We start from the raw sequence: 57,089 nt of genomic DNA, 5'->3' as shown, positions 1-57,089 counted from the left end.
GACGCTTCGGCGCCGGGCGCAGGTCCATGCCATCGCGGTAGAAGTAGCGGAAATCCTCATAGGGATTATCGGACATGGGCAGAACCTTCGGTTCCGCCTGCGACGTGTTGGCAACGTCAGAAGTATCTGTGGGAGCAGTCATTGTGTTTTATTCCCTTTCTTATTATTAGGCCTTGGTAACTAGCAGCAAGCGCAGAGGCTAGTTCCGGCGGGCTTCCTTGGAGTCATCGTGCAGAGTCCACTCCGCCTTGACGTCTGGCTCATGGTTATTGATGTGCTCTTGCACTTCTTCCAACGCATTGATCCACAGCGGGCGACCTTGCGCGGCGTTGTGCTTCTTGTATTCCTCCGCACCGGGTTTTTCATCGGCTTCGCGGGCTTCCTTTGCCTCCGCGCGCGCCTTGGCTTCGAAGTCTTTGGCCGCCTGGGAAAAGTCCATATCGGCCCAGCGAGTTCCTTCCACCATGAACTTGGTGTCCTCTTCTCCCACCAGCGTGGCCAGCGAGCCCAACATTTCTAGTGGCAGGTCCGGATTCATCTGTTCCACGATGGACATCAGTGCCGTAGCCACCCGCTGGTGGTACGTCGAAGAACGCCCGCCGTTTGCGTAGATGAAGTCAGTCATCTTACGCATCTCATCGCCGGTCTTGGGGATGATGCGCTCTTCCCCGCCCATCATGTACAGCACATATGCCCAGTACTGCGCGACGTCGTCCCAGTCCTGGCCGGAGTGGGGGCGTCCGAAAAGCTCGTCGATGGCCAGCGGCATGAGCGCGAACCAACCTTCGCCGGAGACCAAGAAGCTAGAACCGATGGGGCGGCCAAATTCGTTATAGTGCTCCTTGCCCCAAAGCTTTTCCAAACCGCGGTTTGCCTGGGCATGCAGAAGGCGGACGTGGACTGCGGACTTGCGGCCTTCCCCAAAGCGGTCGAAGACGTCCTGTTTACCCAAGTCCACGAAGAACTTGGAGGTCTCCAGTGCACGTTGCATCGCCTTAAACTCGAACATCCCGGTCTCACCCGTTGCCGCAGAGGTACGGTCTTCCATGGTGGTGGCCCAGTAGCCAAAGTTGAAGGTGAGAAGGTCCGCGCTCGGGGTGGCGTTGTAATAGGCTACGCGCCCGCGCTCAGCGGCTTCGAGGTCGATCCAGTCTGGGATATTATCGACCTGTTCGAAGAAGGCCACCAATTCCGGTGATGGATCCTCAACGGTCTCGATTCCTTCATTCAGCGCCTGCTCAAATTTGGCGCGCGATTCCTTTGCGCCATCGCGGCGGAAGGACTCCGCCAAAGCGGCACCCTGCTCATCGGTTTGCCACATGTGATCATCGAGCAAACGCGTTTGCGGGGTGTCGTAACCTTCCCACTCATCGTGGACGGTGTGCCAGTGGTCAAAGATATTGTGGCGCAAGGTGGACCAGCCGGGCTTGTCCACGCGGCGCTTCGGCGATGGGCGGAGATCCATGCCATCGCGGTAGAAGTAGCGGAAATCCTCATAGGGATTATCGGACATGGGCAGAACCTTTGGTTCCGTCCGAGTTTCGGTAGGAGCAGTCATGGGGAGTGAACAACCTTTCCAATCTTGGTGCTACACCACACACATTTCCTGATTATGTGGTCTAGTTCACCATCTAGCTGTGTCCGTAAGCCTATAGAGACATTGCCCTCCACTGCAATGAATTTTGTATCCAATTTTCCAGGAAATTACCGGGCGTCAGAACCGCCGCTACACCCGCCTTCACAGCACCTATCCTCTCCTGCGCAAATAGCAAAAATGGCAACCTTGGCAGATTTTGCAAACCTTTTGCCTGCTCACCCCATATAGGTGTACTAAGCGCACACGTGTCCGCTATGCGAACGCTTTTGTAACCTGTATCTCCCTTTAGGCTGTACCATGACGTGCATTACATACAGTGAATTGGCAATGAACCACAGCCACGAAAGCGAGGTCTATTCACCCCTATGCCTAGTTCTCCTTCCCAACCTGCACCCCAGCTTGCCGATGCCCCCTCCACCACCGCCACGGTGCAAAACGTCACCGCCGTAGCCGATGACCTTGCGGTCATCGAATTTTCGCTGGACGGTGATGCTCCGCTTGCTGAATACTCCCCCGGTTGCCACGTCGATATCACCCTCCCGGGAGCAAATGGCGAGATGCTTACCCGGCAATACTCGGTTTTTGAGCTGACCGATTCCTCTACTCCTGCCGCTGGCCAACAAAAACGGCCAACGTACGGCGTCGCGGTAAAGCGGGAGGAAAACTCCACGGGTGGATCGATTGCGATGCTCAAACTGCGCTGCGGAGATAGCTTTGAAATCTCGCAGGCATTTAATAACTTCGAGCTCGTGGCACACGCCGGCTACTACGTCTTGGTTGGCGCCGGCGTGGGCATTACCCCCATGCTCTCGATGGCCCAATCCCTCGAGCGCGAGAACAAGCCGTATATCGTGCTCTTTTTCGCACGCGATGAACACCATGCGGTGCTGCTCGAGCAATTGCGCGAAACCTGCGGCGATAAGCTCATTGAGGTCTTTGGCCGATCACGCGAAAAGCAGGCAGATATCTACCGGCATCTGCTGGGCCAAGCGCCGAAGGAGACGGCCTTTTATGTCTGCGGCCCGCAAGGTTTCATGGATTCCGCGAAAGAAGTCGCGCTCGAGTATTTACCCGAGCACGCTTTTCACTGGGAGAACTTCCACCCCGATCTAAAAGCACTGTCCGGTGAGAAAAACGCCGGAGCCGGCGACGGCCCGTTCGAAGTAGAATTTTGCGGCGAGACAGTAGAAATCCCAGAGAATAAGACGGTCCTAGAGGTCCTTGAGGAACTCGATCTACCCGTAAAATCGCGCTGCCTGGAAGGCACGTGCAGCACCTGCATCATGCGCGTGGTCGACGGCGAACCAGATCACCGCGATTCCGTCTATGACGCGCAAATGTATGCCGATGGGGCCTTCGCCCCGTGCGTCTCCCGCGCGCTAAGCCCCAAGCTCACCTTGGAGCGCTGGCGGCAATAAACCCAGCCCCCATACGCTGCTCGAGCGAGGAAGCTGGGCTGGGAAAATTGGGGCATCGGCAAGCGCAGCACCTCCCTATAGGGCGCGCACCATAATCACACCGATGATGACCAAGACCAAGCCAATGATGCGGTGTACCGGCGGCAGGCCGCGCTCGGCATTGCCCCAGCCCAACGACTCAATGACCTGGCCGCAAATGATTGAGCCCACCAGTGAGCCGATAACCGTCGTGCCGGTGCCGATCATGGGCGACAGCGTCGCGCCTCCCACCACAAAGAGCGCGCCGAGCACACCGCCGAGCCACATCCACCAAGGCCCGGGTGCGATACCGCTCAAAAGGGCACGACGGGGAGCCTTCCACCCCAGGGTGAGCAGGGCCAATAGAATCACTCCAACGCCCAGGGAAATGACGCTGGCGGGCATGGGGCTATGCAACGCACCTCCCAGGTAACCGTTGACGGCGGTTTGGGTGGCGGAGCCCATGCCGATGAGCACACCGAAGACACGCCACAGCCACAGCGAAATCCCGGTGGCTTGCGCGCGCGTGGTGACGGCACCCCGGCCTATTTCTAATACCAAGGCGATGCCGCCCACAACGATGAGCGCGCCGAGGACGCGCAGCGGGCCGACCGGCACCAACGGCGATTCAAAGAGGCCGGTCAGGTCATAAATTAGGCCCATCGTTACCTGGCCCAAGATGGGAAGAATGACGGTCTCTACGCTGCCGATGCGCGGGAAGAGCAGGATATTTCCCACGATGAAGGCCACGCCCATAAAGCCGCCGAGCCACACCCACCACGGTTGCGCAGCCGCCAGCGCTAGGTCCGGTATCGCATCACCGGTGACAATGAGCGCGAGGATGGCGGAGACGGCAAAGCCGATAATGAAGGAGAAGAACCCGGCGGCGATGGGCGAGCCCACGGACTCGCGCAGACGCGTATTAATGGCCGTTTGCGCCGGGACGATGGCGCCGACCAGCATGGCGGCGATAACCAACATTGTTTTTCCTTCCCCACAGGTTTGGGTCTAAGCAAAGCCTGGGACTAGGCGTGACATAGAGATGTAATTTTAGAGACTTAAAATGCAAAAGAGTGCAGGCCGGCACAAAGCGGAACCTGCACTCTCTCGCTAGAAGGAGCCGGGTTTAGTCATCCGTAGGGATGGAGTCGGTACCTTCCAGCAGCTTGGCAACATAACCAGTGTTGAACTCGCCGCTGCGGAACTTTTCACTGTCCAACAGCATGGCCTGGAATGGCGCCGTGGTGACAACGCCTTCTACCTGCAGCTCGTCGATGGCGCGCAGCATACGGGTAATGGCCTCATCGCGGTCTTCTGCCCATACGATGAGCTTGCCCACCATGGAGTCATAGAACGGCGGAATGGTGTAGCCCGTTTCGATATGGGTATCCATGCGCACACCGAAACCACCTGGCACGCGGTAGTGTTCGATCTTGCCCGGCCGCGGCGCGAAGTTCTGGTTCGGATCCTCGGCGTTGATGCGGCACTCGATGGCATGGCCACGAATCTCCACATCATCCTGGGTGATGGACAACTTCTGCCCGGAGGCAATGCGCAACTGCTCCTTGATGAGGTCCACACCGGTGATCATCTCCGTTACGGGGTGCTCAACCTGGATGCGGGTGTTCATCTCGATGAAGTAGAACTTATCCTCGGTGTTATCGAAGACGAACTCGATAGTTCCGGCGTTCTTGTACTTCACCTCTTTACACAGGTTAATCGCGGCTTCCTGCATTTCCTGGCGCAGCTCATCAGTCAGCACCGGCGAAGGGCCTTCCTCAATGAGCTTCTGGTTGCGTCGCTGCGAAGTGCAGTCGCGCTCTCCCAGAGCGACGGCATTTTCGCCATCTGCCAGCACCTGAATCTCGATGTGGCGGATATCCGTCAAGAAGCGCTCAATGTAGACCGACGGGTCATTGAACGCGGACTCAGCCTCGTTCATGATCTCGTTGAGGTCCTTTTCCAGCGTGTCCTCGGATTCCACGACGCGCATACCGCGTCCACCACCACCGGCGGCAGCCTTAATCAGCAGCGGGAAGCCGGTCTCGCGGGCAACCTCAAGCGCCTCGTCGAACTCGGTGACCACACCATCGGAGCCCGGTACGGTGGGAACACCGGCGGACTTAGCGATGCGCTTAGCTGCGATCTTGTCACCCATCAAGCCGATGTGCTCAGCCGAAGGGCCAACAAAGCCGATCTCTTCTTCTTCCACCATGCGGACAAAGTCCGGCTTTTCGGACAAGAAGCCGTAGCCAGGGTGAATGGCATCCGCTTTGTACGCCATAGCGGCAGAAATAACCAGCTCGGGGCTGTTGTAGCTCTTGGAAACATTCGCTGGGCCGATGCAGACTGCTTGATCGGCGAGCTTTACCGGCAAGGAGTCCTTATCGCCTTCGGAATAAGTAAGGATGGACTTGATGCCCAATTCCTTGCAGGCGCGAATGATGCGAAGCGCAATCTCACCGCGGTTAGCAATGAGCACGCTACCTAATAGATCTGACATATTTTCCTCCAGGTCGATTACTTCGGCTGGATGACCATGATGGGCTGGCCGTGCTCCACGGCGTCCTCGTTATCAACGAGAATCTCCTTCACGGTGCCGGCAACCTTGGACTCGATGTTGTTCATCAGCTTCATAACCTCGACGATGCACAACACCTGGCCAACCTCGACCTCGTCGCCGACCTTGACGAACGGATCTGCGCCCGGCTTCGGAGCAGCGTAGAAGGTACCGACCATGGGAGCCTTAACGGTCTCGCCCTCTGCGGACGGCTCACCGGAGCCGGAAGCCTGTGGCTCTTCCTTCGGTGCTTCCTCTTGTGCAGGAGCAGGCTTGGACTCAGGCTCAGCGGCAGGCGCGGAAGCCGGTGCGGCTTCCTGTGCTGGTGCTGCTGCTGGAGCTGCGGCCGGAGCGGCTTCCGGAGCCGGCGCCGGACGGTTCAGGCCGCCCGGGGTGCGGGACATCGCGAGCTCGACATCGCCGTACTTAATCTGCAGCTCTTGGATGTCATCAGAAAGGTTGGCCCACTTCAGCAGGGACTTCAGGTCGTGCAAGTTGGTGGAATCAGTCATGATTACTTTTCTCCTTTGGTGAGGTTGATTTCCAAGTCGGAAGTCTTGAGGTGGAAGTCGGTGGTATCGGAAGAGTCGTAGATTTGCTGTACCAGGGAGGTAAGGACGCCGCCCTTGACGCCTTCGCCCTCGCCGCCGCGGCCTTCGGCCACAAAGCGCTTCATCTCATCGACCTGGCTGCCGGCGAACATCACGCGAAGCAGCAGGGTGTCGATGTCCTCGTCCGGGTGAGCCTTCTTCAGGTCCGGCAGAACCGGCTTGAGTTCTGGGATTTCCTCCGTGATTTCGGAGGAACCGTTGGCCATGATCTTCTCCAGCACGTCTGGGTCCAGCGGGGCGAGCGGCTCGCCGTAGTAACCCAAGGCGTACTTCTTAATCTCGTTCGGGACCACGGAGTAACGGTCACCCGTCATCACGTTCATGACGGCCTGGGTACCCACGAACTGGGCAAACGGCGTAATCATGATGGGGTATGCGAGCTCTTCACGGACGCGAGCTACCTCGTACAGCAGCTCTTCGAAGCGGTCACCCAATCCAGCGGTTTCCAGCTGGGATTCGAAGTTGGTAAGCATGCCGCCGGGTAGCTGGTGCATGTAGTGCAGGCCATCGAATGCGCGCGGAACGCCTACTGGCTTATCTTCCGTATCGGCAATTTCCTGAATGCGCTCGCTGGCAGAATCGATGCGCTCATCATCGACGTCCACCGTGTAACCCAGTGCGCGAAGGTCGCGCACCAAGGCCTGGGTGGCCGGCTGTCCCGGGCCATTAGCCAGAGGAGCGATGGAGGTGTGGATGGAATCCACGCCCAATTCCGCCGCGAAGAGGTAGGAAAGGGGCGACAGGCCGGTCAGCGAGTGGGTGTGAACCTCGAGCGGTACGTCACCGATGGAGCTGCGGATCGCCGGGATGAGGGTCTTCAAACGGTCCGGAGTAAGCAGACCGCCGGCGTCCTTCAGCATGATGCGGTCTACATCGGTGCGCTCGAGCAGCTCCGTGGCCTTCCGCTTGTACAGGTCATCGGTGTGCACTGGGCTCAAGCAGTAGGACAATGCGCCGAAGGTTTCGGCACCGAGTTCCTTGGCCAGTTTGAGGCCCTGGTCGATGTTGTCGATGTCATTCAAGCCATCGAAGGAGCCGATCACACGGAAGCCATTGGCGTAGAGGCGCTCGGTCCAGTTCAAGATGGCGTCATCCGGCAGGAAGTCGAAGGAAGCCAGGTTCTTGGAACGAATGAGGGCGCGGAACTTGGTGCCCGGCGCGGCGTTCTCGTGCACGAGGCGAACGCGCTCCCACGGGTCTTCCTTGAGGTAGCGCACGGAGACGTCGAACTGGATGGGCGCTACCAAGTCCACGTGCTCGAAACCAGCGTTGGTGATGTCATCCAACAGCGAAAGGATGTGGCTCGTGGTCATGCGGGTGGCCCAGATGCTCTGGTGCGCATCACGCAGGGTGGTATCGATGATGTTGATCTTGCGCTCGCTATCGGCTGGGCGTCCGCCCGCGGCCATGATTTCGGCGAGGCCTTCTGTGCTTAGTTCCTCGGGACTAAGAGCAGTCATAAATCCCTCCTTAGGGTGTGGCTCCGGAAAGACTCGGTTGGTTCACAGTGATGGTTCACTTTGGTGGTTCAAGACTCTTCGAAAACCTTCCGTGTCGTGGCTCACACGCTACACCACACCTAAATTCTCGGTGCTGGAAATCCGGCCAGAAATGTCCTTTTCCTGCGAATTCCAAGCTCGTCACGGCAAAGAATTTGCCCAAATACCCCTATACGGGGTCACAGTGCGCACTACTGTTCACCTGGCGAACGCGTAGTTTTTTCGGCCTCCTCCCCTAAAAAGTGGTGGAAGACATGCAGTTTCTAGCCAGTAACCAAATCCACCTCGATAGTGCCGGGATTTTCGTGGTCCACATCGCGGACTAATCGAAGTGTGATGTGCGTAATATCTTCTTCAATATTTCGGACCTATCCCTAGGAGGAACATTGACTTCTACCGCCCCGCCGAGCCCCACACCCACTTCGCCATCGGGCTCAACCAAAACGGACCGCAAATCCCTCGCAGCCAGCCTGACCGGCCAGGTCCTTGAATGGTACGAGTGGAGCTCCTATGCGGTTTTCGCCCCATTTATCGCCGCGGCGATGTTCGACAAGGGCGATCCTGCTTCCGCACTGCTTGCCACCTTCGGTGTCTTCGCCGTTGGCTTCTTGGTCCGCCCGCTGGGCGGCATCATCTTTGGCCGCATCGCTGACCAGCGCGGCCGCAAGACCGTCTTGATGACCACCATCATCATGATGGCCAGCGCCTCCGTCCTCATCGGCTTGCTGCCCACCTACGAATCCATTGGCATCTGGGCTTCTGTCGGTCTGCTCTTCATCCGCGTGCTGCAGGGCTTTGCTCACGGCGGTGAATCCGCAGCCGCCAATAGCTACATCCCCGAGATCGCTCCGAACGCCCACCGCGGCCGCTGGGGTTCCATGGTCTATGTCTCCATCTTCGGTGGTTCGGTCATCGCCTATGTCCTGGGCGGCGGCATTTCGCTGGTTCTGACGGACGAGCAGATTGGTGCTTGGGGCTGGCGCATTCCGTTCCTCTTGGGTGCCGTCGCTGCGCTGATCGCGTTGTACCTGCGCCGCCACATGAAGGAATCGGATCACTTCCAGGAAATCGATAGCGCCGAGCCCACCGTTGAGGCTCCGAAGCGCACCAAGAAGTCCGTGAACTCGGAAAAGCCGGCTTCGGTTGCCCGCCCGGCATGGCAGAATATCTTGCTCGTCGTGGGTATGGTCTCCGGCGTTACAGCCTCGCACTACACGTGGACCTCCTATGTTTCCACCTACGCCATTAGCCACGAGGGCATGTCCACTCAGGGTGCTTATTGGGTCACCGTGGCCGCACAGACCGCTGGTCTCATCGCCCTCCCGCTGTGGGGCAGCCTGTCCGATAAGATCGGCCGCAAACCCGTCATTTATATCTGTGCCATTGGCCTAGCCATCCTGCAGATTCCACTGATGAACTTCATCGATGAACGCCCCTGGACCCTGCTGGTGGCCTCCACCATCGGCGTAGTCATCGTTGCTGCCGGCGGCGCGCTGTTGTCCTCCATCATGTCCGAGGTCTTCCCCACCGCTCAGCGCACCCGCAGCATCGGCCTGGCCTACTCGCTGTCCGTTGCCGTCTTCGGCGGTACCGCACCGTATATCTACCAGTGGTTCGTGGCCCACGGCCTTACTTGGGCTTCCGGCTTCTACGTCGTCGCACTGTGCATCCTGACGCTTATCAGCATGTACATCCTGCCTGAAACCAAGGGCGTGGACCTGCGCGATGTCTAATCCACTCACGGAACACTAAATCGCCGCTTCCCAGCCTTTCCCGGGAAGCGGCGATTTTTCACGTCCACAACTAATTAGTCGAGCGCTACCTTAAAGGGTGCGTCCGTGACCTCGCGGATGGACTCCTCGGTTTCGCCCTCGGCGACCTCGATAAGTGTCAGGCCCTCCAGCTCGTCCACGGTGAATACGGCGCGGTCCGTGATAATCAGATCCACACAGCGAGCGCCGGTCAGCGGCAGCTGGCACTCCGCCAGAATCTTGGAATCGCCGTGCTTGGATACGTGCTGCATCATCACCACGATGCGCTTGGCTCCATGCACTAGGTCCATCGCACCGCCCATGCCCTTCACCATCTTGCCGGGGATCATCCAGTTGGCTAGGTCGCCAAACTGGGATACCTCCATGGCGCCGAGCACCGCAACATCGATGGCGCGGGAGCGGATCATGGCAAAGGACTCGGACGAGGAGAAGAAGGATGCACCAGGGGCTTCGGTAATGGTTTCTTTACCGGCATTGATTAGCTCCGGATCCACCTTGCCCTCTTCAGGGTAGGCACCAACGCCCAAGATTCCGTTCTCAGAGTGCAGGACCACCTCGCGGCCCTCTGGCAGGTAGCCGGGGATGAGCGTCGGCATGCCGATGCCCAGGTTGACGTAGTCACCATTGTCCAGTTCTTGTGCGGCGCGTGCCGCCATTTCTTCGCGTGACCAGGTCATTACTTGCTCACCGTCCTGAATTCGATTCCGGTTTCTTGCTTACCCACTTCCACTACGCGGTCTACGTAGATTCCGGGCACATCCACCTCAGCGGACGGTACGGCCTCGACCAGCTGCTCCGCTTGCACGATGGTGATATCGGCGGATTTAGCCGCATCGGGGTTGAAGTTCTGGGCGGTCTTATTAAAGGCGAGGTTGCCAAAGCGATCCGCGCGAGCGGCGTGGACGAAGGCAAAGTCTGGGGTGAGGGCTTCTTCCATGACGTAGAGCTCGCCGTTAAACTCGCGGGTTTCCTTCGGTGCGGAGGTCTCCGCAATGGTGCCGTCGGGGTTGTAGCGGGTGGGAATATCGCCATCGGCAAGCGGCGTGCCCACGCCAGCCTTGGTATAGAAGGCTGGAATGCCCGCGCCACCGGCGCGCATGCGCTCTGCCAAGGTACCCTGCGGGGTGAACTCGACAGTGAGCTCACCCTCGAGGTACTGACGTGCATATTCCTTATTGGTTCCCAGGTAGGAACCGATGGAACGGGCGATGCGGTGATCCTTGAGCAGCAGGCCTAGGCCAAAATCATCCGTACCGAGGTTATTGGAAATGATGGTGAGCTCGCTCGCGCCTTGGGAACGCAGCGCAGCAATGAGTTGCGCCGGGATACCCACAAGGCCGAATCCGCCCACCGCGATGGAGGAACCGTCCGGGATATCCGCGACGGCCTCCTCTACTGAGGCTATGACTTTATTCAACATGGCCTTAGACTACGTGTGGTTCACAGACAGCACAAGGGTTCAGAATGCGAACATTATCGGGTACACTAAAGAGACCTGGGCCACTTAACCCTGAAAATAGCTTGGAGGACACACCGTGGCAGACACCCCCGTAGTGCAATCACTAGCCCGCGGACTCAACGTCATTCACTCGTTCAATGACGAACGCCGGCGGCAAACACTGGCCCAGGTTGCCGAGGTCACAGGCTTAGCGCGCGCCACCGCACGTCGCTTTTTACACACGCTTGTCGCAGAAGGTTATGCCCGCACCGATGGCTCAGATTTTTGGCTCACCCCGCGCGTTTTGGAACTGGGCTATTCGTACCTATCGAGCTTGGGCCTGCCGGATATTTCCCAGCCCCATTTGAGGGAGTTATCCACCAAACTCGATGAGTCCTGCTCTGTAAGCGTGCTCGACCGCGACACCGTGGTCTATATCGCCCGCGCCGCAGCGCACCGCATCATGTCCACCAATATCACCATCGGTACGCGCTTCCCGGCGCACGCCACCTCCATGGGCCAGGTGCTACTCGCCGATTTAACGCCGGCAGAGCTGGATGAGTATTTCGCCACCACCGCTCCGCTCGAGCAGGTCACCCCGCATACCCTGGTATCCCAGGACGCGCTGCGAGCCCGCCTCGGCGAGGTGCGGCGGCGCGGCTGGGTCATCGTGGATCAAGAGCTAGAAATCGGCCTGCGCTCCATTGCCGTTCCCATCCGGGATCGCACCGGACGCGCAGTGGCGGCCATCAACATTTCCACCCAGACCTCCGTGTATTCCACCCAAGATCTCACCGCGCAGATCCTCCCGGAGCTCCTCACTACGTGCGCGGCCATTTCCCACGATCTCACTACCACCGAAATTTCCTAAGGAGAATCCATGCAAACCCAAGACGTAGTCCTGTGCTACCCCAAGCGCACCCCCGTCGGCCGCTACGGCGGCGCGCTGAAATCCGTCCCCGTCCAGGATCTAGCCAGCCTGGTGGTATCCACCATCGTGGAAGAATCCGGCATCGACCCGAACATCATCGATGACGTTATCCTCGGCCAAGCCTCCCCCAACGGGGCTGCGCCTGCCCTCGGCCGCGTCGCCGCACTCGATGCCGGCCTGCCAGTCTCCGTGACCGGCATGCAGCTCGACCGCCGCTGCGGCTCCGGCCTGCAAGCCATCGTCACCGCCGCCGCCCACGTCGCCACCGGCGCAGCCGAGGTGGTCATCGCAGGCGGCGCCGAATCCATGTCGCGCACCGAATACACCGTGGACAGTGACATTCGCTGGGGTGCTAAGGGCGGAAACATGGTCTTTCGCGATCGCCTTCAGGAGGCCCGCGAAACCGCCGGTGGCAAAAACCACCCCATCCCCAGCGGCATGATCGAAACTGCCGAAAACCTCCGCCGCGAGCGTTCCCTGTCGCGCGAGGACCAAGATGAGCTTGCGGTGCGTTCCCACCACAACGCCGCACGCGCGCAAGAGCAGGCGCTTTTCGATGCCGAAATCGTCCCCGTCTCCGTCCCCCAGCGCAAGGGGGATCCCATCATCGTGGACAAGGATGAACACGTGCGCGCTGATTCTAGCGTGGAAAAGCTGTCCAAGCTGCGCCCAGTGATGGGCAAGCAGGACGACGAGGCCACGGTGACCGCGGGTAACGCCTCCGGCCAGAACGACGGCGCCGCCGCCGTGCTCGTGACCACCCGTGAAAAAGCCGACGAACTCGGCCTCGAGCCAATGGTGGCCGTGAAGGGCTGGGCGCTGGCCGGTGTTGAACCAGAGCGCATGGGCATTGCCCCAGTTGAGGCCACCCGCAAGGTCATGGACCGCCTCGATCTCACCTTCGATGACCTCGACCTCATCGAGCTCAATGAGGCCTTTGCCGCCCAAGCCCTCGCGGTACTAGATCAGTGGGGCATCTCCCCCGAAGATCCTCGCTTCAACCCCAACGGTTCCGGCATCTCGCTGGGCCACCCGGTGGGCGCGACCGGTGCCCGCATCGTGGTTACCGCCGCGCACCACCTGCGCCGCACCGGCGGCAAGCGCGCGCTAGTCACGATGTGCATCGGCGGCGGCCAGGGCCTTGCCGCCATAATCGAAACCGCCTAGTCCCCGCAGTGAGGGCCTAGGCGGTATCGGGGGGCGGGCGACCAAGCTAGCCTTGGACGCTCACGCTGCCATCTGCATTAACGTTGACTTGCGCCGCCATGGCGCGGGCCACGTTAAGCCGCTGCCAGGAGCCGTCCTTGCCTTGCCAATCCAATGGATTGCCGGCAGGACGTGCGGTCTGGCGTAGCACCTCGGCGCGCTGTTCCGGTGTCAGGTTCGGGTGGGAAGCTGCGAGTAGTACCGGGGCGGCCTGCGGAACGACCATCGGCGCATCCGTCGGATTGCTTGGAGTAAAATCATAATCCAAGAAATCCGTGTATTCGTCTACAGCATCTGTAGTGGACCGGTATTCCTTGCCATCGGCCTTATCCTGTGCGACGAGTTCTTCTACAGATTTGCCCGTACGCCACTGAATCTCTTCACGAATTTCCTGCGCAGCCTGCTGCAATGCATCGCGCATGCGGTCATCGTTCAAACGATCCGCCGCCGCAGCTTGACCAGTCATGCGGCCACCAATGACGTCCAATGGGTAGTGCACACCCAGAACGACGCGGTGATTTCCTGCTTCGGCGCCGCGCAGCATTAATTGCGGGCCTACCTCTGGAAGCATAGAGGCCATCAAAGTGGTGATCCACGTTGCCTGGTTAGTGTGCCCGGAGGGGAAAGCCGGCGAGGTGGAATAGAGATCCTTCGACTCATCTTCGTAGCGGTTAATAGCCTCGGGTGCCTGCACGAATGGGCGGTCATAACGGAAGTAGTACTTTTCTGCGAAGGTGGAGCTAGCCAGTCCACCTGCACGGGCGGCGTAGCCATTGCCCAGCAGGTACTGTGTTTTTGGCAGTCGATGCTCTGCCAAGGCTTCGCGGAATGCACCGCCCAGGCTCTCCCCCATGGAGTCCGAAATGGCTTCTAGCATCCCACCGGAGCTTGCCTTGGCATCGGATTGCGCACGGGCGATCAGCTCAGGGTCATCGGCAGCCGCATTGTTAATGGCCACTACCTTATCCATGTTTTCTTCAAGGACCTCTGGCTGGTGCTTAATCTGGTCAAACCCGCGGACAACCTGCCAATAGTTGCCAAATTGGTAAGACGAAATATCGGATTCAAAGCCCACAAGATAGTCCACACCAAAGGGCTGAGGAACCGGCGCGCCTGGGTGCTGCACAGGAGAAGGGCCAATGCTGGATCCACTGCTAGAACCCTGTACCTGCGGCACCTTGGACGAAAGCTCACCCGCCTGCGCAGCGGGTGCAAAGGAAGCAACGGTGAAGCTGGCGGCCGCTCCGAGAGCAAGTACTCGACGCGAAACACCACGATTGAAAATACGGGTCATATATCGCAACTTTCAGCTAGAAGTGATTTCCTCTGCACACTAACCAGCTAACGTTAAGGAAGTATGAACTGCGCACTAACCTTATTCAGCGCTTTTTTAAACAAATAGTTATATGACCGCTCAAGCTAATCGATGTCCCCAGCCTGCTCCACCCAGAACCGTGTTTCCTCGGACGGTTCAGCACCAGGCGCGGACAAGCCAGCCGTGGCGAGCGCGGCAAATGCCACTGCGGCGGCCATGGCCGAATCTCGCTGCTGATGAAGACTCATTAACTCAACCTAGCGCGAATAGGTGCCAATGAAAACAGGAAGGCGGTTCCAGCGGGCGATTTCGGCGCGAAAGCGTACATACGCGGTAAGCTAGAGAAGAACTTTTGCTCGCATAGAATAAAGGGGAATTAGTCAATAATGATCCAATTCGTCTTCGGCGCCGCCGCAGGGTACGTATTTGGCACCAAGGCGGGCCGCAAGCGCTACCACCAAATGAAAAGCGCCTACCAAAAGACCGTCAACTCCCCCGCCACCAAATCTGCGGTGCGTTCCGCGCGCAAGATGGTAGCCAACCGCCTGGATCCAGAGCCACGCATGCGCGAAATCCACGACCTTTCTGAAAAGCGCCGTGGCAAAGGCAAGGCTCGCGGGAACCAGGCTCCACAGGCCGACCGGATTTATGAACCCGATGAGGGCTAAAGCCTTCCCCGCAAACCCCTCCCCGGGCAGCGCCTGAACTAGCGCTCGAGTGCTTGCCCGGGGTTTTTATATACCTGGGGTACCGCGAAAGGCGCGATCATTGAGCTCGCGGCGAGCCTGCTCCAAGGCAATGAGGTCTGCGAATACGGAGTTATAGCCTGCCTCATCATCGGTTGGCCGCATTCGGCCCAATTGGGCTTTCAGCTGCGCAATCTGATCACCCACGACGGTTTCCTGCAGCCGCGAGAGTACGGAATCCGCATATTTTTCTGCGCCCACGTCCGTGGGCAGGATGGCCTCGACTGCCAGCTCGGAGACGAAATTCCTTCCCGTAAGATCCTGCATTTCCCCGGCAACGGCGGCAATCCAATCCACTCCGGACATGGTGGCTCCCTTGTCTGCCCCGCCCACAGCGGAAATCGCTTGGCGCACGATGCGGTAGGCGTCGTTGGTGTAGGCATCGGCAGTAATGCCATCAAAATACGAGCCAACGACCTCTGGCATCTGCAAGGCCAATTTCAGCGCCTCCCGCTGCGGCCACAGGTGGGTCTCCTTCGGGTTTGGCGGATGGATCATGGGCACATCCTGCTGCGCCGGCTGCGGCTGTGCATTATCAAAGCGGCGAATCGTCGGCTTGTCCGCCTTCTTCGGCTTCTTTGCCTCCGCGCGCACTTGGCGCAGCACCTCTTCCGGATCATTCCAACCCACCCAGCCGGCAAGCCGGCGGGCGTACTCGCGCTGCAGGGGCTGGTCACGGATCTGTGCGACGATGGGCACCGCCCGCCGCAAAGCCTGCAAGCGGCCTTCGGCCGTATCGATCCGGAAATCAGCAATTACTGACTGAATGACGAACTCAAACATGGGGATGCGGTCTGCCACCAGATCGCGCACCGCGGCATCGCCCTTTTCAAGGCGCAGATCGCACGGGTCCATGCCGTCTGGGGCTACGGAGACGAAGGATTGTCCGGTAAATTTCTGCTCTCCGTCAAAGGCACGCATCGCGGCCTTCTGTCCCGCCTCATCGCCATCGAAAGTGTAGATGAGCTCGCCGTGGAAATAGGAATCATCCAGCATGAGCCGGCGCAGCACCTGCAGGTGCTCCCCACCGAAGGCCGTACCGCACGAGGCCACGGCAGTCTTAATGCCTGCCGCGTACATGGCCATCACATCCGTATAGCCTTCCACCACCACAGCTTGGTGGCCTTCTGCGATATTGCGCTTGGCCAAATCCAACCCAAAGAGCACCTTGGACTTGTGATAAAGCATGGTCTCGGGCGTATTCATGTACTTGCCCAGCTTGTCATCATCAAAGAGCTTGCGCGCACCAAAGCCAATGACGTTGCCGGAAAGATCCTTAATAGGCCACAGCAACCGGCGGTGGAAACGGTCAATGGGACCGCGCTTTCCCATCTTGGAAATGCCGGCTGCCTCTAGCTCTTCAAAGGAAAAACCCATGCGCAATAGGTGCTTTGTGGCGGTGTCCCAACCTTCCGGAGCGTACCCGCACTCGAAATCATAAATAACCTCACGGCTAAACCCGCGGTCCAGCAAGAAATTGCGCGCCGTTGCCGCCTCTGGGGTTTCCAGCTGCTTCCGGTAAAACTCGTGCACCGCTTTATTCGCCGCGATTAGCCGCTGCCTCGTACCCGGCTTCTCATTGCGGGCACCGGTCGAGCCACCCTGGTAATTAATGTGGTAGCCAATCTTCTGCGCCACAGCTTCCACGGCCTCCGGAAAAGAGACCTGTTCCATCTCCATCAGGAAGCTGAATACATCGCCACCCTTACCGGTGGAAAAGCAGTGATAATAACCGCGCTGCGGGCGGACGTGGAAGGACGGCGTCTTTTCATCCTTGAAAGGGCTCAACCCCTTCAAAGAATCATGCCCGGCAGGTTTGAGCTGCACATATTCGCCCACGATTTCTTCTAAAGGCGCGCGTTCACGGATAGCTTGGATATCACTGTCCGGAATTCTGCCCTTTGCCATGGCTACAGACTACCCCGCCCATTTATCGAATGCTCAACCGCCAAAGCCAGGATGGTCGCATTGGGTTGTCCCGCTCAACAAGTACACAGAATCACCGTGTTTTACCCACATGTGGGGCAGCCTTTCGCCGAGTATTCCCACCCCCGGGACGGGGCAATTTTGGATATTGCTCTTGACGCGGTGGACGTTTATGTTTTGGAGATATTTCCTGCAACAATAAGGAGCATGTCCAAGTCCAAAGCGTCTAAGAAATCGCTTCCAGTGGCCCTTGGTGGACTCGCCATCGTCGCAGGCGCTAGTTATTTTGGCTTCGACCTCGGCGGTAACGAGGATGCAACGTCAACGGACGAGACCTGCGCAATTTCTTCCCTTCCCAGCGAGGCCGAAGAAACCGCAGACGATATTCTCGCCGGCGGCCCTTATGACTATCCCGACAAAGACAATTCCCATTTTGGCAATTATGAAGGCGTCCTCCCCCAGCAGGCGCAGGACTATTACCGCGAGTACACGGTAGAAACCCCTGGCAGTAATCATCGCGGATCGAGGCGCATCGTCACCGGCGGCGGCACCGAAGTCGACCCCGATGTGTGGTACTACACCGACGACCATTACCAAACATTCTGTTCTATCCCGGACGCAGAGGATTAATAGTGCACCGCATTTTAATTACGGAACCCATCCGTACCCGTACGGATTTCTTCAATGCCTTAGGACGCACCCATGGATGTGTGGATTGTGGCCCGCGCAGCCTAGAGGATCTAGCTAACTTCCTGCGTAAGAATGAAGTATCCACCATCGTGGCTGCCAATATGGAAATGGAATTGGATGACTTCGCGGCCATCGCGGCCGTTGTCCAAGATGAAGGCGTTAGGCTCGCCCGCTAGCTAGTCTGCGGATGCTGTTACTCCGCAGATGCTGACATTTCGGGATGCTACAGGTCCTCTGCAATAACTGAGCATCGTGCGCCCTCAATTATCACTTTTCCGCCTCAAAAATAGCAGCGGAGGTTGCACTTTTAGAGAAAGGCCGCTGCCGGAACCATCTGACCGAGCCCACGGCCCATATGCTATTAGCCCAAGAACCCCGAAAGGTCAGCGCTCCGGCGGGCCAGCCGCTCGAGGCGGGATTCGGTCATGGAAGCGATCTGATCAATGATGGCGCGGTCGCGAGCGGCGTCGGTATCAGCCTGCTCCCACCACAGGCGGAAGGTGGCATCGAGCGAACCGGGCGCACCGGCCACGAGGTAATCGTAGACGCGGTAAATGCGCTCGCGCTGGCGGTCTTGGCGCGCTAAGTGCGCTGGTTCATCCATTACATAAAGCACGGCGATCGTCTTTAAAAGCTTGACCTCTGCCTGCGCCAAGGGAGGAACGCGCAGGTCACCGTGCATGCGGCCAAGCTTATTGGCACTGATGAGCTCGGCATTCGCCTCCGAGGTGGCACCGATGGTGGCGCCCACATAGCGTCCCACCAGCTCAGAGGTCATCTTTTTCAGCTTGGCATAATCGCGCAGGGTGTAGTCGAAATTACCAAGGGCGTTGATGACATCGAGGTTGCGCAGGCTATCGGCGGCTTCCAAGAGTTCATCGGCGGTTCCGCCAAAGGCCTCGGCGCCCTTTTCTGCAAGGTGGGCTAGCTCCACCAAATCCCACAACACGTTCAAGGAAATGCGCTGGGAGATGATGCCGTCTTCCACGTCGTGCACGGAATAGGCAATATCATCGGACCAGTCCATGACCTGGGCCTCGATGCACTTACGGTTATCGCTGTGGCCTTCGCGCAGCCACGCTAAAAGGTCCGCGTCCTCATCATAAGCGCCGTATTTGCGGTTGATGGTGCCATCCGGATTGGTCTTAGTCCAGGGGTATTTGCAGGCCCCATCGAGCGCGGCGCGGGTGAGGTTGAGACCGAAGCTGTGGGCGGTGCCATCGGCGTCCTCGACTAGGACTTTGGGCTCGAGGCGGGTCAGGATGCGCAGTGTTTGCGCATTTCCCTCGAAACCGCCTTGTGCAACCTCATTGAGCGCATTTTCACCATTGTGGCCATAGGGCGGGTGGCCAATATCGTGGGTGAGCCCGGCCATGTCACAGAGATCCGGATCAAGCCCGAGTCCTGCGCCGATGCCGCGGGCAATCTGGCCTACTTCGAGCGAGTGAGTTAGGCGAGTGCGCGGGGTATCGCCATCGCGTGGGCCTACGACCTGGGTTTTATCCGCCAATCGCCGCAGCGCAGCCGAGTGCAAGACGCGGGCGCGGTCGCGGGAGAATACCCCGCGGTGTTCTTCGATATCGCTAATCGTGGACCCCTTAGGCCGTTCTTCGGCCAGCCGGGCAAAATCAGCTGCAGCATAAGAATAAGACACGGCGTTTTAGTCTATTCCCCCAGCGTGCGGTCTGCGTCTTTATTTTGCATCGTTTCGTGCCGCAGCTTCTGATTCGGCCGCAGCATCAGCTCGATGCGGTACAGGCGCCTTTTCCAAGCCCGCGCGCACCGGGGAGAGAGAATGATGGACAGACCTATATAAAACAACCCGCCCCATTCGTGCGCGAGGTAGCGCCACCAAGGCTTAGAAAACCGCCGAGCGGGATAATAGGGCGTGCCGGACACTTGGACGTTGAGCCCTTCCTGCTTGGCGATGACCCACGTGCGCAACCTATGCAAGGGATCGGTGACGATGATGGCATCGGCAAGCCCGTGGGCATCGATAACCGCAGCTAAGGACTCGCGCGTATCGAGGCCTTCTTCCACGGCAGAAACCTGCAGCTCAGGGAAGTGCTCGCGCAAGTAATCGCGAGCTACCCCGGCCTCAGTAAACCGATCCCCGGGCAGCTGGCCGCCCACGGTAATCACTGGCAGGCCGCGGGAAATGGCCAGCTCCCCGGCATGGCGCAGGCGCCCGGCCAGGATGCGGGAGGGGCGGCCATCGTATTGCGCGGTGCCTAAAACAACGACGTATTTCACAATGCTTCCCACCCTACTGCCTGCGAAGGAGGTTCTCCGGATTGGGCGTTCGGGCAGGTATGGTTGTGGGCATGAATCTTAGTGCACGAATCGGCCGCGCTACCATCGCGGCATTTTTGCTCGGCTGCACCTCCATTGGCGCAGGCCAGGCCCTAGCCGCGGAGACCACTACCATCGCCCAAGCCCCGGATACGGCGGCGGTGACAGACAGGGTAAATGATGAGGCAGGGGTCTTAAGCACCGAGGAAATTAGGGAGATCAATGAGAAGATCACCCAGCTGCAAAAAGACCAGTCGCTCATTATCTTTATTGTCTTCGCAAACGATCTTGGCACTGATCCGGAAAGCTATGCCCGCAGCATCGTCAACGAGAAGGGCCCGAATTCCGCGGCCTACGTCGTTGGTGTGAACGAGCGCCAAGTGGGCGTGCAGACCGGCGATCAATGGCCCGAGGGCCGCCTGGATCAGATGTATGATGCCGCCTACAGCAAGCTATCCGCAGAGGAATACGGCGCTTCCGCGATCGCGCTTGCCGATGCCGCCCTTGGCACCTCCAGCTCCTCTGATTCCTCCGGCATAGCCTGGCTGGGCGGTGGCGCCGCCGCCATCATCGCTGCAGGCGGTGGCGTCTGGTACTACTCTCGCCGCAATACAAAGAAGAATCAGGCTAAGACTTTAGAGTCTGCCCGCGAGATTGCGCCAGAAGATACCGACCAATTAAACCGGCTGCCGCTAAATACCCTGGATAAGTTGGCCCAGGAAGAATTGGTCTCCACGGATGAATCCATCCGCCGCGGCAAGGAAGAGCTCAATATCGCTCTATCTGAGTTCGGACCGGAGCGCACCCGCCCGTTTACCAAGGCGATGAATCATTCCACCTCTACCTTGCAAAAGGCCTTCAAGATTCGCCAGCGCCTCGATGATGCGGTGCCAGAATCCCAAGCCGAGCGCCGGCAAATGCTAGTAGAAATCGTCTCTACCTGCGGCCAGGCCGATGATGCCCTAGATAGCCAGGCAGAAGAGTTCGCCCAGATGCGCGACCTGCTGCTACAAAGTGACTCCAAGTTGGACGAGCTCACCCAGCGCACCGTCGGGCTGCGCACTCGCCTGCCGGGCGCCGAAGGTACCCTCACAAAGCTCCAAGAGGACTACTCCGCAGAGGTCCTATCCTCCATTGCGGATAACCCTGAATTGGCGAGTGCCTCCCTCGATGAGGCGGAAAAGCTCCTGGACCAAGCCCGCGAGGTGCAGGGCCAGCCCGCCGGGAAGCAGGGCTCACTCGTGGGCCTTATCCGCGATATCGAGCACGCCACGGAGGTCACCGATAGGCTCCTGACCGGTGTAGAGCACGCCGAGGAGAATATCTCCTCCGCGCGCCGCAATTTGGGCGCGCTCATCACTGAGGTCGAGGACGAAATAGAGGAAGCCCGCGAGCTAGAGCGCCAGGGCAAATCCCAGGGCACCCAGGCGGATTGGGAGGCCCTCGAGGAGCTGCTTGAGCGCGCCTCTGCTGCGGTCACTGACGCCAAGCAGCAGGGCGATACGGATCCCTTGGGCCAGCACACCGCACTCATGAGCATCGATACCGAGCTTGATGAGGGCCTCGACCGCGTGCGGGAAAAGACTTCCACCCACGCGCGCCAGCTCGAGCTTTTCCACCAGCAAATGTCGGTGGCAGAATCCAATATTCAGGCCGCCGAGGATCTCATTTCCTCGCGCGGGCGCATCGTTGGTTCCGGCGCCCGCACCGCGCTTGCCGATGCCAAGCGTCTCCACGCCCAAGCCCTGCACACCCAACGCAGCGATATCCGCGGCGCGTTGCAATCCTCCCGCGAAGCCGTTGCCGCAGCGCAAACCGCCTTGCAACGGGCCAAGGATGATTCCGACGAGTATCGCCGCCAGCAACAACGCCAGCAGACGAGTTCCGCTGCCGGAAATATCATCACCGGAATGGTCTTAGGCCAAATCCTTGGCGGCGGTGGCCGCGGCTTCGGCGGCGGTTTCAGCGGAGGCGGCGGTAGCTTCGGTGGCGGCGGAGGAGGATTCTCCGGCGGCGGTGGCGGAGGCGGTTTCCGCGGCGGCTCGTTCTAGAGCGGCTCCTTCCAGAGCGGCTCCTTCTAGACCGCCGGCTTAGAAGACCGGCTTGGTCGGTTCTTAGCCGCGCACGATGCGTGGTGTGGTATCGACAAGCAGGCAGCCATAACTCAGCACCACCGCATCCACGTCCGGCAAGCCGTGCCCGCTGGGGTTGGAGGCCGATACTTCCAGGCCACTGCCCCGCGGGGTAAGGCGCGCAACTTCGGCGCCCTCCGAGCTACCGTCTTCAGCAAGGGCCACGATGCGGCGCTGCTTGCCAAAGATCGCGGAGCGCTCCAAAAGGTAGTGGGCGTCTCCGCAGGTCGCGCGCAGGCGCGTGACGGTCAATCCCGCCTGCGAGACTTCACACTGCTTCGCGGCGCCGGAGCTCGCGCTGCGGCTGGCACGCGGTCGGGCCCGCAGGAAAAAGCGCGGGGAGGCGGTTGCACCGTCTAGCGAGGTCTCTACGTCAAAAAGCGTATCTGGTTGTGTGGGATCCCCAGAGAGCGCGCCGGCAATGATCAGTACCCCATCTCGCACCCAGGCGATATCGGTGCCGCGTACGTCGCGCAGAGTAGTACCTGTCCACTGCCACGGCATCGTTCCTGCCATTAGAAGATGAACACCGCCAGCAGGGCGACGATGGAGGCTAATACCAGCGTGATGATCCATACCCACGCGGAGTTTTTGGTGTTCTTTTCCAGAATCGCACGGGTAAACCAGCTGAGACCGGCGATCTCGGCGGTGCTCAAGCCTTTCGCATCCTCCTCGAATTCCAAGATGGCCTTGCGCACACCGGAGTTCTTAGCGGAAAACTGCGCCACTTTATTGTCATCGACGTCATCGATGATCCAATCGCCACTGTTTTCATTGACGTAATGAAAGGTGCGGCCATTGAGCGAGGCTTCAAGGCGCTTGTCGCGGCCGAGACGGCCGGCGAGGCGGTAGACGGAGCCATCATCAAGCGTGGCCGAAGCCCCCAAATCGCTGACCTCGACGCGCCAAAAGTTGCCATCCACCTCCGCGGAATGTTCCGCAAAGACGCCTAGGCGCTCCGGGCCCTCCTCAACGAGGAGGACGGGCTTGTCGCGCTCGGAGCGATCCCAGCTGGTGTAGTGCATCTTCTTAGCACCCAATCAGGCGCGCTGCGAGGTAGGACTCAAGATCCTCAATCTTTACGCGCTCCTGCTCCATGGTGTCGCGCTCACGGACGGTCACGGCGTCATCCTCGAGCGAATCGAAGTCGAAGGTGACGCAGAATGGCGTACCAACCTCGTCCTGGCGGCGGTAGCGGCGGCCGATGGCACCGGAGACGTCAAAGTCCACGTTCCAGTAAGCGCGCAGCTTATCCGCCAGCTCGCGGGCCGGAGTGGAGAGCTCTTCCTTCTTGGACAACGGCAGGACGGCAACCTTGATGGGCGCCAAGCGGCGGTCCAAGCGCAGAACCACGCGCTTGTCGGTGCCGCCCTTAGCGTTCGGCGCTTCTTCCTCGTCGTAGGCATCTACCAGGAAGGCCATCATGGAACGGCCCAGACCAGCGGCTGGCTCGATGACGTAGGGAATCCAGCGCTCATCATTGGCCTGGTCATAGTAGGACAGGTCCTCGCCAGAGCCCTTGTCGTGGACGGAAAGGTCATAGTCGGTGCGGTTGGCCACACCTTCCAATTCGCCCCACTTGGAGCCCTTGAAGCCGAAGGCGTACTCCACGTCCACGGTGCGCTTGGAGTAGTGCGACAGCTTTTCCTTGGGGTGCTCGTACAGGCGTAGGCTTTCTTCCTTGATGCCCAGGTCGGTGTACCACTTGTAGCGGTCATCAATCCAGTACTGGTGCCACTCTTCGTCCTCGCCAGGCTTGACGAAGAACTCCATCTCCATCTGCTCGAACTCGCGGGTGCGGAAGATGAAGTTACCCGGGGTGATCTCATTACGGAAGGACTTACCAATATTGGCAATGCCGAATGGCGGCTTCATGCGCGAGGAGGTCATCACGTTCTTGAAGTTGATGAAGATACCCTGTGCGGTCTCGGGACGCAGGTAGTGCAGACCCTGCTCGTCATCGACCGGACCCAAGAAGGTCTTCAGCAGGCCAGAAAAGGCCTTCGGCTCGGTCCAGTCACCTGGCTGGCCGGTTTCTGGATCGTTGATATCCGCCAAGCCATTTTCTGGCTCGTGGCCGTGCTTTTCCTCGTAGGCCTCAATCAGGTGGTCGGCGCGGTAGCGCTTACCGGTGTGGCGGGATTCCACTAGAGGATCAGTAAAGACCTCCACGTGGCCGGAGGAGACCCACACCTGGCGCGGCTGGATGACGGAGGTATCCACACCCACGACGTCGGGGCGGGATTGGACCATGTGGCGCCACCACTGGCGCTTAATGTTTTCCTTCAACTCCACACCAAGAGGACCATAGTCCCAAGCGGAGCGGGAACCGCCGTAAATCTCACCCGCCTGGTAGACCAAGCCGCGGCGTTTACACAGATTAACAACGGTATCGATAAGGGATGCCATGGTTGTAAAGGACTCCTCTGGTAGGGGACAGTCGTGACAATCTCATTCAGTCTAACCCTTATCCCCCATCAGTAGTGAGATCAGGGGGTGCAAATTTAAATCGGTTAATGTACAGGTAATGACCAACTTGAGGTAATATAGTAGTGGTCGACAGATAATAGATACCGTATTGAAGGTGCCCACTCCCTATGACGACCGTTCAATTAGCATTTAATAACTCTGCGGCCGCAAGCGTTATCGCGGCCCTCGATTCCCCGCTGCGCATTTCCATCATTACCCGCCTGGCGGAGCGCGACCATTACGTACATGAGCTGGTTAAAGCCACCGGCAAGTCCCAGCCGCTGATTAGCCAGCACCTGCGAGTTCTTAAGCAGGCAGGGATTGTCAGCTCTGAGCGCAATGGGCGCGAGGTGACCTACTCTCTGGTCGCACCGGAGGTTTTAACCCTTTTGGAAGACGCCGCGAAAATCGCCTCTTAATAACCGGCCTGCATATAAAGACGATTTATTATAGCGCTTGTTGAAAAAGAGTTGATAATATGAATGTCATGTCCATTCATGAGAGTATCCCCAAGCTCGGCTCGCGCAATACTAAACAGCGCACCGCGGTTGTTGAGGTCCTGCGGGACATCGACAAGTTCGCCTCCGCCAAGGAAATTTATCACCAGCTCCAAGAGCGGCAAGAAAAAGTCGGTCTCACCACCGTCTACCGCACCCTACAATCTCTTTCCGATATTGATGCCGTAGATGCACTACACATGCCCAATGGCGAGACCCTGTACCGCCATTGCGAAACCGATGCGCACCACCACCACTTGGTATGCACCAAATGCGGCCGCACCGAAGAAATCGATGGCGGCCCCATTGAAAAGTGGGCTTCGGCCGTAGCCGCCGAGTACAACTTCGAGCTTACCGGCCACGACGCGGAGATCTTCGGCGTGTGCTCGCAGTGCGCGGCCGCACAGTAGTCACCGCACGGTAGTCTCGCGCGCCTTCCTTAGCTGCTACTTCCCTACTTCACAGCACCGAAGCGGCGATCCCGGCGGGCATATTCCTCAATGGCGGCGAAGAGGTCCTCCGGGTTGAAATCAGGAAATAGCTTGTCCTGATAAATCATCTCGGCGTAAGCGGACTGCCACAGCAGGAAGTTCGAAGTGCGCTTCTCACCGGAAGGCCGCAAGAATAGGTCCACGTCCGGCATGCCAGGATCATAGAGATGCTCTGCGATGGTGCTTTCTTTAATATCGCGCGGGCGAATTTCACCAGCGGCGACCTTTTCCGCAAGCTGGCGCACGCCATCGACCATTTCCGCCCGGCCGCCGTAATTAACGCACATGGCCAGCGTCATTTTTGTATTATTCTTGGTCAATTCTTCGGCGGTTTCGAGTTCCTTAATCACCGAGCGCCACAGGCGCGGACGACGCCCCACCCACACCACGCGGACACCGCGCTCATTGAGCCACTCTCGCTGCCGGCGCAGCACGTCGCGATTAAAGCCCATCAAAAAGCGCACCTCTTCAGGGCTGCGCCGCCAGTTTTCAGTAGAAAACGCATATGCCGAAAGGTACGGGACACCGGCGGCGAGGCAGGCATCGACGACATCGAGAAGCACCGCCTCTCCCCTGCGGTGGCCTTCCGTGCGTTTCATGCCCTTTTCCTGGGCCCAGCGGCCATTGCCGTCCATCACCAACGCAATATGGCGCGGCAGCAGCTCTTCCGGGATATTCGGCGGGGTCAGGCGACGAGAAGGATCTGGGGTAATCACGGACTACAGTTTACTGTTCCATCACCTGTAATGCGGACACATTTCGCTCCATGTGCCACTGCAGGTGCGCCCGCGCTAGCCGATGCCCCTCCTGCCGCTGCGCATTCGTCGGATTCGTCGGGTAGCCATGTGCCAAAAGCCACAAATGGTGGAGGGTTTCCGGATCCACCTCTGCAGCACCTGGTGGCCGGCATTCGTGGCAGGCGGCGCCGCCGACGGCCGGGTGAAAGGCGTGGTGCGGGCCGGGGCGCTGGCACTGGGCGCAATCAAAAAGGCTCGGCGCCCACCCGGCATGCGCCATGGCCTGCAATAAGAATGCATCAAGCGTTTGCGTCGGCTCCTCGGTTTGCAATTGCTCGAGCGTAGCTACCACCGCGTTGTAGAGGTACGGGTCGCCGTCGCCATCCGCGTAGATGAGCCGCTCGGCCGATTCCAAGACCGCGCAGGCAGCAGTATAACGCTCGTAGTCTTCAATCAGGCGCGCGCCAAAATAATTCACCGTATCCGCCTGGGAAATCGTGGCCAAATTCTTTCCCACATACAGTTGGACGTCAAGGTTGACGAAGAGCTGCAGCCGCGATCCAAAACGGGATTTTGCTCGGCGCACGCCCTTGGCCACCGCACGCACCAACCCATGGTTTTGGGTGAGAAGTACGATTACGCGGTCTGCTTCCCCAAAATCATAGGAGCGAATGACCACGGCGCGGTCGCGATAATTTTCGCGCATAGCCTTTTAGAACCCGAGCCTGCCCAGCGACTTGGCATCTGACTGCCAATTTTTCAGTACTTTGATGCGCAGGTCCAGGTACACATTCTGGCCCAATAGCTCCATGATTTCCTTACGGGCATTGCCCACGATGCGGCGGAAACGCAGGCCATCTTTACCTTCGATGATGCGCTTTTGACCTTGGCGCTCCAAGTACATGATGGCGTGAATGTCCAGCACTCCCTCACGCGTGCGCGAAGGCAGCATTTCATCGATCTGCACCGCAACCGAGTGCGGTAGCTCCGCCTTCAAGCCAGATAGTGCGGCCTCACGGATGAGTTCTTCAATGCGCTTTTCTTGCCCCTCATCAGTGATGTGATCGTCCGGATAGAGCTTCGGGCCCTCCGGCAAATGCTCTACGATGACCTGCACCAAGTCATCCAGTTGCACGCCCTTTTTACTAGAAACCGGAATCACCACTGCCTCTGGATCTTCTTGCGTCAAGAGCTCGTGCAAGGCCAAAAGCTGCGCGCCCACCTGGTCCTTGGACGCTTTATCCAGCTTGGTCACGATGCCGATGATGGGGGTCTTCGGCGCAATCGAGCGCACATTATCCAAGATCCACCGGTCACCCGGACCAATCTTTTCATCTGCCGGAATGGTCAATCCGATGACATCCACATCCGCATACGTTTCTTTGACCACTTCATTAAGCCGCTCGCCCAACAAGGTGCGGGGGCGGTGCAGGCCCGGCGTATCCACCACGACGACCTGTGCATCCTCGCGGTGAACCAAGCCCCGGATGGTGTGGCGGGTCGTTTCCGGCTGGTCCGCGGTAATGGCGATCTTTTGGCCCACCAGCGCATTGGTCAGCGTGGACTTACCCGTATTCGGGCGGCCCACAAAGGACACGAACCCAGAGCGGAATCCTTCTGGGGTATCCGTGTACTGCGAATAATCTAACGGAGCCGCCTTCTCCCCGGCGGCTTCCGGAGCTGCATCATCGGGGTCATCTGGCAGGCCCTCGAATGCCGCATCAAACTGTGCATCAATATCAGAACTCATTACCTGCAATGATAGCCCACAGCACCAAAATCTCCGATTGTTTCACGCACTAACAAATCTGCAGGCTAAGCTAAGACCGTTCTCTCCTCCTCGGTGTATTTCTCACCGCTTCCTGAAAGGCACTCCGCCATGCCAACCAAGTCTCCCCTACTGCTCCTGGGCGCTCTTCTCACCATTTCCCTTAGTGCCTGTTCATCCCCTGTTGCTGGTACTTCGCCTTCCGAAGAGGAATCCACCAGTACTTCTTCCAGTTCAGCATCCAGCTCATCGAGTGCGTCCTCTTCGAGCAGCGTTGCACAATCCACCACGCAAGAGCCGACCTCCGAAACCCCAGCAGAACCAGAAACCCAAGTAGCAACTGAGAAGTCAGGCGCACAACCGCAAGCGGCCGCGACGGAGCCTGAGCTGCTGTACTGCGAAATCGGCCTTGGCGCATTCGGGAGATTTTCTGATGGCTCTTCGCACCAAACCGAACTGTGCAATACCCCTGCACTCCAGCGTTCCGTACGCGCGGAAGGAGTATGCGGTGGCCTTAATGGGCACTTGCTTTATCCAGACGAATGGCCAGAGCTTTGCAACGGCGGCGCTCCATATTCGGGACCGCCGCAGGGTGGAGCGTCACCAGAATTCTATGACGAAGGTTCTCTCGCGGGAACGCCCTTGGAAACACAAGGGGAAGGCCTTTAGAGCGGAGCCCCGAAACTGTACCGCGCCGTTCTTTTCGCAGATGCTATAGGTCCACTGCAATAACTGAGCATATTCGCGCCTGAAATGTAGCAAATCGCGCTCAGATATACCTGAGGACGTTGACCTTTTGATGTTCCTATCAGGTCAACACCAGCCCGAAGGCCCCGCGCCCTCAAAATAAACGAGGGTGCGGGGCCTTCAGGAGCTAATAGCCGTGAGTCTATTTCTTGAATTCATCCGGCAGTGGGCCAAGCTGCGGTCCGTCCGGGTAGTACTTCCAGCCGTCCTTGATACGAACATCATCGGACCATGGCAGTTTGTACTCGCCCTTGGCAAGGTCTTCGACCCAGGTGAGGTAGTTTTCGGTCTTTCCGCCTGGGTAACCGACATAGCCGCGGTTGCCCAGGTTGAAGATGTTGTTTTCTAGGCCCCAGTTGATGCGCGCCTTATCAGCCAACGCTGGGAATACCTCTGCGGTGACGATTTCGCCCGGGTTGCGGTGACCCTCAGAAATCATGTGGCCATCGTAGTTGCAGACATTTCCTTCACCGAAGTAGTAAAAGACCTGGTCATAGCCCGCCAAGTTCACCGATGCCGTATACATCAGGTTCTGGAAGGCATTGGTCTTATTGGTCATGATCCACTGGTCTTGGGTCTGAGTGGAATAACCCGAGATGCGGATGTAGACATTGGCACCCTTATACGCCGCTTCGCGGGCGAGCTCTGGGAACATGCCATCGTGGCAGATATTGACTGCAAGCTTGGAGCCCTTGGGGCCATCGCACACCGGCATGCCCAGGTCACCTGGGTACCACGGCTCGATGGGGGTCCATGGCTGCAGCTTACGGTAGTGCAGTGCAATCTCACCGTCGGAGTTGATGATAATCGCCGTGTTGAACGGGGGTTTTCCTTCCTCATGGTTGGGTTCCATGATGGAGAAGACGCCCCAGACGTCGTTATCCTTACAAGCCTGCTTGTACTGGTCCACCTTGGGGTCATCGAGCCCAATGAGGAATTCATCGTAGGACCAAATCTTGGTGTTCAGTCCCGAAGAGGAATACTCCGGAAAGACGATGAGATCCAAGTCTGGGTAGCCCGCCTTGGTCGAGGCCACCATGCGGCAGATTTCATCGACGTTTGCTTGAACGTCTTCTGGGGTATTGACTACGGGAACTGGGTACTGGATGAGGGCCATCAACAGGCCGTCGGGGGATGCGCTGATGCTTCCGGTGCTGGACAAGACGGGACTCCAATCGCGTCGTTGATTAAGTTACACCTATCACTCTATATGACGAACCTCACGTATTCACCTGAAAAGCGACGTGCTTGTCTCAAATTACAGACCGCATCCCTCTTGGGGCAGCCTTAGAGCTCCTCCGCCTGGAATTGCATGCTTGGGTGAGCAAAAGCATCCTGGGCCTGAATGAGCTGCAGCTCGGTGGATTCCGCTTCATACGTCGTACGCAGAAGCTCGTAGACAGAAGATGCGGTGCGGCGCAGTGCCTCTTTCACGTCATGGGTTTCAACGTAGTGGCCGGTGAACAGCGCCGCGGTCACGTCACCAGAGCCGTTGCGCTTAACCGGCAACAGCGGGGTCGAGAGCAAGAAAGCGCGCTCACCATCGACGGCGAGCATCTCGATCTGATCCGCAGGGGTTTCCGGGCGTTTTACGGAGGTAACCAATACCGTCTTCGGACCCATTTCCTGCGCCTTCTTCACCGCAGCCAAGGTCTGGTCCAAGGTGCTGACCTCGGTATCGGTCAGATAGCCCAGCTCAAATTGGTTCGGGGTGATGATATCGGCCACGGGCACCACGCGGTCACGCAGCAGTGGCGGAATGTCATCGGAAACGAAGCAACCCGACTTCGCATTACCCATCACGGGGTCGCAAGCATAGAGCGCCTTGGGGTTGACGGCCTTGATGCGGCGGACGGTATCCACGATGGCATCGGCAATGTCGGAGCCGCCTTGGTAGCCGGAAAGGATGGCGTCGATATTTTCAAAAGCACCGCGCTTTTCGATGCCATCGATGATCGACGTGACATCACTAGCCGGAATCATCGGTCCGCCCCAGTCACCGTATCCGGTGTGGTTGGAGAAGTTCACCGTGTGCACGGGCCACACTTCGTGGCCGGCGCGCTGGAGGGGAAATACGGCCGCGGAATTTCCCACGTGGCCGTAGGTGACGTGAGACTGAATGGAAAGGATAGTCATAGCTATCCATTGTGCTACTGACTGTGCACAGAGACAAAGGAAGGGGCGAAATTATTCGTGGGGTTCCTCGTCCCGTGGCTCCCCGATGGCCGGAATTCCGCCGCCGGGTACCTGTTCATCGAGGCGGGCTCGCTCGGCGGCATCCGGAAAGGCCTTCGGGCCCGAGGGCTTTGGCTGGTAGCTCTTCCCGCGAGCGGCGAGGTCATCGTACCAATCCGCCAGCAGCTCATTCTGCCGGGCAAACATTTCCTTTTCCTCCGCCGCGGTGGCGTGATCGTAGCCCAGCAAGTGCAGGCAGCCGTGCACCGTCAAAAGCGCGAGCTCGTGCCCGAGCGAATGCCCGGCGGCATCGGCCTGGCGGAGGGCAAACTCGGGGCACAATACGATATCGCCAAGCATGGCAGGTCCCGGATCGGCGGCATCGGGGCGCCCGCCACCAGAAGTGGCGCCGGGGGTGAGCTCATCCATGGGAAAACTCATCACATCGGTAGGGCCTTCCAAGTCCATCCAACGGATGTGCAGATCCTCGATGGATTTCAGGTCCACGCAGGTAATGGTGCATTCCGCATCGGGGTTGATATCCATGGCGCCGAAGGCATAGGAGGCGACATCGATCAGCATCTCCTCGTTGACGCCATCAAAACCCGACTCATTGAGAAATTCGATACTCACTTATTCCCCTTCGTATTCCGCAGCCTTTTTATTATCAAAGGAATCATAAGCATCCACGATGCGGCCCACCAGCTGGTGACGCACCACGTCTTGGGCGCTGAGATCCGCAAAGTGGATATCATCCACGTTATTGAGGATCCGCCGCACGATACGCAGACCGGAAATCTGGCCGCGCGGGAGATCCACCTGGGAGATATCGCCGGTGACCACGATGGTGGAACCAAAGCCCAGGCGGGTCAAAAACATCTTCATTTGCGCCGGCGTGGTGTTTTGCGCCTCATCAAGGATGACAAATGCATCATTGAGCGTGCGCCCGCGCATATACGCCAGCGGGGCGACCTCGATGATGCCGGCATCCATAAGCTTGGGGATCATCTCTGGATCGAGCATGTCTCGCAGCGCGTCATAAAGCGGGCGCAGATACGGGTCAATCTTGTCATTGAGCGTACCCGGCAAAAAGCCCAGGTTTTCGCCCGCCTCAACCGCCGGACGGGTAAGAATAATGCGCGAGACCTGCTTATTTTGCAGGGCCTGCACGGCCTTCGCCACCGCCAGATAGGTCTTTCCTGAACCGGCCGGGCCAATGCCAAAGACCACCGTATTATTGTCGATGGCCTGCACATATTCGGATTGCCCCACCGTCTTGGGACGGATCGACTTGCCTCGGCGCTTGACGATGTCCGCCGCCATCGCCGCCGCTACCGACTGCGGCGCCTCCACGGCCACCATGTCCATGGTGTGCTTTACCGTATCGGTGGATACGGCATGGCCGCGCCTGGCGATGGCCTCGAGCTCGTCGAGGATCTTCGCCGCGCGGGCTACCTCGTAATCGGGGCCGGTGACGGTGACAATATTGCCCCGGGCAAAAAGGTCCGCATCGAGGCGGTCATTGAGCACGCGGAGGTTATCGTCCGCGCTGCCCAATACGCTGCTGACATACGCGGAATCGATCTCACATTTCTTGGTGATGATAGGCACGTCTAATAGGCTACCAGCGCTCAGTCCGCATGCCGATAGCCGCCAAAGCCACCATCGCCGCGCTGGCGGTGCGCAAAACCTCTGGGCCCAATTTGATGGGAACGGCCCCGGCCTCGCACAGTGTTGTCAGCTCTTTTTCCCCGATGCCGCCCTCGGGGCCGACCAAGAGGAAGACCTCGCCGCGCAGGTCCACCTCGCGGATGGATTCGGTGGCTTCCTCGTGCAGGACTAGCACGCTCGCGGATTCTGCGCGCTCTGCCAGTTCCGCAACCAGTTGGCGGGTGGTCAGCGGACCGCGAACCTGCGGGATGCGGTCTCGCCGGGATTGCTTTGCGGCTGCTTCAGCGGCGGCCTGCCATTTGGCGACGGCCTTCGGAGCCTTCTTCCCATCCCACTTAGCCACGCAGCGATCCGCCTGCCAGGCGATGATCTCATCCGCCCCAGCTTGGGTAGCCAGGTCAACGGCCAGCTCAGCGCGCTCGGATTTAGGGATCGCCTGCACCACCGTTACCCGCGGATTTGGCTCGGGGATGTGGGTAACGGACTCGACGGTGCCGGCTAAGCGGTCCTTGCCAGAGGTCTCGGTGACGGAGAGGGTGAGGCGGATACCGGTGCCATCGATAAGCGCTAGCTTCTCCCCCTGTTGCATCCGCTTGACCGTCACGGCATGGCGCGCCTCGGGCCCCGACAGCGTGATGCTGTCTCCGGCCTCGGCGGCGGAGAGATCCGGGTGGATGAAGACGGGCAGCGACATTAGCGGCGGAACTTATCGCGCAGGCGGGTAAAGAAGGAGTCTTCCTGCCCGTCGCTGGCGGTGCGCACACGGGCGCCCTCATCGCGGGTATTGCGGATCTTTTCCAGCGCCTCGCGGCTCTTGCGGTCCAAGTCCTTGGGAACGACCACGTCCACGTGGGCAAACAGGCTGCCGTAGCCATCGGTGCGCAGGCGTGGCATGCCCGCGCCTTCGACCTTGATGGACTCGCCTGGCTGGGTGCCCGGCTCGATATCGATGGTGAGCTCTTCGCCATTGAGTTGATCGATGGTGAAGTTGGTGCCCAGCGCAGCATCGATCATCGGCACGTGCACGGTGACGTTCAAGTCATCCGCATTGCGCTGGAAAACCTCGTGTTCTTGGGTGTGCACCTCCACGTAAAGGTCACCTGCGGGCCCGCCGCCGTGGCCAACCTCGCCCTGGGAGGCCATGCGGATGCGCATGCCATCGTTGATGCCGGCCGGGATAGAGACCGTAAGATCGCGACGCTTTTTCACGCGGCCATCGCCGGCGCACTGGTTGCAGGGGTCCTCAATGATTTCGCCAAAGCCCTGGCACTTCGGGCACGGGCGGCTGGTCATCACGTTGCCCAAGAAGCTGCGCTGCATCTCCTGGATTTCACCCATGCCATTGCAGTTATCGCAGGTAACAGGCTTGGACTTGGAGTTCGAGCCGGTGCCGCCGCAGGAATCACACAGCACCGCGGTATCGACGGTGACCTTCTTCTTCAGGCCCGTATAGGCCTCTTCCAGGGTAATCCGAGTGCGCAGGAGAGCGTCGTTGCCGGGCTGCACGCGCGACTTAGGCCCACGGGATCCGCCGCCGGCGCCACCGCCGAAGAACTCGGCGAAGATATCGCCCAAGCCACCGCCGCCGAAGCCGCTAAATCCGCCGGCACCGGCGCCAGCGCCACCGCCGCCTTGCTCCATGGGATCGCCGCCCATATCGACGATCTGGCGCTTTTGCGGATCCAGCAAAACTTCTTGGGCAACCGAAGCCTCGCGAAATTTCTCCGCCGCTGCCCCATCATCCGGGTTCACATCCGGATGATACTTGCGGGCCAGTTTGCGGTACGCCTTCTTAATTTCCTGGTCCGTTGCGTCCTTATCAACACCTAGGATGCCGTAATAGTCACGAGCCACTGTTAGAGATATTCCTTACTCGATCGTTTTGTTGGTATTACCTTGCAAAAATTTATGTAGCGACCGGCTAGTCTACTCGCACTACTCGCCGGCCAAAATTTCACTCACGTATTGTGCAACAGCAGAGACCTTAGAGATTGTTCCCGAATAGTCCATAAACGTCGGTCCCACCACACCAAGGCCGCCAAGCGTCGCCGCCTGTCCCCCGGTTCCAAAGCCATATCCGGCGGCAACGACGGAGGCATCGCGCAGTTGATCCTCTTCGTTTTCGTCCCCGATCACCACGGATACATTGCCCAGGTCCGGTACGCGCGCCAGCAATTTCAACACGACGACCTGTTCTTCCAAAGCCTCGATAATTTTGGGCAGCCCCTCCGGAAATTCGCGCGCGACGCGGGTGAGATTCGAGGTCCCCGCCATAATCAAGCGATCAGAAGGCTGTTCCACCAAGGTTTCAATGAGCGTGGTCGCCACTTTGAGCACGTGGTGGCGGATATCTAGAGGGGCGTCATCGACGAGGTGGGCGAGCTCCACGGAGGCATCAGTAAGCGTCTTGCCCACTAGCGCATTATTGACGATGTCCCGCAGGCGATACGTCTGGTCTTGGTCAATGACCTCATCTAGTTCCACGTTGCGCTGATCCACGCGGCCATTATCCGTAATCAGCACCAGCAGCACCCGCACCGGAGATAGCGTGACGACCTCGCAGTGCTTAACGCGCGAGATCTTCAAATTGGGCAGCTGCACCACGGCCGCCTGCTCAGTGACCTGAGCCAACAGCTGCACGGAGCGGCGCAGCACATCTTCGAGGTCTACCCCGCCTTCCAAGAAGCTCAGCATCGCTTTGCGCTCTGGGGTAGAAAGCGGCTTGACCTCGTGCAGAGAATCAACGAACTGCCGGTACCCCTGCTGCGTGGGAACGCGCCCGGAACTAGCATGCTGCTGCGAAATCAGCCCCTGCGATTCCAGCACGGCCATATCATTGCGGATGGTCGCGGAAGAAACGCCCAGACGATAGCGCTCTACCAGCGTTTTGGAGCCCACGGGTTCCTGGGAGGCAATGTAATCCGCAACGATGGCCCGCAGGACCTCCTTGCGGCGGGCATCAGTTGAGGTGGACACTTCTCAGCGCTCCTATTCTCTGCGGGTTAGTTTAAGTCGATGTACCGGCGTCTCTCTATAAATACAGCGTAAATCCAGTGCCAATCTTAAAAGTCTAACAAGAATAAGCCCGAATAAGGGGTTTTGGTGGTTCAGAGGGAAATATAAGAGGTTTTGGTCATCCAGAAGGGAATATAAGGGGTTTTGGTGGTTCAGGGGCACATATAAGGAATTTCTGACGGCGGCTAGGACTCTTCGGCGATGAGGAGGTCAGAGACGATGCCATCGGCAAGCAGACGCCCAGGCTTGGTCACTCGCACGTGCTGGCCGACGCGTTCGAGCAGGCCGCGGTCGATGAAGTCCTCCAGTGCCGGGGCAGCGTGGGCATCGAGCCAGGATTCTGGGATGCCCTCGCGCAGGCGCAAGCCCAACATGATCTTTTCCATGTGGCGATCGGCACCCGTTAGGGTTTCGCTGTCTTTGATGGGCAGCTCGCCGTTTCCTATAGTTTGGATATAGCGATTGGGGTGCTTGACGTTATAAAAGCGCTCGTCGCCTAGGTGGGAGTGCGCACCAGGACCTGCACCCCACCAGTTGCCGTCCACCCAGTAAATGCGATTGTGCTCGCATTCGCCGCCGGGCAGCGACCAATTGGAGACCTCGTACCACTCGAAGCTGGCGTCTTCGAGGGTGGAAGAAATCATTTCGTAGCGCCGGGCCAGCACGTCTTCATCGGGGGCGGGAAGCAGACCCTTATTGACCTTGCGGGCCATGCGCGTGCCGTCTTCTACGATGAGCGAGTACGCGCTGACGTGGTCGACGCCGGTCTCGAGTACGCGGTCCAAGGTCCCGCGGACGTTATCGTCGGTTTCGGTGGGCGTGCCGTAAATCATGTCGAGGTTGACGTGCTGGAAGCCGGCCGCACGGGCCTCGCGCGCGGCGGCGAAAGCGCGTCCCGGGGTGTGGGCGCGCTCGAGCACCTGGAGCACGCTGTGCGAGGCGGACTGCATGCCGAGGCTGATGCGGTTAAAGCCGGCATCGGCAAGCGCGGCAAAGTACTCCGGCGAGGTGGACTCCGGGTTGGACTCGGTGGTGACCTCGGCGTCTGGGCTAAGCCCAAAGGTAGAGCGCACCGTATCCAGAATGCGGCTCAGGCCCTGACCCCCCAGGAGCGAGGGCGTGCCGCCGCCGATGAAGACCGTATCCGCGGTGCGCCCCACGCGGCCCGCCGCCATCTCCAGCTCCTTGTCCAAGGCATCGAGGTAAGGGCCGGTGAGATCGCGCGGGCTGCCCAACTCGCCGGGGGTATAAGTATTGAAATCGCAATAGCCGCAGCGGGTGGCGCAAAAGGGAACGTGGATATACAGCCCGAATGGTTCAGTCATGAATCAAACCCTAATAGGCAGGGAACAAAATGGCCGAAATGGGTGTTAAACATGTAGTATATTGCCAACTTCCCGCGTATAGAAAGGTACCTTCAGTGGAGCCTCCCAGTCGATGTCCCCGCCACCTTATAGGCGGTGGGGAGTAACTCATGTTATCGGCTATTTTGATGATCCTGGCAGGCTTTGTGGTCATCGGCATCATCATCGTCGCGAACGCTTACTTCGTGGCGCAAGAGTTTTCATTCATGTCTGTGGACCGCACCCAATTGCGGTCCATGGCCGCTGAAGGTGATAAATCCGCCCAGCGCGCACTCGACATCACCAAGCGCACCTCCTTCATGCTTTCCGGTGCGCAGCTCGGCATTACCATTACCGGCCTGCTCATTGGTTATGTGGCAGAGCCCCTAGTGGGCCAGGGCCTTGGCGTGCTGCTCGGCGGCGTAGGCATTCCCACCGGCGTATCCGTGGCTATCGGCACCATCGCGGCGCTGTTTATTTCCACCATCGCCACGATGCTCTTTGCGGAGCTTTTCCCTAAGAACTATACCATCGCCGCGCCCATGAAAACGGCGCTGCGCTTGGCCGCGTCCACGCAGTGGTATCTGCGCATTTTCGGCTGGCTCATCCGCTTTTTCGAGTACTCTTCCAACGCGATTTTGAAGCTATTTCGCATCGAGCCGGTAGAAGACGTCGATTCTTCCGCAACAGCCGATGACCTCGAATCCATCGTCGATTCCTCGCACGAAACCGGCGTTTTGGATGAGGATACTTATATGGTCTTGGACCGTTTGCTCGACTTTCCAGAGCACGACGTCGAGCACGCCATGATCCCCCGCTCCCGCGTGGACGTGATCGACCCAGGCACCACCTTGGGCGAGGTGCGCGAATTGATGTCTGAAAACCACACGCGCTACCCCGTCATCGATGATGAGCACAATCCCATCGGCGTGGTGCATCTTTTCGATGTCTTGGGCTCCGATCTCCCCGCCGCCACTAGCGCTACTGCCATCATGCGCGAGCCCTTGGTAGTTCCGGAGCTTATGCCGCTTCCCGATGTCGTCGATGAATTGCGCGGCGAGGAACAAAAGCTGGCCTGCGTCATCGATGAGTACGGCGGATTTGTCGGCATCGTCACCATGGAGGACTTGGCCGAAGAGATCTTGGGCGATGTCACCGATGAGCACGATATCGAGGAAACCGAAGAAATCACCGAGCAGGACGAATCCCACTGGCTGGTGGATGGCGATACGCCGCTGGATGAAATCGAGCGCGCCATTGGCCACGATCTTCCGGAGGGCGATTTTGAAACCATCGCCGGCCTGCTCATCGCACATGCCGGCGCCCTGCCAGAGGTAGGCGAGGTCCACACCATCGACCTAGAGGCCGAGCCGGACGACTGGGTGGATCAGGACGAAGCACCGACTCGCTCCATTCGCATGCGCGTGGATGACGTAGACCGCCACGTGCCATCCTCCCTGGCCATCGAGCTTATTGAGGACTACGTTCATGACAGCGACGAAGAAGAGGAGGAGGCATAATGACCGATACGTGGTGGTTCAACCTCATCGTCACGCTGCTCATTATTGCGGCTTCCGGCTTCTTCGTGGTCATCGAGTTTTCCCTCATGGGCTCGCGCCGCAACCGGCTTGAAGAAAACGCGGAATCCTCTCGTACTGCCCGCGCCGGCCTGCGCTCGCTCAATGAGCTCACCATCATGCTGGCGGGCGCGCAATTGGGCATTACCGCCGCCACCTTCGTGCTCGGTGCCGTGACCAAGCCCTGGGTCCATCACCTTTTGATGGCCCCGCTGGAGGCCCTTGGCCTGCCGCTGGGCATTGCCGATGTCGCCAGCTTCATCCTCGCCCTGTTCATCGTCACCTTCCTGCACTTGGTGCTGGGTGAAATGGCACCCAAGTCTTGGGCCATTGCGCACCCAGAATCCGCCCTGCAGGTCATCGCCATCCCCGCCCGTGGGTTCGTGTGGGTCTTCCGTCCGCTGTTGAAGTGGATTAACACGATGGCCAATAAATTGGTGGCCATGACGGGTGAGAGACCGGTCGATCGCGCCGGTGCTGCCGGCTACGATGCCGAGACGCTGCGCACCTTGGTCGAGCACTCCCGCGAGACCGGCGCGCTTGACGATAATTCCGCCAATCAGATTTCCGATGTCATCGAGCTCGAGAACTCCACGGTAGGCGCCATGGCGCGCGCCCACGGCTCAGAGGTAGTGCCGCTGCCTTCCGATGCCACGGTGGAACAGCTCCAAGAGCTCGTCCTGCGCAAAAACATTATGCGCGTGCTCGTCTTCCCCAAGGATTCCCGCGTGCCCCGCGTGGTGCACGTGCGCGATACCCTCTTGGCCAATCCCGATACCCCAGTCCTCGAGTTTTCCCGCGACCCGATTTCCGTCTCTTCTGCTACCACCGTGCAAAAGACTCTCGATCACATGCGCTCCCGCAATGAGCAGCTCGTGGTCGTAGGCAAAGCGGACAAAGACAAGGCCGTGTGGATCCTTACCTGGGATGACATCATGGGCCAGCTGTGGCCGCAGATTACCGAGCAGCTGGACAAGGTCACCCCTCCCCCTGCGGTATAGCGTCCTCACCGAAACCAACCAGTCCCGTTGGTTTCGGCACCTAATAGTTTTATAAACAAAATTCAAAAGATAAACAAGCGTACACAAGCACGGTGTTTTACACTTGGGCTATGACCCACCGGAAGAATCCGTTTACCGCCACGCTTGGAGCCACGCCTCCCTACCTAGCTGGCCGTAAAGACTCCATTGAGGAGTTCGCTTATGCCTTGGACGATGGCCCCGGATCCCATGAACGTATTTCTCTCGTCCTGGGTCCACGCGGTATCGGCAAGACGGTGTTGCTCAATGCTTTCGAAGACACCGCGTCAGATCGCGGTTGGCGCATCCTTAATGACACGGCATCTGCCGGTTTTGCAGAGCGGCTCCGAGCTGAAATTATTAATACCCTTCAACTCAACCGCACAGCGCTAAAAGGTTTCAACCTGCACCTTTTTCAATTAGGCATCGGGATGGAATGGGATCCAAGGACATTATCCGCGGAATCTTATCCCTTAAGAAGGGCTTTAAAAGACCTTCTCCATGCGCAGCGCGAACTCGACCGGATTTCCCACGGCGAGCCCACCGGGGTGCTCATTACGTTGGATGAAATGCACCACCAGCGCAGTGATGAGGTCATCGATTTTGGCGCTACCATCCAGCACCTCGTGCGAGAAGGGGAAAATATTGCTGTAGTCATGGCAGGGATCCCTTCCTCGATTAAACCGCTTTTAGCCAGCCAGGATGACTCTAATCCTGTCACTTTTCTCCGCCGTGCGAACCGTATTGAATTGGACCGAGTGGCGGATACGGACGTCCGGAAGGCACTCAAGGCTCCCGTAGAAGAAACAGAGGTTAATTGGGACAAGGACGCGCTGAATTCTGCCGTATCCGCTTGCCAGGGATACCCCTTTATGATTCAGCTCGTCGGCCTATGGGCTTTCCGCCACCGAACAGACAATACGATTTCGGTGGACGCTGCGCAGGAAGGCATTTCCAAAGCACGACGAAAGCTAGGGCAGCTAGTCCATGAGCCCGCCCTAGCGGAGCTTTCCCCCATCGATCGGACATTCCTGCTCCATATGGCGCAAGACAATGGCCCCTCATCCATGAGTGATATCACGGCCCGCCTAGGAAAAAGCTCGCAATATGCATCCAATTACCGCCGCCGCTTGCTTGACTCGGAATTAATCGAGATACCAGCCAGTGGCCAAGTAGACTTTGCCCTGCCCTACCTTCGAGATTATTTGCGCGAGCATGCCGCTAGCTTGGTAATCGATTCGTACTAATCGAGCTCAGTCGCGCAACCCACCCATAGCGCGGGTGTGGATAACTTAAGCTCGTGGCGCCACTCGAGCACCACGGTTCACACTTAGTGAAGATTCAACGAGAACTCCACAGCCTCGCGCGCATTCGGGTAGCAGGCATCGTGCGCCTCATATGTGCTCGGGGTCATGAGCAAAGCACTAACTAATATTCCTTCCATCCGGCACAACCATCCCACCTTCGGCCGCGACCTCGATAACGGCACCTACCTCAAGCTCGCACCCCGCATCGCGGTACACCGCGACCATTACCACGGTTTGAGCCTATCCTCCCAGCTGCGCCTGCGCGCCATCGCCGCCGCCCGCAGCGCTTATACCGCGGTGCTCATCTCTAAGTCCGCCGCCCGCGTCCACGGGCTATGGGTGCTTGCCTCCGCGGAAGAAAAGGTGGAAATGGCCCTTCCCCATAACTCTTTGCCAAATAAGGACCGGCGCCATCCAGAACGCATGTACCGCAAAACGAAATTACCCGAACCGATGCTGGTGCATGGCTCCCGCACCGTTTCGCCAGCCCGAGCTGTGATCGATATCGCCCGATTCCACGGTTTTCGCGAAGGCCTCATTGCCGCCGACTCTGCCTTGCGGGCAGGGATAACGAAGAAGAAACTCAGGCAGGAGTTCGCGCGGATGGGCAGGGTGCGCAATAGCGCGGTCGTCCGGGACGTGATCCACCACAGCTGCGCCGCCTCCCCGTCTCCCCTTGCTTCCTTTGCCCGCGCCCTGCTCATCCAGGCGGATTTTCCGTGGCCAATGTTTTTCGAGGTTCAGTACACTGCCCTTCCCGGCATTACCGCGGAGTTGTGTATCAATAAGACCTACATCATCGACATCACTGAACCGAACGATGACCATACGGCCGGGGCTTCTTCCACAGCGGTCGGGAGGCCAGACGACGCCGCGGCCACCACGATGCCAACGAAGCCGCGGGACCAAACCGGCCAATCCCACGAAAAGCGCCTGCACGATGCGGGTTTTACCGTCATACGATTTTCCCCGCGCCAGTTAGTACAGCACCCGGGACGCTTCATCTCTGAGGTCACTGCCACTATCTCTGCGCGCCAGAACGCGGTACGCACCCAGCGATCCTGCCACTAAGTTATTGCCGGTGCCGCCCGAGCTATCAACAGATTCGCGGAATGGTCATTTACAAATGAAACGGCCACCGAGAGAGGGAATCTCGGTGGCCGCTAAAATCCCCTTGCTTTAAGCAAGGAAGTCTAAAGGATTTATGCAGTTGTGGCCCTGCGTGCCGCCTCGCGCTTAGCGCGGACTTTTTCTACGACCGCGGCAATGCGGGCGCGTTCTTCTAAGAATTGCGGCGGATTATGCCCGCGCATGGAGCGCACATATGCCGGGTGCGTATCGAGCACGGTGTGCTTCCACGCCTGCACGGCGATAAGCGCTGATTCCCCGGTGCACTTATACAGGTGCGGCAGGGAGACCATGTCGAGGTTGCGGGCGACGGCATCGGTTTGCGCCAGCACGTATTCCACGACCTCGCGGAGGTAATCTGCTACCGCCTGTGTGCGCTGGCGCAGCGCCTCTGCCAGTTCGTGCACGACGATGGGCTTGGCAATGGGATAGCGCTCATCCAATAGGCGCGGGGTGAGCTGCTCCGGCTCCTCCGCATCATTCGCGCCGGAGGGAGCGGCAGAAATGGTTCCCGAACGCACGCCGGACACTAGCGCTTGGCGAAGCCCAATTAGCTCACCCACGCAGCGCCCCGAGTCCACGCGGGCATCGTCGACGATATCGCCGAGTTCTGCCAGGCAATCCATGGATAGTTCCTCATCCCAATCCTCGATTGCTTCAATAAGGTGCTCGAGGTATTCCGCGACTTCGTCGCCGATATTATAAATCTCCTGGGTGAGCTCGCGGTGACGCAGCTCGGCGGCGATCTTCTGCATAGGCTTCGAGCCACTCCTTCCGCGGTTTTCATTTTCTAACCTCTAGTAGAGGTTGAGGTTTTCGGCGACGACTCATGACTCTATGCCAGATCGCCCACCGCGAGAGCGCGACACTCCGAAGCGTTTCACAGGTTTATGGCAGGTTCGCGCTTGCGCCATTGTGACCTGCAAGAAGGAAAACACCCGGGGAATAAAATCCCCGGGTGTACCCGTTTGGGCTCTTTCTAGCGCTTGTAAATGTGCTCAATAGCGCTGGCATAGCGTTGGGCCACCACGTTGCGCTTGACCTTCATCGTTGGGGTGAGCTCATTTTCATCCTCAGTAAGGTCGCTTTCTAGGATGTAGAACTTCTTGATGCCCTCCGCGTGGGAGACCGTGGAGTTCACCTTGTTGACGGCGTCTTGCACCTCGGCGCGCAGGGTGGCGTCGGTAGCGATATCGCTCATGGAGCGGTTTTCTGGGATATTGTGGTCCAATTTCCACCGCTTGAGAATATCCGGGTCCAAGGTGATTAGCGCTCCCACGAACGGCTTGCCATCGCCTACGACCATGGCCTGCGAAATCAGGGGGTGGCCGCGCAGAATATCCTCCATCGGGCCAGGCGATACATTCTTGCCGCCCGCGGTGACAATCAAGTCCTTCTTGCGGCCGGTGATGGTGAGCTTGCCATCATCGTCGATTTCCCCCAAGTCACCGGTGTTGTACCAGCCATCCTCGAAGGCTTCCTCCGTGGCCTCGGGGTTATTCCAATACCCTTGGAAGACCATGCCACCCTTGATACAGACTTCGCCGTCATCGTTAATACGCATGGTCACCCCGCCCAGCGGCGGTCCGACGGTACCAATGGATTGGTCCAAGTAGTCCACGGCCGCGGCCGCAGCGGTCTCGGTCAGGCCATAGCCTTCATAAACGGGAACTCCGATGCCGCGGAACCAATGCAATAAATCGTGGCCCATCGCGGAGCCACCGGTAATGCAGTACCGAACATTGCCACCCACGCCCTGGCGGATGGTGGAATAGACCAGCTTGTCAAAAAGCTTGTGCTTAATTTTCAGCAGGCGGTCTGGGCCTTCCGGCGTATCGAGCGCCTTGGAGTACTCGATGGCAATCTTTTCGGACTGCTCAAAAAGGAAGCTCTTGATGCCAGAATCCGCTGCCTTTGAGGCCGCAGAGTTGCGGACCTTTTCAAATACGCGCGGCACGCCCAAAATCACGTTGGGGCGAGAGCGGGCGAACTCGATGGAGATGGTGGAAAAATCGGACCAGTGATTCTGCGAAGCACCGCGAATAGCCACGGCAATCGATACGGCACGGGAAAAAACGTGGGCCAAGGGCAAAAATGTCAGGGTATGGCTACCCGGCACGGCGAATACGCCGATGGGATTGGTGGTCAGCGCCCTAGCTTCCGAGAGCCAATTCCGGTGCGTCAGGATGCAACCCTTCGGCCGACCGGTGGTGCCGGAGGTATAAACCAAGGAGGCAAGATCATCGGTATTGGTGGCGGCAATGCGAGCAGACACCTCGTCGGTGCCAACGCTGCGGCCTTCGAATTTCAAGGTATCGATGGCGGAGGAGTTAATCTCCAATACGCGCCGCAGCCGCGACGGCGAGCCTTTTAGGTTTGGTTCCCCGTCGTCTTGTAGGACCAGGTTTTCTACCAATTCGGAGTGCTCGCGGGTTTCGGTAATCGCAAGTACCGCCCCGGAATCCTCGATAATCCAACGCACCTGGGAGGCAGAGGAGGAAGGATAGACCGGAACCGATGCCGCGCCGGCTGCCCAAATGGCGTAGTCCAGCAGGGACCATTCGTAACGGGTAGCAGAAATGAGGGCAATGCGATCGCCCTGCTTCACGCCTAGCGCGATTAAGCCTTGAGCTACTTCAAAGACCTCATCAATAAATTCTTTTCCGGTGACATTAACCCACTCGTAATTAGCTGGGCGCGTAAACATCACGCCGTGCGGGCGCTTCTTCGCGGTATCCATCAGGGCGGTGAGGCAGGTTTCCCCCGGCTCAATGGTAAATTCCGCCGGAGTGTGCACTTGTTGCAGGGTCACGCGATGTCCTTTCGCACAGCTAATAATAATCTGTGCCTACTGTACCAACCGGATGGCGAATCAACGCGTTTCACCCACGATCGAAGTGGTAATTATTCAGGGCTTATAGCATCAGAGCGGTCCATTTATTGGAGTAATCCACCAATTTGCCCTAGGGCCACAGGCTACCGATTAGCGCAACGATGAGAACCAACGCAATCATGGACCACAGCGTGAGCGAGACCCGGGATTTAGGCAGAGAGCGTTTGCGGCGAACGGGCTGGGAGGTGCCGACAACCGGCGTAGTTGCGGCGCGCTCATCTTTTTTGCGCTCTGGATCCCACAGGCCTTCGCAGGGATCTACCGGCTGGATCCTATCCGAGCTGGCGCCGGGTACGTCGCCGCTCGCTGCGTTATCGCCCGTGCCCTCCGAATGTTGATCAGCCATGGTCTTTTACTGTAGTGCCGCGATTGCGAAACTGGGAAATTAGGCCGGCGCTGCGGTCTACGGCCCACATCAGGCACCAGGCCAGCCCAATCATGATGGGAACCGCGATGATTACCACGATGATCATCTGTACCCACACGGGCGCCTGCACCAAGAACTGCGAAAATGCGCTGCTCACGTCAGTCAACCACTCCATGAGTTCTTATAGTACTGCCCCACGGTAATCTGGCAGGTATGTCGAGCGCACAGATACCCGTCACCAATGCCACCCCATCTGGACGTATCACCGGCTTTAGCCGCGATGGCCTCTCCTACTTTCATTCGCTGCGCTTTTGCGAGATTCCTGGCCGCTTCGCCCCAGCGCGGCCGCTGGAAAAACCCCTCGACCAGGATGCACGCACACCGCAACCGGATGAGGTAGCACTCAGCATCACCGCCCCCGACAACGCTGCGGATTGCCCCGTGGTGGTCTATATCCACGGGGGAAGCTTTGAAGGCGGCTCGCATGAGGACGAGCGGGTGCCAGGCACGGTGACGGCCCGCAAGGGCATCATCCAAGTCCGGGTGGGCTACCGCGTGGGCCTGGCCGGTTTTGCTCGCTTTGCTGACGATGAAGCGGACCGCTACCGCGGCATCGATGACTGCGTGCTGGCTTTGGAGTGGTTACAGGACAATATCGAATCCTTTGGCGGGGATAAAACGAATATCACCCTGGTAGGCCAATCCGCCGGTGCGGCGATTAGCCTGTGGCTTGCCCGGCGCGATCACTACCGCGGTGCTTTTCGGCGCGTCCTCGCCCTATCGCCTGCCTACCCCCGCGATACCTTTGAGCACCGCGTGGCGGGATTGCACAGGTGCCTGTCGGTACCCATCGAGCCCAATGCCCTGGAATCGCTGTCGCCCGAGGCACTAGAAAAGGGCTATAAAAAGTTTCGCAAGAAGCACCGCTATGACTTGGCCCTCGGCCCGGCACCAATGCAGGCATCTGAATTGGCGGATATCCCCATCGTGGTGAGCTCCACCCGGGATGAGTTTTACGATCTTCCAGCCGGCAAGCGCATCGATAATATGGCCCTGGGCAAGTTTATTTGTAACTACCTTTCCCAGCGCTTCGGCTTCCCACACGGGCGCTACACGCAATGGCGCCAGCTCGCGCAGTACGTGGACCCGGACCGCCTCATGGGCCGGATGATAGGCGATTCCCTCGTTCGCCGCTGGACGGCGCAGGTAGCCTCCGGCGCTCCGGGGCCTACCTGGATGATGGAGTTTACGAGGAAGCTTAAGCCGGCGCTGCACTGCGATGAGCTCTACCCGCTCTTCGGCACCGACTGCGAGCTAAATGAGTGGCTCTGCCACTTCGCCACCACAGGGGAGGCGGGTTTCCCCCGCTATGGCAGCGACCACCGCGTGCTCGAATTTGATTTGGATACCGGGGACCGGCGCATTGCCTATGCCACCCTGGATTACGTGGCCGCGGCGTTTTATGAGGAAGACTAACTGCTGCTGTGCCTACGCCTGAAGCGCCGTGCGCAAGTCAGCTTCCGCCAGTTCCTCGCACATCCACGGGCTAAATACCGCCGGCACGGCATCGGCTGCGGCGATGAGGCGGGTTGGCTCGACCCATTCCCAGGAGTCGACCTCGTCCGGGTTCGGCTGCCACTGCGCCTGGGAATCGAGCTCTATGCAGTAGACGGGGCAGATTTCATTTTCCACCAGGCCGGAGGAGTCTACCGCGCGGTAGGAAAAGGTGGGCAGCACCTCGCGCAGGTTGGACAGCGCGTCTGCCGGAATCCCTAACTCGAATTCGGCGCGGCGAATGACGGCATCGGCAGTCGGCTCCCCCGGGCCAGGATGCCCGCAGAAGGAATTGGTCCACACGCCGGGCCAGGTTTGTTTGCTCAGCGCCCGACGGGTGATGAGTACTTTTCCTTGGCAGGTAACCCACGCGGAAAAGGCAAAGTGCAAGGCAGTGTCGGTGGTATGCACCTCGGATTTGAGGGCAGTACCAATGGCTTTTCCATCAGCACCCGCCAGGACTACCCGTTCCGTCATAGGTTCAGATCCCCCACCCACGTGACGTTTCCAATGTGTAGGCGGGCATTCCAGAGGTTGCCCGGTGCGACATCGTAACGATATTGCAGGTTAACCGCGGCACCCGCGCCCAGCGGGTGATCGAGGCCCGGGGGTTCCACGCCAGGCGCGGAGTTCTCGTCAAACGGCAGAGCTTTTACCTTAGACCAACCGCCATTTCCGTCGGCGCGCTCGAGGACGGGGTCGTCGAAAGCATCGGTGGGCAGGGCCATTTCGTTTTCGTTCTTGAGCAAAATGGTCACCACGGAACCGCCGGAATTACTATCCGTATAAACCCCCTGCAGCTCCCAGCTGACGCCGAGGCCGACATCTTTCACCGGGCTCGCCAGGTTGGAAGTAACTTCCTTATCGTCGGTGTCTTCCGCTTGATAAGGCGCTTCTTCCGAGCTGGAGACGGTGATATTGTCCCCCAACCCGGTCTCTTCCGGCTGGAGAATGCTGCATCCGGCCAGGGTCACGGCGAGAAGGCTGACCACGCCTGCGCCTAAAGTGTGAGAAATTTTCACCGTGGATGGATCCTTTGCACGCGAAGATAACTTTATTTCTGCACAGATACTTTAGCCGAAAGCCCGCCCAAGGTATGCATCTGGGCTGCGCGCCGTGGCTTGTGGCATACTGAACTGTCTCTTTAAGGTACTCTCCCTCCACGCGTCTTTGAATTGAGCATCCCCCATGAAATCTCTCGTACGCATTACCCGCAGCGCTTCTGCCCTGTGGCCTTATTATCTCGGCGTCTTGCTCGCAGCGACGGTCACTGCCGTCCTTGCGTTGATTTCACCCTTCCTTACCAGGGAAGCCACCGACATTATCGTTGAGGCGCTACAAACAAATGAGCCGCTTGGCGATGCCCTCCGTGCCGTCCTTTTCCTAGCCCTCGCCCTTTTCCTGGCCGATGCCGCCAATGCTTTATTCCGGAATGTCGGCAGCTATATCGGCGATGTCATGGTCTCGCGCTTGCGACAAATTTTATCCAATCGCTACTTTGCCAAGCTCTTGGCGCTGCCGCAGGGTTATTACGATAATCAGGTCACCGGCACGATCATTGCCCGGCTGGATCGCTCCATCGCGAATATCACGCAGTTTATCCAGTCCTTTGCCAATAACTTTTTCACGATGATCATCCAGACCATCGCGGTATTAGCCATTACCGCTTGGTATTACTGGCCGCTGACCATTTTATTGGCGCTGCTTTTCCCCATTTATATGTGGCTAACCGCGCTGACTTCGAAGCGCTGGCAAAAATTTGAGGCCATTAAAAACGAAAACATCGACCAAGCCAATGGTCGCTTTGCTGAGGTCATAGGCCAGGTCAAGGTCACCAAATCCTTCGTCGCAGAATCCCGCGAGCTGAACCATTTTGCCCAGCGCTATGACACCGTGGTCGATACCACGCGGCCGCAGTCGCGCTGGTGGCACATGATGGATACCTTCCGTGGCATCGCCATGGCAGTAATCTTTTTAGGCATCTATGCGGTCATCTTTTGGCGCACCCTTGAAGGCCACTTCTCCATCGGCGATATGGTCATGCTCTTGCAGATGGTCACCATGGCAAAGCAGCCCGTATTCATGATGAGCTGGATGATCGATACGGCCCAGCGCGCTATCGCCGGCTCACGCGACTACTTCAAGGTCATGGAAGAAGACCTAGAGCCCACCGCCTCACGCGAGCTGGTCGCCGCCATCACGGATTCCGGCACCCCCGATCTGAACCTCACCCCTATTACCCCATTGGAGCCCACGCCCGGCGCGCCGGTCTTCGCCTTTGATGATGTCTCCTTTGCCTATGAAGAAGGAAAGCCCGTCGTTACAAACATCTCCTTTAGCGCACACGAGGGCCAGAAGGTCGCACTCGTGGGTGAATCGGGCGGCGGTAAATCCACCCTGGTCAACCTGCTGCTGGGCCTGTATCACCCCTCGGCCGGCCACCTCGATGTGCTGGGCCACCGCGTCGATGACCTCACTGCGTCTCGCTTGCGCGCCTCTGTTGGCGTGGTTTTCCAAGAGTCTTACCTCTTTTCGGGCACCATCCGCGACAATATTGCCTATGGCAAGCCTGGGGCCACGGAGGAAGAAATCATAGGCGTCGCCAAGCGCGCCAATGCCCATGACTTCATTGAGGCCTTCCCGGATGGTTATGACACGGTAATCGGTGAGCGCGGGCTAAAACTTTCCGGCGGGCAGAAACAACGCGTTTCCGTTGCGCGCGCCATGCTGAAAGATGCCCCTATCTTAGTGCTCGATGAGGCCACCTCCGCGCTTGATACCAAGGCCGAACGCGCCGTCCAAGCAGGCCTGGATGAGCTGATGAAGGACCGGACCACGCTGATTATCGCGCACCGCCTATCCACCATCGCGGATGTCGATACCATCATCACCCTCGAGGCAGGGCGGATCGATGAAATGGGCTCGCCCGCCGAACTCGCGCAATCCGGCGGCATTTATGCCGAGCTGCTCAAACTCACCCAATCCAGCTCCGCCGCGGACCGCCGCCGGCTGAAAAAGTACGGCTTTGTCACCGGCACCAACTCCCACAGCCAGCACGGCGAAGAAAGTGAATAAATCCACTGGGACTGCTGCGCTTAAAGCGTTAAGCTTGTGTGCATGCAGTTTCCTAGCCTAGAAGAGTTGCAAGCCCGCGGTACCCGCAAGTGGACAGTCTTTGATGAGGACATCCTCCCGCTGTGGATCGCGGAGTCCGATTTCCCCACCGCCCCCGCCGTCAAAAAGGCGCTGCAGGTGATGGTGGATAATGAAACCTTCGGCTATACCCCCTCCCCCAAGGCCTCGGGGCTGCGCGAGGCAGTCGCCGATTTCTATGCGGAGCGCTACGACTGGCGCCCCAATGCCGATCACATCTTCTGGATAGGCGATGTCGTCCGCGGCCTCTTGCTCGGCGTGCAGTACTTTACCCGCGATGATTCCCCCGTCATCGTGCCCGTACCTTCCTACCCACCGCTGCTCGAACTCCCCCGCACGGCGGGGCGCGAGAAGATCGAAACCAGCCTCGAGCTAGATGAAATCGAGCAAGCCTTCAAAGACGGCGCCGGTTCGATTCTCTTGGCCAACCCCTATAATCCGCACGGCCACGTCTTGTCGGAAGACTACCTCCGCGGGTTGGTGGAGTTGGCGGAGAAATACGATGCCCGCATCTTGGCCGATGAGATCCATGCCCCGCTGGTTTATGAAGGAAAGCATATTCCGGTGGCATCGCTAAGCGAGGAAGCAGCGCAGCGCACCATTACGGTCACCGCCACCTCCAAGGCCTTTAATACCGCGGGCCTCAAGTGCGCGCAGATTATCTTTTCCAATGCCGCCGATGCCCAGAAGTGGAACGGGCTTACCGGCGTGGCCAAAGACGGCACCGGCACCTTGGGCGTGCTTGCCGCCGAGGCCGCCTACCGCCACGGCGGGGGCTTCTTGGACGAGGAAATCGAGTACCTGCGCGAGACCCGCGACTGGCTGGTAGAAGAATTGCCACAGCGCATCCCTGGACTGAAGACTACGCAGCCCCAAGCCACCTACCTGTTGTGGCTGGACTTTTCCGATACCGCCATCGCCGGCAATCCCCAGCCTGCCAAGTGGCTGCGCGAAAACGCCCGCGTGGCCCTCAACGAGGGCGATACCTTTGGTACCGGCGGCCCAGGCCATGCCCGGTTGAACTTCGCCACTTCCCGCGAAATCTTGAGCGAGGCACTCGACCGCATGGAAAAGGCCTTCGCCGAGCTCGACTAGTTCCCAGCCACCCTTTCTCCTCGCCCCATCGCACACGCGATGGGGCATTTATTGTATTTTCACCATGCTTTGATTTCTCAACAGGTGGGCAGTAATATCTCATTACATGAATAGCCCCTATAGGGCTACAGAATTCACATTCCTGGTCGCGCCCTCGCCACCTCGGCTCTCGGCGCGGCTGATGGTTTTAGTACGCAATGTTAAGGAGCCAGGATGGCTACCACCACTGCCTCAGGCACCCCCAAGAGCAAGGCCACCGTTGTCATTGCCTCGCTCATGCTCTTTTCGATGTTCTTCGGCGCCGGCAACCTCATTTTCCCACCGATGGTGGGCGTTTCCGCCGGCACCAACTTCTGGCCCGCCGTGCTGGGCTTCCTCGCCGCCGGCGTGCTCTTGCCCGTCCTGGCCATTATCGCGGTCGCGATTTCCGGCCGTTCCGTCCGTGACTTAGGCGCAAATGGCGGCGCGATCTTCGGCGTCGTCTTTTCCGCCCTGTCCTATCTTTCTATCGGTGCTTTCTACGCGCTCCCGCGTACCGGCGCGGTATCCATGGAAACGGCGATTACTCCCCTGTTGGGCTGGGAAGGCACCATGGCCAGCGGTGCATTCAATACCGTCTTCTTCCTTATCGCGCTGGGCCTGGCGTGGAAACCCAATTCCATCATCGATACCCTGGGCAAATTCCTCACCCCGGCCCTGGTTGCGCTGCTGGTCGTCCTCATTACTTTGGCGGCGCTGAATCACCCGCGCGATCCCCAGATGCCCACCGAAGATTACGTCTCTTCCCCCATGGTCACCGGCCTTTTCGAGGGCTATAACACCATGGACGCCATCGCTGGCTTGGCCTTTTCCATCGTCATCGTGGGTTCCCTGCGCTCTAAGGGCTTTAAAACCCAAAAATCCCTGGTGAAGGGCACCATTACCGCAGCGCTGGTCGCCGGTATCCTGCTTGCCGCCATCTACCTGGGCCTTGCCTGGGTGGGCCAGACCTTGCCCGATGGCCAGTCTTATGAATCCGGTGCGCCGCTGCTTGCCGAGGCCGCCAATCTCACCATGGGCACCTTCGGCCAGGCCCTCTTCTCCGCCATCGTCGTCCTCGCCTGCCTGACCACCGCGGTGGGCCTTATCACCGCCACCTCCGCGTTCTTCGAGATGCTGGTGCCGAAGACGAATTACCACTTGTGGGCCTGCATCTTTACCGCGATGTCCATCCTCTTCGCCTTCCAAGGCCTCGACACTGTGCTGTCCATCGCGGTGCCGTTTATCACCTTCCTGTACCCACCGGCTATCTCCCTTATCCTGCTCACGCTTATCCAGCCGGCGGTAAAGAGGTCCGTCGTGTTCTACTGGACCTACCGCCTTGCCCTGTGGGTATCGGTCATCTGGTCCGCCCTGACCGTCAATTCCGCGCAGGGTTGGGGCACCGCCGCCCTGGCTCCCATCTTGTCGCTGGCGCCGGGCCAAGCGGTGGATCTCGGCTGGATTGCACCTACCGTCATCGCGGCAATCATTGGCCTGATTGTGGATATCTCCACCAAGGCTGGCGAGAAGCACTCCAACTCCGTGACCGCGGCGGCCGATGCTGACGGCGATGCCGTCGTTGACTCGCCGCTCGATGCAGCGGCATCGCCAAAGAGCTAAGCTCTCTCCTTCCACTCCCCGCCGCGGGCCCGCATTCCTCGGGTTCCGCGGCGGGTTTCTGTCTGCGGTTCAACTCAGCTTGGGTCGCCGGGATGCGCATGGTCGCGTGAAAAAGGACGGAATAGCCCCGCCCCGCGTACCGTTGCACTATAGGTACTATCCCCGCGAGAAAAAGGATTATTTTCCCATGACTGATCACGCGCCACTTTCCGTATTGGACTTTTGCACCATCTATGACGGTGAAACCCCTGCCCAATCCATTAACCGGTCGGTGGAATTAGCCCAAGAAGCCGAAAAACTGGGGTATTCCCGCATGTGGTACACCGAGCACCACAATATGAAGTCCATTATGTCCTCCGCGCCCGCCGTCCTCATCGCACACATCGGCGCTAAGACGGAACGCATCCGGTTGGGCTCTGGCGGCGTGATGCTGCCCAACCACTCGCCGTACGTCATCGCCGAACAGTTCGGCACCTTGGAGGAGATGTACCCGGACCGCATTGACCTAGGCGTCGGCCGTGCCCCCGGCACGGACTTGAATACCTTGGGCCGTGCGCTGCGCCGCGATGGGCAGTCCGCCGAGCGCTTCCCAGAAGACGTCAAAGAGCTCAATGCGTACCTCGAGGGCAAGGCCTATATCCCCGGGGTCAGCGCGATTCCCGGCGCTAATACGAACGTTCCTATCTATATTCTAGGTTCGTCCATGTTCGGCGCTTCGCTCGCGGCAAAACTCGGCCTCCCCTATGCCTTTGCCTCCCACTTCGCCCCGCAGCACCTCGAGGAAGCAACCACCTACTACCGGGAAAACTTCCAGCCTTCCGAGCGGTTTAGCGAGCCCTACGTCATCGCCGGAGTAAACGTCACCGCCGCCGATACTATGCAAGAGGCAGAAGCCGAGTACGAGCGCGTGTGCTTCAACCGCGTGAAGTCTTTCGCCGGCCGCGGCAAGTACTTGACCGACCAGCAGGTAGAGCAGATCATCGAGTCCTACCAAGGCCAGCAAATCCTGGACATGCTGCGCTACTCCGCGGTCGGTACCACCAAGGAAGTCACCGAATACTTGGAGAAGTTCCAAGAGCACGCCAAGGCCGATGAGCTGATGATTTCCCTGCAGTCCAGCTCGCACGAAAACGTCATCAAGAACATGCACGTGCTTGCTGAGGGCTGGCAGCTCGATCCAGCCAACGTGGCGGGCACCCCGCGCTAAACCCCGCCTCGCTGAGCTACACAGCGCCGCGTTGGGTCGCCCTCGGCCTCAACGCTGGCCGCGCAGCGCCACCGAATCCGCCGCAAAACAACCCGCTGAAATTGCCCTAATTAATGGCACTATATGCCTCCCCCCGAATGGTTTTAGGGCGTTTATGTGTTGAGTAACACACAAGTTATTCTTCATCTATGAAAATTTTGCGTGCGCGCTCAGCGCTGGGCTGTCTCGCGATGGTGACAGCGCTGGGCACGATAACAGCTTGTTCAGCGGGCCATACGGCGGTGGTCGATACCTCCGGCGATAACGCCGCCCTAACGGTGGCATCTAGTTCGGGGGCCACCTCGCTCGACTTCACCACCACGAGTGGGGCCGCCGCGCCCTCGGTGCTGATGGATAACATCTATGAGACCCTGGTGCGCATAGATGAAGACGGCTCCATCACCCCGGGCTTAGCCAAGGACTGGGACATCAGTGAAGATTCGAAGACCTATACTTTCCACCTGCGCGATGACGTGACTTTTTCCAATGGCGATGCCTTTACCGCGCAGACCGCCGCCTTTTCCATTAATTACGTCAAAAATGACTGGGCCAACGGCATTTCCTCCGCCATGGACCCAGTCGAAAGCGCCACCGCGGTAGATGACCACACCCTCAAGGTGCGGCTGGACAAGCCATCGAACCGCTGGCTGTGGTCCATGGGCACCACCATCGGTGCGATGATGTCACCTAAGGGTATGGACGACCTCGCAGCCCAACCTATCGGCACCGGCCCCTATGAGGTGGCGGGATTTTCCCCCTCGGAATTCGTCTCCTTGCACAAGCGCGAGGATTATTGGGGCACGCCCTCTGCGCACGATGTCACGGTGCGCTACTTCCCCGATGCCATTTCCTCGGTCACCGCGCTGCGTTCTGGCGGCGTGGACGTCGTCTGGGGCGTGGGCAACCCCGAAATCCTCGATTCCCTAGATGATTCCATCGACACCAACGTTGGCACCACCAATGGTGAGGTCTTGCTATCGATGAATAATGACCGCGCCCCCTTCGACGATCCGCGGGTGCGCCAGGCCGTTTCTTACGCCGTCGACCGTCAAGCGGCCAATGACATCGTGTGGTCCGGCATGGCCACCGATACCGGCGGCGCGCCCATGGCGCCCACCGATCCTTGGTTCGAGGGCAAGAACTATTACGACTTCAACCCGGATAAGGCCCGCTCGCTGCTTGCCGATGCCGGCGCTGAGGGTACCCCACTCACCATCACCGTGCCCACGCTTTATTACGCGCAGGCCATCTCTGAGTTGCTGTACTCGCAGCTTTCCGATGTCGGCTTCGACGTCACCCTCGAAAGCGCCGAGTTCCCCGCCGTGTGGCTGGCCCAGGTTCACGGTGCCAAGGACTACCAAATGTCGATTATCTCCCACGTGGAGGCCCGCGATATCCCGGCGCTTTTTGGCAACCCGGATTACTACCTGAATTACGATTCCGCCCGCACGCGCGAGCTGCTCGATAAGGCCGATACCGCAGCACCTGAAGACTATCCCCACCGCATGACGCAGGTCGTGGACCAGATCATGGCCGATGCCGGCGCGCTGACCGTAATGAATATGCCGAATGTCGTTCTAACGCGCCACGGCATCAGCGGCTTGCACACCGATCAGGTCACCGACGCGATCGTGTTGCGCGATCTCACCGACGACAAGGAGGACCAATGAGTAGTTCTCGGGCACAGGCCATAATCCGGCCGCTGCTACGCTTCGTTCTCACGCTTTTTATCGCCTCCCTCATCATCTTCGCGATCATGCGCGCCGTGCCCGGCAACCCGGCGCGCGTCGCGTTGGGGGTTAATGCCACTGAGGACGCCATCGCCGAGCTCAGCGCAGATCTTGGCCTCGACCGGCCGCTCATCGCGCAATACGGCGAGTGGATGAAGGGCCTTGCCACCGGCGATTTTGGCAAGTCACTGTCCTCGCAACAGGACATCACCCCGCTGGTTGTGGACCGCCTGCAGGTCACGCTCATCCTCATCGTCCTGGCCATGGCCTTGGCGCTGGCCTGCGCGATTCCCATCGGCATGTGGCTGGCGCATAACCGCAATTCGCGGGTTGCCGGCCTGGTTTCCGCGGGAACGCAGTTGGGCATCGCCGTGCCAAGCTTCTTGGTCGGCATCATCTTGGTGGCCATCTTTGCAGTCCACCTGGGCTGGCTGCCGGCCAATGGTTGGGTTCCGCCGAATCGCGGCGTGGGCGATTTCCTGCGCCACCTCATCCTGCCGGTCATCGCCTTGGCCCTGGTCCAGGGTGCAATGCTCACGCGCTATATGCGCTCCTCGGTGCTCGACGTTATGGACCAGGACTATATCCGTACCGCGCGCGCCCTGGGCGATTCCCCGCGGGAGGCCCTGCACCGCCACGGGCTGCGCAATGCCGCGCTGCCGGTGCTGACGGTGTCTGGCCTGCAATTGACCTCGATGGTGGTAGGCGCCGTGGTCATTGAATCCGTCTTCGTCATTCCCGGCGTGGGTTCCATGCTGCTTGATGCGGTCTCCGTGCGCGATCTGACCACGGTGCAGACCCTCGTCATGCTGCTGGTCACCTTCGCGCTGGCAGTAAACATGCTTACCGATGTCGCCTACCGCCTCATCGACCCCCGAATCAAGGCAGGTGACGCGCGATGAAAATGCGTTTTTCTGGTTGGCTAGGCGCCGTGCTCGTCGGCACGGTCGTCGTAATCGCCCTCGTATCGCTGGTGTGGACGCCGTACGATCCCACCCTCGCGCAACCGGGTAGCCGGCTGTCTGGCCCCACCGCGGATCACATCCTGGGCACGGATCGCTTCGGGCGCGATACCGCCTCGCGCATCATGACGGGCGCGAAAATCACGGTCTTCGTGGGCCTTATCGCCGTCGGCATCGCAGGGCTTATCGGCATCCCGCTGGGGATTCTCGCGGGCATGCGCCGCGGCACCTGGGTAGAAGCGGTGGTCATGCGCGGCGCCGACGTCGTCATCGCCTTCCCCGCGCTCTTGCTCGCCATTATCGCCGGCGCGGTCTGGGGCCCATCTACGCTCACGGCCATGATCGCCATCGGT

Annotated in this window: 56 protein-coding genes (2 of these 56 cut by a window edge); 22 read left to right on the top strand and 34 right to left on the bottom strand. The window is 59.1% G+C overall.

All coding sequences use genetic code 11. From position 1 onward, the window contains the following. Both ABRP64_RS02805 and ABRP64_RS02800 read right to left on the bottom strand, forming a co-directional pair. Positions 1 to 142, bottom strand: the start of a protein-coding gene (locus tag ABRP64_RS02805; RefSeq protein ID WP_349865334.1) for an oxygenase MpaB family protein. The gene continues 1,235 nt to the left of window position 1, outside the view; the window shows 142 of its 1,377 coding nt (coding positions 1-142); it begins with the start codon at positions 140 to 142; the stop codon falls past the left edge of the window. Between the two features lie 57 nt (positions 143 to 199). Further along, positions 200 to 1,558, bottom strand: coding sequence for an oxygenase MpaB family protein (locus ABRP64_RS02800; protein ID WP_284850032.1), 1,359 nt, complete (start codon positions 1,556 to 1,558; stop codon positions 200 to 202). 404 nt (positions 1,559 to 1,962) lie between these two features. Here ABRP64_RS02800 and ABRP64_RS02795 point away from each other — a divergent pair, with 404 nt between their 5' ends. Continuing rightward, positions 1,963 to 3,015 carry a PDR/VanB family oxidoreductase gene (locus ABRP64_RS02795; RefSeq protein ID WP_284850033.1) on the top strand — a complete coding sequence of 351 codons (1,053 nt, stop codon included), beginning with the start codon at positions 1,963 to 1,965 and terminating at the stop codon, positions 3,013 to 3,015. 75 nt (positions 3,016 to 3,090) lie between these two features. Here the strand turns inward: ABRP64_RS02795 and ABRP64_RS02790 are convergent, their stop codons facing one another. From ABRP64_RS02790 to ABRP64_RS02775, 4 genes are all read right to left on the bottom strand, one after another. Continuing rightward, positions 3,091 to 4,014, bottom strand: coding sequence for a DMT family transporter (locus ABRP64_RS02790; RefSeq protein WP_284850034.1), 924 nt, complete (start codon positions 4,012 to 4,014; stop codon positions 3,091 to 3,093). A 145-nt stretch (positions 4,015 to 4,159) separates the two neighbouring features. Continuing rightward, positions 4,160 to 5,536, bottom strand: a complete 1,377-nt coding sequence (accC, locus tag ABRP64_RS02785) for an acetyl-CoA carboxylase biotin carboxylase subunit (RefSeq protein WP_349838240.1) — start codon at positions 5,534 to 5,536, stop codon at positions 4,160 to 4,162. Between the two features lie 17 nt (positions 5,537 to 5,553). After that, positions 5,554 to 6,105: an acetyl-CoA carboxylase biotin carboxyl carrier protein gene (gene accB / locus ABRP64_RS02780; RefSeq protein ID WP_284784844.1), complete on the bottom strand. Its 552-nt coding sequence runs from the start codon at positions 6,103 to 6,105 to the stop codon at positions 5,554 to 5,556. Between the two features lie 2 nt (positions 6,106 to 6,107). Then, positions 6,108 to 7,664, bottom strand: a complete 1,557-nt coding sequence (locus tag ABRP64_RS02775; RefSeq protein ID WP_284796367.1) for a hydroxymethylglutaryl-CoA lyase-like TIM-barrel protein — start codon at positions 7,662 to 7,664, stop codon at positions 6,108 to 6,110. Positions 7,665 to 8,089: 425 nt separating this feature from the next. Between ABRP64_RS02775 and ABRP64_RS02770 the strand changes: the two genes are divergently transcribed. Then, positions 8,090 to 9,436, top strand: a complete 1,347-nt coding sequence (locus tag ABRP64_RS02770; protein ID WP_284850038.1) for an MFS transporter — start codon at positions 8,090 to 8,092, stop codon at positions 9,434 to 9,436. Positions 9,437 to 9,510: 74 nt separating this feature from the next. Here ABRP64_RS02770 and ABRP64_RS02765 read toward each other — a convergent pair whose 3' ends face one another. Further along, positions 9,511 to 10,152 (bottom strand): 3-oxoacid CoA-transferase subunit B, encoded by a 642-nt coding sequence (locus ABRP64_RS02765; protein ID WP_237792597.1) that lies wholly within the window; start codon positions 10,150 to 10,152, stop codon positions 9,511 to 9,513. After that, positions 10,152 to 10,895 carry a CoA transferase subunit A gene (locus tag ABRP64_RS02760; RefSeq protein WP_284770292.1) on the bottom strand — a complete coding sequence of 248 codons (744 nt, stop codon included), beginning with the start codon at positions 10,893 to 10,895 and terminating at the stop codon, positions 10,152 to 10,154. Before ABRP64_RS02760 ends, ABRP64_RS02765 begins: the two co-directional genes overlap by 1 nt. Positions 10,896 to 11,010: 115 nt before the next feature. Here ABRP64_RS02760 and ABRP64_RS02755 point away from each other — a divergent pair, with 115 nt between their 5' ends. Then, positions 11,011 to 11,784: an IclR family transcriptional regulator domain-containing protein gene (locus tag ABRP64_RS02755; protein ID WP_284782366.1), complete on the top strand. Its 774-nt coding sequence runs from the start codon at positions 11,011 to 11,013 to the stop codon at positions 11,782 to 11,784. A 9-nt stretch (positions 11,785 to 11,793) separates the two neighbouring features. Continuing rightward, positions 11,794 to 13,011 carry an acetyl-CoA C-acetyltransferase gene (locus tag ABRP64_RS02750; RefSeq protein ID WP_284770290.1) on the top strand — a complete coding sequence of 406 codons (1,218 nt, stop codon included), beginning with the start codon at positions 11,794 to 11,796 and terminating at the stop codon, positions 13,009 to 13,011. Positions 13,012 to 13,057: 46 nt separating this feature from the next. On the opposite strand, the gene ABRP64_RS02745 is transcribed toward ABRP64_RS02750, so the two are convergent. After that, a complete protein-coding gene (locus tag ABRP64_RS02745) occupies positions 13,058 to 14,344 on the bottom strand; it encodes an acid phosphatase (protein WP_284782364.1) in 1,287 nt (428 codons plus the stop codon). 125 nt (positions 14,345 to 14,469) lie between these two features. Further along, entirely contained in the window at positions 14,470 to 14,613 is a 144-nt protein-coding gene (locus ABRP64_RS02740) for a hypothetical protein (RefSeq protein WP_284770288.1), read from the bottom strand. A 138-nt stretch (positions 14,614 to 14,751) separates the two neighbouring features. Here ABRP64_RS02740 and ABRP64_RS02735 point away from each other — a divergent pair, with 138 nt between their 5' ends. Beyond that, complete coding sequence (locus ABRP64_RS02735) at positions 14,752 to 15,033, top strand: hypothetical protein (RefSeq protein ID WP_349865332.1); 282 nt, start codon at positions 14,752 to 14,754, stop codon at positions 15,031 to 15,033. 66 nt (positions 15,034 to 15,099) lie between these two features. On the opposite strand, the gene dnaG is transcribed toward ABRP64_RS02735, so the two are convergent. Further along, entirely contained in the window at positions 15,100 to 17,019 is a 1,920-nt protein-coding gene (dnaG, locus tag ABRP64_RS02730; RefSeq protein ID WP_284819280.1) for a DNA primase, read from the bottom strand. A gap of 225 nt (positions 17,020 to 17,244) precedes the next feature. Between dnaG and ABRP64_RS02725 the strand changes: the two genes are divergently transcribed. Together ABRP64_RS02725 and ABRP64_RS02720 are read left to right on the top strand one after the other, a co-directional pair. Further along, positions 17,245 to 17,667 (top strand): guanyl-specific ribonuclease, encoded by a 423-nt coding sequence (locus tag ABRP64_RS02725; RefSeq protein ID WP_284770286.1) that lies wholly within the window; start codon positions 17,245 to 17,247, stop codon positions 17,665 to 17,667. 2 nt (positions 17,668 to 17,669) lie between these two features. Beyond that, positions 17,670 to 17,903, top strand: coding sequence for a hypothetical protein (locus ABRP64_RS02720; protein ID WP_284782361.1), 234 nt, complete (start codon positions 17,670 to 17,672; stop codon positions 17,901 to 17,903). Positions 17,904 to 18,088: 185 nt separating this feature from the next. Here the strand turns inward: ABRP64_RS02720 and ABRP64_RS02715 are convergent, their stop codons facing one another. Together ABRP64_RS02715 and ABRP64_RS02710 are read right to left on the bottom strand one after the other, a co-directional pair. Further along, entirely contained in the window at positions 18,089 to 19,381 is a 1,293-nt protein-coding gene (locus ABRP64_RS02715) for a deoxyguanosinetriphosphate triphosphohydrolase (protein ID WP_349865330.1), read from the bottom strand. A gap of 11 nt (positions 19,382 to 19,392) precedes the next feature. After that, complete coding sequence (locus ABRP64_RS02710; protein WP_284853555.1) at positions 19,393 to 19,980, bottom strand: YdcF family protein; 588 nt, start codon at positions 19,978 to 19,980, stop codon at positions 19,393 to 19,395. Positions 19,981 to 20,051: 71 nt separating this feature from the next. Here ABRP64_RS02710 and ABRP64_RS02705 point away from each other — a divergent pair, with 71 nt between their 5' ends. Continuing rightward, the gene (locus tag ABRP64_RS02705) at positions 20,052 to 22,070 is read left to right on the top strand and encodes a TPM domain-containing protein (protein WP_349865328.1); all 2,019 of its coding nucleotides are present in this window, start codon (positions 20,052 to 20,054) and stop codon (positions 22,068 to 22,070) included. A gap of 63 nt (positions 22,071 to 22,133) precedes the next feature. Here the strand turns inward: ABRP64_RS02705 and ABRP64_RS02700 are convergent, their stop codons facing one another. Genes ABRP64_RS02700 through ABRP64_RS02690 form a run of 3 tightly spaced genes read right to left on the bottom strand, consistent with a single transcriptional unit; the run spans position 22,134 to position 24,560 of the window. Further along, positions 22,134 to 22,667 (bottom strand): hypothetical protein, encoded by a 534-nt coding sequence (locus tag ABRP64_RS02700; RefSeq protein ID WP_349865326.1) that lies wholly within the window; start codon positions 22,665 to 22,667, stop codon positions 22,134 to 22,136. Next, the gene (locus ABRP64_RS02695) at positions 22,667 to 23,176 is read right to left on the bottom strand and encodes a hypothetical protein (protein WP_284770280.1); all 510 of its coding nucleotides are present in this window, start codon (positions 23,174 to 23,176) and stop codon (positions 22,667 to 22,669) included. Before ABRP64_RS02695 ends, ABRP64_RS02700 begins: the two co-directional genes overlap by 1 nt. Positions 23,177 to 23,180: 4 nt before the next feature. Further along, entirely contained in the window at positions 23,181 to 24,560 is a 1,380-nt protein-coding gene (locus ABRP64_RS02690) for a glycine--tRNA ligase (protein ID WP_284770279.1), read from the bottom strand. 188 nt (positions 24,561 to 24,748) lie between these two features. On the opposite strand from ABRP64_RS02690, the gene ABRP64_RS02685 reads away from it, so the two are divergent. Then, entirely contained in the window at positions 24,749 to 25,039 is a 291-nt protein-coding gene (locus ABRP64_RS02685; protein WP_005278104.1) for an ArsR/SmtB family transcription factor, read from the top strand. 68 nt (positions 25,040 to 25,107) lie between these two features. Continuing rightward, positions 25,108 to 25,527 (top strand): Fur family transcriptional regulator, encoded by a 420-nt coding sequence (locus tag ABRP64_RS02680; protein ID WP_034658244.1) that lies wholly within the window; start codon positions 25,108 to 25,110, stop codon positions 25,525 to 25,527. A gap of 44 nt (positions 25,528 to 25,571) precedes the next feature. On the opposite strand, the gene ABRP64_RS02675 is transcribed toward ABRP64_RS02680, so the two are convergent. The 12 genes from ABRP64_RS02675 to hemW form a co-directional block, all read right to left on the bottom strand. After that, positions 25,572 to 26,324, bottom strand: coding sequence for an isoprenyl transferase (locus ABRP64_RS02675; RefSeq protein ID WP_296087300.1), 753 nt, complete (start codon positions 26,322 to 26,324; stop codon positions 25,572 to 25,574). A gap of 10 nt (positions 26,325 to 26,334) precedes the next feature. Then, positions 26,335 to 27,051, bottom strand: coding sequence for a DNA repair protein RecO (gene recO / locus ABRP64_RS02670; RefSeq protein WP_284770277.1), 717 nt, complete (start codon positions 27,049 to 27,051; stop codon positions 26,335 to 26,337). A 6-nt stretch (positions 27,052 to 27,057) separates the two neighbouring features. After that, positions 27,058 to 28,095: a GTPase Era gene (era, locus tag ABRP64_RS02665; protein WP_349865324.1), complete on the bottom strand. Its 1,038-nt coding sequence runs from the start codon at positions 28,093 to 28,095 to the stop codon at positions 27,058 to 27,060. A gap of 65 nt (positions 28,096 to 28,160) precedes the next feature. After that, positions 28,161 to 28,403 (bottom strand): hypothetical protein, encoded by a 243-nt coding sequence (locus tag ABRP64_RS02660; protein ID WP_284770275.1) that lies wholly within the window; start codon positions 28,401 to 28,403, stop codon positions 28,161 to 28,163. 599 nt (positions 28,404 to 29,002) lie between these two features. After that, a complete protein-coding gene (locus ABRP64_RS02655) occupies positions 29,003 to 30,022 on the bottom strand; it encodes a formamidase (protein WP_005284191.1) in 1,020 nt (339 codons plus the stop codon). A gap of 125 nt (positions 30,023 to 30,147) precedes the next feature. Beyond that, on the bottom strand, positions 30,148 to 30,996 hold the full coding sequence (pdxY, locus tag ABRP64_RS02650; protein WP_284782352.1) for a pyridoxal kinase PdxY: 849 nt from the start codon (positions 30,994 to 30,996) through the stop codon (positions 30,148 to 30,150). A gap of 51 nt (positions 30,997 to 31,047) precedes the next feature. After that, on the bottom strand, positions 31,048 to 31,668 hold the full coding sequence (gene ybeY, locus ABRP64_RS02645; protein ID WP_284782350.1) for an rRNA maturation RNase YbeY: 621 nt from the start codon (positions 31,666 to 31,668) through the stop codon (positions 31,048 to 31,050). Then, positions 31,669 to 32,646, bottom strand: coding sequence for a PhoH family protein (locus ABRP64_RS02640; RefSeq protein ID WP_284770271.1), 978 nt, complete (start codon positions 32,644 to 32,646; stop codon positions 31,669 to 31,671). A gap of 10 nt (positions 32,647 to 32,656) precedes the next feature. Continuing rightward, entirely contained in the window at positions 32,657 to 33,400 is a 744-nt protein-coding gene (locus ABRP64_RS02635; RefSeq protein WP_284819278.1) for a 16S rRNA (uracil(1498)-N(3))-methyltransferase, read from the bottom strand. Next, positions 33,400 to 34,560: a molecular chaperone DnaJ gene (dnaJ, locus tag ABRP64_RS02630; protein WP_349865322.1), complete on the bottom strand. Its 1,161-nt coding sequence runs from the start codon at positions 34,558 to 34,560 to the stop codon at positions 33,400 to 33,402. The genes ABRP64_RS02635 and dnaJ overlap by 1 nt, the downstream gene beginning before the upstream one ends. Positions 34,561 to 34,641: 81 nt before the next feature. After that, positions 34,642 to 35,682, bottom strand: a complete 1,041-nt coding sequence (gene hrcA, locus ABRP64_RS02625; RefSeq protein ID WP_284850048.1) for a heat-inducible transcriptional repressor HrcA — start codon at positions 35,680 to 35,682, stop codon at positions 34,642 to 34,644. Positions 35,683 to 35,906: 224 nt separating this feature from the next. After that, positions 35,907 to 37,046 (bottom strand): radical SAM family heme chaperone HemW, encoded by a 1,140-nt coding sequence (hemW, locus tag ABRP64_RS02620; RefSeq protein WP_349865320.1) that lies wholly within the window; start codon positions 37,044 to 37,046, stop codon positions 35,907 to 35,909. A 149-nt stretch (positions 37,047 to 37,195) separates the two neighbouring features. On the opposite strand from hemW, the gene ABRP64_RS02615 reads away from it, so the two are divergent. The 4 genes from ABRP64_RS02615 to ABRP64_RS02600 all read left to right on the top strand — a co-directional run bounded on the left by ABRP64_RS02615 (position 37,196) and on the right by ABRP64_RS02600 (position 42,038). Continuing rightward, positions 37,196 to 38,584, top strand: coding sequence for a hemolysin family protein (locus tag ABRP64_RS02615; RefSeq protein ID WP_284782343.1), 1,389 nt, complete (start codon positions 37,196 to 37,198; stop codon positions 38,582 to 38,584). Continuing rightward, a complete protein-coding gene (locus ABRP64_RS02610) occupies positions 38,584 to 39,642 on the top strand; it encodes a CNNM domain-containing protein (protein ID WP_284784812.1) in 1,059 nt (352 codons plus the stop codon). Before ABRP64_RS02615 ends, ABRP64_RS02610 begins: the two co-directional genes overlap by 1 nt. A 110-nt stretch (positions 39,643 to 39,752) precedes the next feature. Continuing rightward, a complete protein-coding gene (locus ABRP64_RS02605) occupies positions 39,753 to 40,907 on the top strand; it encodes a DUF8462 domain-containing protein (RefSeq protein WP_349865318.1) in 1,155 nt (384 codons plus the stop codon). A gap of 165 nt (positions 40,908 to 41,072) precedes the next feature. Beyond that, the gene (locus ABRP64_RS02600) at positions 41,073 to 42,038 is read left to right on the top strand and encodes a hypothetical protein (RefSeq protein WP_284784806.1); all 966 of its coding nucleotides are present in this window, start codon (positions 41,073 to 41,075) and stop codon (positions 42,036 to 42,038) included. 131 nt (positions 42,039 to 42,169) lie between these two features. Here the strand turns inward: ABRP64_RS02600 and ABRP64_RS02595 are convergent, their stop codons facing one another. The 4 genes from ABRP64_RS02595 to ABRP64_RS02580 form a co-directional block, all read right to left on the bottom strand. Next, positions 42,170 to 42,850 (bottom strand): hypothetical protein, encoded by a 681-nt coding sequence (locus ABRP64_RS02595; protein WP_005284226.1) that lies wholly within the window; start codon positions 42,848 to 42,850, stop codon positions 42,170 to 42,172. Between the two features lie 224 nt (positions 42,851 to 43,074). Then, positions 43,075 to 44,907, bottom strand: coding sequence for an AMP-dependent synthetase/ligase (locus tag ABRP64_RS02590; RefSeq protein ID WP_296087275.1), 1,833 nt, complete (start codon positions 44,905 to 44,907; stop codon positions 43,075 to 43,077). 151 nt (positions 44,908 to 45,058) lie between these two features. After that, positions 45,059 to 45,334: a hypothetical protein gene (locus ABRP64_RS02585; RefSeq protein ID WP_349865316.1), complete on the bottom strand. Its 276-nt coding sequence runs from the start codon at positions 45,332 to 45,334 to the stop codon at positions 45,059 to 45,061. Next, the gene (locus ABRP64_RS02580; protein ID WP_349865314.1) at positions 45,327 to 45,530 is read right to left on the bottom strand and encodes a hypothetical protein; all 204 of its coding nucleotides are present in this window, start codon (positions 45,528 to 45,530) and stop codon (positions 45,327 to 45,329) included. The genes ABRP64_RS02585 and ABRP64_RS02580 overlap by 8 nt, the downstream gene beginning before the upstream one ends. 38 nt (positions 45,531 to 45,568) lie before the next feature. On the opposite strand from ABRP64_RS02580, the gene ABRP64_RS02575 reads away from it, so the two are divergent. Then, positions 45,569 to 46,831, top strand: a complete 1,263-nt coding sequence (locus ABRP64_RS02575; protein ID WP_349865312.1) for a carboxylesterase family protein — start codon at positions 45,569 to 45,571, stop codon at positions 46,829 to 46,831. Between the two features lie 12 nt (positions 46,832 to 46,843). Here the strand turns inward: ABRP64_RS02575 and idi are convergent, their stop codons facing one another. Together idi and ABRP64_RS02565 are read right to left on the bottom strand one after the other, a co-directional pair. Further along, a complete protein-coding gene (idi, locus tag ABRP64_RS02570; protein WP_349865310.1) occupies positions 46,844 to 47,386 on the bottom strand; it encodes an isopentenyl-diphosphate Delta-isomerase in 543 nt (180 codons plus the stop codon). After that, a complete protein-coding gene (locus tag ABRP64_RS02565) occupies positions 47,383 to 47,931 on the bottom strand; it encodes a hypothetical protein (protein WP_284770258.1) in 549 nt (182 codons plus the stop codon). The genes idi and ABRP64_RS02565 overlap by 4 nt, the downstream gene beginning before the upstream one ends. A gap of 166 nt (positions 47,932 to 48,097) precedes the next feature. Here ABRP64_RS02565 and ABRP64_RS02560 point away from each other — a divergent pair, with 166 nt between their 5' ends. The 7 genes from ABRP64_RS02560 to ABRP64_RS02530 form a co-directional block, all read left to right on the top strand. Continuing rightward, positions 48,098 to 49,984, top strand: coding sequence for an ABC transporter ATP-binding protein (locus ABRP64_RS02560; protein WP_349865308.1), 1,887 nt, complete (start codon positions 48,098 to 48,100; stop codon positions 49,982 to 49,984). 42 nt (positions 49,985 to 50,026) lie between these two features. Beyond that, entirely contained in the window at positions 50,027 to 51,157 is a 1,131-nt protein-coding gene (locus ABRP64_RS02555) for a MalY/PatB family protein (RefSeq protein WP_349865306.1), read from the top strand. 213 nt (positions 51,158 to 51,370) lie between these two features. Next, positions 51,371 to 52,798, top strand: a complete 1,428-nt coding sequence (brnQ, locus tag ABRP64_RS02550; protein WP_349865304.1) for a branched-chain amino acid transport system II carrier protein — start codon at positions 51,371 to 51,373, stop codon at positions 52,796 to 52,798. 187 nt (positions 52,799 to 52,985) lie between these two features. Next, a complete protein-coding gene (locus ABRP64_RS02545) occupies positions 52,986 to 54,005 on the top strand; it encodes an LLM class flavin-dependent oxidoreductase (protein ID WP_349865302.1) in 1,020 nt (339 codons plus the stop codon). Positions 54,006 to 54,193: 188 nt separating this feature from the next. Further along, complete coding sequence (locus ABRP64_RS02540; RefSeq protein ID WP_349865301.1) at positions 54,194 to 55,714, top strand: ABC transporter substrate-binding protein; 1,521 nt, start codon at positions 54,194 to 54,196, stop codon at positions 55,712 to 55,714. Beyond that, complete coding sequence (locus ABRP64_RS02535; RefSeq protein WP_296087255.1) at positions 55,711 to 56,676, top strand: ABC transporter permease; 966 nt, start codon at positions 55,711 to 55,713, stop codon at positions 56,674 to 56,676. Before ABRP64_RS02540 ends, ABRP64_RS02535 begins: the two co-directional genes overlap by 4 nt. After that, positions 56,673 to 57,089, top strand: partial view of an ABC transporter permease gene (locus ABRP64_RS02530; protein ID WP_296087253.1) — the 5' portion only. 405 nt of this gene lie beyond the right edge of the window; the window shows 417 of its 822 coding nt (coding positions 1-417); the start codon lies at positions 56,673 to 56,675; the stop codon falls past the right edge of the window. Before ABRP64_RS02535 ends, ABRP64_RS02530 begins: the two co-directional genes overlap by 4 nt.

The organism is Corynebacterium sp. KPL4015, assembly GCF_040225725.1.
Classification (GTDB): Bacteria; Actinomycetota; Actinomycetes; order Mycobacteriales; family Mycobacteriaceae; genus Corynebacterium; species Corynebacterium rhinophilum.
The sequence above is the reverse complement of the archived record's forward strand: the minus strand, read 5'-3'. Positions and strand labels throughout refer to the sequence as shown.

Bases quoted from the DNA above. Each gene is read 5' to 3' on its own strand.
- ABRP64_RS02800 (WP_284850032.1), bottom strand. From the start codon at position 1,558: ATGACTGCTCCTACCGAAACTCGGACGGAACCAAAGGTTCTGCCCATG.
- ABRP64_RS02795 (WP_284850033.1), top strand. From the start codon at position 1,963: ATGCCTAGTTCTCCTTCCCAACCTGCACCCCAGCTTGCCGATGCCCCC.
- ABRP64_RS02790 (WP_284850034.1), bottom strand. From the start codon at position 4,014: ATGTTGGTTATCGCCGCCATGCTGGTCGGCGCCATCGTCCCGGCGCAA.
- accC (WP_349838240.1), bottom strand. From the start codon at position 5,536: ATGTCAGATCTATTAGGTAGCGTGCTCATTGCTAACCGCGGTGAGATT.
- accB (WP_284784844.1), bottom strand. From the start codon at position 6,105: ATGACTGATTCCACCAACTTGCACGACCTGAAGTCCCTGCTGAAGTGG.
- ABRP64_RS02775 (WP_284796367.1), bottom strand. From the start codon at position 7,664: ATGACTGCTCTTAGTCCCGAGGAACTAAGCACAGAAGGCCTCGCCGAA.
- ABRP64_RS02765 (WP_237792597.1), bottom strand. From the start codon at position 10,152: ATGACCTGGTCACGCGAAGAAATGGCGGCACGCGCCGCACAAGAACTG.
- ABRP64_RS02760 (WP_284770292.1), bottom strand. From the start codon at position 10,895: ATGTTGAATAAAGTCATAGCCTCAGTAGAGGAGGCCGTCGCGGATATC.
- ABRP64_RS02750 (WP_284770290.1), top strand. From the start codon at position 11,794: ATGCAAACCCAAGACGTAGTCCTGTGCTACCCCAAGCGCACCCCCGTC.
- ABRP64_RS02745 (WP_284782364.1), bottom strand. From the start codon at position 14,344: ATGACCCGTATTTTCAATCGTGGTGTTTCGCGTCGAGTACTTGCTCTC.
- ABRP64_RS02740 (WP_284770288.1), bottom strand. From the start codon at position 14,613: ATGAGTCTTCATCAGCAGCGAGATTCGGCCATGGCCGCCGCAGTGGCA.
- ABRP64_RS02735 (WP_349865332.1), top strand. From the start codon at position 14,752: ATGATCCAATTCGTCTTCGGCGCCGCCGCAGGGTACGTATTTGGCACC.
- dnaG (WP_284819280.1), bottom strand. From the start codon at position 17,019: ATGGCAAAGGGCAGAATTCCGGACAGTGATATCCAAGCTATCCGTGAA.
- ABRP64_RS02725 (WP_284770286.1), top strand. From the start codon at position 17,245: ATGTCCAAGTCCAAAGCGTCTAAGAAATCGCTTCCAGTGGCCCTTGGT.
- ABRP64_RS02705 (WP_349865328.1), top strand. From the start codon at position 20,052: ATGAATCTTAGTGCACGAATCGGCCGCGCTACCATCGCGGCATTTTTG.
- ABRP64_RS02700 (WP_349865326.1), bottom strand. From the start codon at position 22,667: ATGGCAGGAACGATGCCGTGGCAGTGGACAGGTACTACTCTGCGCGAC.
- ABRP64_RS02695 (WP_284770280.1), bottom strand. From the start codon at position 23,176: ATGCACTACACCAGCTGGGATCGCTCCGAGCGCGACAAGCCCGTCCTC.
- ABRP64_RS02690 (WP_284770279.1), bottom strand. From the start codon at position 24,560: ATGGCATCCCTTATCGATACCGTTGTTAATCTGTGTAAACGCCGCGGC.
- ABRP64_RS02685 (WP_005278104.1), top strand. From the start codon at position 24,749: ATGACGACCGTTCAATTAGCATTTAATAACTCTGCGGCCGCAAGCGTT.
- ABRP64_RS02680 (WP_034658244.1), top strand. From the start codon at position 25,108: ATGTCCATTCATGAGAGTATCCCCAAGCTCGGCTCGCGCAATACTAAA.
- recO (WP_284770277.1), bottom strand. From the start codon at position 27,051: ATGCGCGAAAATTATCGCGACCGCGCCGTGGTCATTCGCTCCTATGAT.
- era (WP_349865324.1), bottom strand. From the start codon at position 28,095: ATGAGTTCTGATATTGATGCACAGTTTGATGCGGCATTCGAGGGCCTG.
- pdxY (WP_284782352.1), bottom strand. From the start codon at position 30,996: ATGACTATCCTTTCCATTCAGTCTCACGTCACCTACGGCCACGTGGGA.
- ABRP64_RS02635 (WP_284819278.1), bottom strand. From the start codon at position 33,400: ATGTCGCTGCCCGTCTTCATCCACCCGGATCTCTCCGCCGCCGAGGCC.
- hemW (WP_349865320.1), bottom strand. From the start codon at position 37,046: ATGACTGAACCATTCGGGCTGTATATCCACGTTCCCTTTTGCGCCACC.
- ABRP64_RS02615 (WP_284782343.1), top strand. From the start codon at position 37,196: ATGTTATCGGCTATTTTGATGATCCTGGCAGGCTTTGTGGTCATCGGC.
- ABRP64_RS02610 (WP_284784812.1), top strand. From the start codon at position 38,584: ATGACCGATACGTGGTGGTTCAACCTCATCGTCACGCTGCTCATTATT.
- ABRP64_RS02605 (WP_349865318.1), top strand. From the start codon at position 39,753: ATGACCCACCGGAAGAATCCGTTTACCGCCACGCTTGGAGCCACGCCT.
- ABRP64_RS02600 (WP_284784806.1), top strand. From the start codon at position 41,073: ATGAGCAAAGCACTAACTAATATTCCTTCCATCCGGCACAACCATCCC.
- ABRP64_RS02595 (WP_005284226.1), bottom strand. From the start codon at position 42,850: ATGCAGAAGATCGCCGCCGAGCTGCGTCACCGCGAGCTCACCCAGGAG.
- ABRP64_RS02585 (WP_349865316.1), bottom strand. From the start codon at position 45,334: ATGGCTGATCAACATTCGGAGGGCACGGGCGATAACGCAGCGAGCGGC.
- ABRP64_RS02580 (WP_349865314.1), bottom strand. From the start codon at position 45,530: ATGGAGTGGTTGACTGACGTGAGCAGCGCATTTTCGCAGTTCTTGGTG.
- ABRP64_RS02575 (WP_349865312.1), top strand. From the start codon at position 45,569: ATGTCGAGCGCACAGATACCCGTCACCAATGCCACCCCATCTGGACGT.
- idi (WP_349865310.1), bottom strand. From the start codon at position 47,386: ATGACGGAACGGGTAGTCCTGGCGGGTGCTGATGGAAAAGCCATTGGT.
- ABRP64_RS02560 (WP_349865308.1), top strand. From the start codon at position 48,098: ATGAAATCTCTCGTACGCATTACCCGCAGCGCTTCTGCCCTGTGGCCT.
- ABRP64_RS02555 (WP_349865306.1), top strand. From the start codon at position 50,027: ATGCAGTTTCCTAGCCTAGAAGAGTTGCAAGCCCGCGGTACCCGCAAG.
- brnQ (WP_349865304.1), top strand. From the start codon at position 51,371: ATGGCTACCACCACTGCCTCAGGCACCCCCAAGAGCAAGGCCACCGTT.
- ABRP64_RS02545 (WP_349865302.1), top strand. From the start codon at position 52,986: ATGACTGATCACGCGCCACTTTCCGTATTGGACTTTTGCACCATCTAT.
- ABRP64_RS02540 (WP_349865301.1), top strand. From the start codon at position 54,194: ATGAAAATTTTGCGTGCGCGCTCAGCGCTGGGCTGTCTCGCGATGGTG.
- ABRP64_RS02535 (WP_296087255.1), top strand. From the start codon at position 55,711: ATGAGTAGTTCTCGGGCACAGGCCATAATCCGGCCGCTGCTACGCTTC.